The organism is Halomonas smyrnensis AAD6 (genome assembly GCF_000265245.1).
GTDB classification, from domain to species: Bacteria; Pseudomonadota; Gammaproteobacteria; order Pseudomonadales; family Halomonadaceae; genus Halomonas; species Halomonas smyrnensis.
On sequence record NZ_AJKS02000006.1, the window covers coordinates 1 to 54,671 of the forward strand.

Annotated in this window: 59 protein-coding genes and 1 pseudogene; 36 read left to right on the forward strand and 24 right to left on the reverse strand. The window is 63.8% G+C overall.

The genetic code is table 11. From position 1 onward, the window contains the following. Nucleotides 1-68: 68 nt before the first annotated feature. Nucleotides 69-479, reverse strand: coding sequence for a DUF2442 domain-containing protein (locus UYS_RS0208275; RefSeq protein WP_016855040.1), 411 nt, complete (start codon nt 477-479; stop codon nt 69-71). Further along, the gene (locus tag UYS_RS17970; RefSeq protein ID WP_083868104.1) at nt 466-714 is read right to left on the reverse strand and encodes a DUF4160 domain-containing protein; all 249 of its coding nucleotides are present in this window, start codon (nt 712-714) and stop codon (nt 466-468) included. Before UYS_RS17970 ends, UYS_RS0208275 begins: the two co-directional genes overlap by 14 nt. A gap of 385 nt (nt 715-1,099) precedes the next feature. Here UYS_RS17970 and UYS_RS0208280 point away from each other — a divergent pair, with 385 nt between their 5' ends. Then, nucleotides 1,100-1,687 (forward strand): recombinase family protein, encoded by a 588-nt coding sequence (locus UYS_RS0208280; RefSeq protein ID WP_016855041.1) that lies wholly within the window; start codon nt 1,100-1,102, stop codon nt 1,685-1,687. Nucleotides 1,688-1,888: 201 nt separating this feature from the next. Here the strand turns inward: UYS_RS0208280 and UYS_RS0208285 are convergent, their stop codons facing one another. Then, nucleotides 1,889-3,871, reverse strand: coding sequence for a diguanylate cyclase (locus UYS_RS0208285; RefSeq protein ID WP_016855042.1), 1,983 nt, complete (start codon nt 3,869-3,871; stop codon nt 1,889-1,891). Nucleotides 3,872-4,137: 266 nt separating this feature from the next. Here UYS_RS0208285 and UYS_RS0208290 point away from each other — a divergent pair, with 266 nt between their 5' ends. Beyond that, nucleotides 4,138-6,714, forward strand: a complete 2,577-nt coding sequence (locus UYS_RS0208290; RefSeq protein ID WP_026068428.1) for a sensor domain-containing phosphodiesterase — start codon at nt 4,138-4,140, stop codon at nt 6,712-6,714. A 101-nt stretch (nt 6,715-6,815) separates the two neighbouring features. Next, on the forward strand, nt 6,816-7,022 hold the full coding sequence (locus tag UYS_RS19050; RefSeq protein ID WP_016855044.1) for an antitoxin Xre/MbcA/ParS toxin-binding domain-containing protein: 207 nt from the start codon (nt 6,816-6,818) through the stop codon (nt 7,020-7,022). Between the two features lie 121 nt (nt 7,023-7,143). Here the strand turns inward: UYS_RS19050 and UYS_RS0208300 are convergent, their stop codons facing one another. Then, nucleotides 7,144-8,307, reverse strand: coding sequence for a Fic family protein (locus UYS_RS0208300; RefSeq protein WP_016855045.1), 1,164 nt, complete (start codon nt 8,305-8,307; stop codon nt 7,144-7,146). A 476-nt stretch (nt 8,308-8,783) separates the two neighbouring features. Between UYS_RS0208300 and UYS_RS19055 the strand changes: the two genes are divergently transcribed. Both UYS_RS19055 and UYS_RS0208305 read left to right on the forward strand, forming a co-directional pair. Further along, the gene (locus tag UYS_RS19055) at nt 8,784-9,299 is read left to right on the forward strand and encodes an antitoxin Xre-like helix-turn-helix domain-containing protein (RefSeq protein WP_083868105.1); all 516 of its coding nucleotides are present in this window, start codon (nt 8,784-8,786) and stop codon (nt 9,297-9,299) included. Then, entirely contained in the window at nt 9,296-9,973 is a 678-nt protein-coding gene (locus UYS_RS0208305; RefSeq protein ID WP_016855046.1) for a recombinase family protein, read from the forward strand. Before UYS_RS19055 ends, UYS_RS0208305 begins: the two co-directional genes overlap by 4 nt. A 70-nt stretch (nt 9,974-10,043) precedes the next feature. Here the strand turns inward: UYS_RS0208305 and UYS_RS0208310 are convergent, their stop codons facing one another. The 6 genes from UYS_RS0208310 to UYS_RS17985 all read right to left on the reverse strand — a co-directional run bounded on the left by UYS_RS0208310 (nt 10,044) and on the right by UYS_RS17985 (nt 14,605). Next, nucleotides 10,044-10,286 (reverse strand): hypothetical protein, encoded by a 243-nt coding sequence (locus UYS_RS0208310; RefSeq protein ID WP_026068429.1) that lies wholly within the window; start codon nt 10,284-10,286, stop codon nt 10,044-10,046. Beyond that, on the reverse strand, nt 10,283-10,912 hold the full coding sequence (parA, locus tag UYS_RS0208315; protein ID WP_016855048.1) for a ParA family partition ATPase: 630 nt from the start codon (nt 10,910-10,912) through the stop codon (nt 10,283-10,285). The genes UYS_RS0208310 and parA overlap by 4 nt, the downstream gene beginning before the upstream one ends. A gap of 428 nt (nt 10,913-11,340) precedes the next feature. Next, the gene (locus UYS_RS17980) at nt 11,341-12,225 is read right to left on the reverse strand and encodes a replication initiation protein (protein ID WP_083868106.1); all 885 of its coding nucleotides are present in this window, start codon (nt 12,223-12,225) and stop codon (nt 11,341-11,343) included. A 608-nt stretch (nt 12,226-12,833) separates the two neighbouring features. Continuing rightward, nucleotides 12,834-13,763: a DNA-binding protein gene (locus UYS_RS17140; RefSeq protein ID WP_016855049.1), complete on the reverse strand. Its 930-nt coding sequence runs from the start codon at nt 13,761-13,763 to the stop codon at nt 12,834-12,836. Nucleotides 13,764-13,959: 196 nt separating this feature from the next. Continuing rightward, nucleotides 13,960-14,112 (reverse strand): hypothetical protein, encoded by a 153-nt coding sequence (locus UYS_RS18460; protein WP_016855050.1) that lies wholly within the window; start codon nt 14,110-14,112, stop codon nt 13,960-13,962. Nucleotides 14,113-14,137: 25 nt separating this feature from the next. Then, the gene (locus UYS_RS17985; RefSeq protein WP_237738436.1) at nt 14,138-14,605 is read right to left on the reverse strand and encodes a LexA family protein; all 468 of its coding nucleotides are present in this window, start codon (nt 14,603-14,605) and stop codon (nt 14,138-14,140) included. 256 nt (nt 14,606-14,861) lie between these two features. On the opposite strand from UYS_RS17985, the gene UYS_RS17990 reads away from it, so the two are divergent. The 14 genes and pseudogenes from UYS_RS17990 (at nt 14,862) to UYS_RS17150 (ending at nt 27,058) form a co-directional block, all read left to right on the forward strand. Then, entirely contained in the window at nt 14,862-15,260 is a 399-nt protein-coding gene (locus tag UYS_RS17990; protein WP_083868107.1) for a MobC family plasmid mobilization relaxosome protein, read from the forward strand. Further along, nucleotides 15,229-15,639: pseudogene (locus UYS_RS19060) on the forward strand (relaxase/mobilization nuclease domain-containing protein); the annotation flags it as partial. The gene UYS_RS17990 and the pseudogene UYS_RS19060, both read left to right, overlap by 32 nt. A 403-nt stretch (nt 15,640-16,042) precedes the next feature. Continuing rightward, entirely contained in the window at nt 16,043-16,609 is a 567-nt protein-coding gene (locus tag UYS_RS18810) for a hypothetical protein (protein ID WP_016855052.1), read from the forward strand. Nucleotides 16,610-16,612: 3 nt separating this feature from the next. Next, a complete protein-coding gene (locus tag UYS_RS18815) occupies nt 16,613-16,873 on the forward strand; it encodes a hypothetical protein (RefSeq protein ID WP_016855053.1) in 261 nt (86 codons plus the stop codon). A 635-nt stretch (nt 16,874-17,508) separates the two neighbouring features. Continuing rightward, nucleotides 17,509-18,087, forward strand: coding sequence for a hypothetical protein (locus tag UYS_RS0208350; protein WP_016855054.1), 579 nt, complete (start codon nt 17,509-17,511; stop codon nt 18,085-18,087). Nucleotides 18,088-18,225: 138 nt separating this feature from the next. Beyond that, entirely contained in the window at nt 18,226-18,513 is a 288-nt protein-coding gene (locus UYS_RS0208355) for a type II toxin-antitoxin system RelE/ParE family toxin (protein WP_016855055.1), read from the forward strand. A gap of 13 nt (nt 18,514-18,526) precedes the next feature. Then, nucleotides 18,527-18,790: a HigA family addiction module antitoxin gene (locus UYS_RS0208360; RefSeq protein WP_016855056.1), complete on the forward strand. Its 264-nt coding sequence runs from the start codon at nt 18,527-18,529 to the stop codon at nt 18,788-18,790. Between the two features lie 1,135 nt (nt 18,791-19,925). Further along, nucleotides 19,926-20,786, forward strand: a complete 861-nt coding sequence (locus tag UYS_RS0208365; protein ID WP_016855057.1) for a decaprenyl-phosphate phosphoribosyltransferase — start codon at nt 19,926-19,928, stop codon at nt 20,784-20,786. Beyond that, nucleotides 20,783-21,754, forward strand: coding sequence for a lysylphosphatidylglycerol synthase transmembrane domain-containing protein (locus UYS_RS0208370; protein WP_026068432.1), 972 nt, complete (start codon nt 20,783-20,785; stop codon nt 21,752-21,754). Before UYS_RS0208365 ends, UYS_RS0208370 begins: the two co-directional genes overlap by 4 nt. Next, complete coding sequence (locus UYS_RS0208375; RefSeq protein ID WP_016855059.1) at nt 21,751-23,052, forward strand: FAD-binding oxidoreductase; 1,302 nt, start codon at nt 21,751-21,753, stop codon at nt 23,050-23,052. Before UYS_RS0208370 ends, UYS_RS0208375 begins: the two co-directional genes overlap by 4 nt. Continuing rightward, nucleotides 23,049-23,804, forward strand: coding sequence for an SDR family oxidoreductase (locus tag UYS_RS0208380; protein WP_016855060.1), 756 nt, complete (start codon nt 23,049-23,051; stop codon nt 23,802-23,804). Before UYS_RS0208375 ends, UYS_RS0208380 begins: the two co-directional genes overlap by 4 nt. Next, on the forward strand, nt 23,801-24,436 hold the full coding sequence (locus tag UYS_RS0208385; RefSeq protein WP_016855061.1) for an HAD-IB family hydrolase: 636 nt from the start codon (nt 23,801-23,803) through the stop codon (nt 24,434-24,436). The genes UYS_RS0208380 and UYS_RS0208385 overlap by 4 nt, the downstream gene beginning before the upstream one ends. Nucleotides 24,437-24,448: 12 nt before the next feature. Beyond that, on the forward strand, nt 24,449-25,900 hold the full coding sequence (locus tag UYS_RS18000; protein WP_156821580.1) for a glycosyltransferase family 39 protein: 1,452 nt from the start codon (nt 24,449-24,451) through the stop codon (nt 25,898-25,900). Between the two features lie 165 nt (nt 25,901-26,065). After that, complete coding sequence (locus tag UYS_RS17150) at nt 26,066-27,058, forward strand: IS30 family transposase (RefSeq protein ID WP_016855062.1); 993 nt, start codon at nt 26,066-26,068, stop codon at nt 27,056-27,058. 235 nt (nt 27,059-27,293) lie between these two features. On the opposite strand, the gene UYS_RS18005 is transcribed toward UYS_RS17150, so the two are convergent. The 4 genes from UYS_RS18005 to UYS_RS0208395 all read right to left on the reverse strand — a co-directional run bounded on the left by UYS_RS18005 (nt 27,294) and on the right by UYS_RS0208395 (nt 30,788). Next, complete coding sequence (locus UYS_RS18005) at nt 27,294-28,232, reverse strand: DUF4917 family protein (protein WP_192813923.1); 939 nt, start codon at nt 28,230-28,232, stop codon at nt 27,294-27,296. A gap of 96 nt (nt 28,233-28,328) precedes the next feature. Next, nucleotides 28,329-29,366 carry a hypothetical protein gene (locus tag UYS_RS18465; RefSeq protein WP_156821581.1) on the reverse strand — a complete coding sequence of 346 codons (1,038 nt, stop codon included), beginning with the start codon at nt 29,364-29,366 and terminating at the stop codon, nt 28,329-28,331. A 110-nt stretch (nt 29,367-29,476) separates the two neighbouring features. Then, nucleotides 29,477-30,229, reverse strand: coding sequence for a hypothetical protein (locus UYS_RS18010; RefSeq protein ID WP_192813924.1), 753 nt, complete (start codon nt 30,227-30,229; stop codon nt 29,477-29,479). A gap of 214 nt (nt 30,230-30,443) precedes the next feature. Further along, nucleotides 30,444-30,788 (reverse strand): DUF427 domain-containing protein, encoded by a 345-nt coding sequence (locus UYS_RS0208395; protein WP_016855063.1) that lies wholly within the window; start codon nt 30,786-30,788, stop codon nt 30,444-30,446. Between the two features lie 205 nt (nt 30,789-30,993). Between UYS_RS0208395 and UYS_RS0208400 the strand changes: the two genes are divergently transcribed. Next, nucleotides 30,994-31,650 (forward strand): 5'-methylthioadenosine/S-adenosylhomocysteine nucleosidase, encoded by a 657-nt coding sequence (locus tag UYS_RS0208400; protein ID WP_016855064.1) that lies wholly within the window; start codon nt 30,994-30,996, stop codon nt 31,648-31,650. A gap of 32 nt (nt 31,651-31,682) precedes the next feature. Here the strand turns inward: UYS_RS0208400 and UYS_RS0208405 are convergent, their stop codons facing one another. Further along, a complete protein-coding gene (locus tag UYS_RS0208405) occupies nt 31,683-32,126 on the reverse strand; it encodes a GNAT family N-acetyltransferase (protein ID WP_016855065.1) in 444 nt (147 codons plus the stop codon). 185 nt (nt 32,127-32,311) lie between these two features. Here UYS_RS0208405 and UYS_RS0208410 point away from each other — a divergent pair, with 185 nt between their 5' ends. Beyond that, entirely contained in the window at nt 32,312-33,400 is a 1,089-nt protein-coding gene (locus tag UYS_RS0208410) for an NAD(P)H-dependent flavin oxidoreductase (RefSeq protein WP_016855066.1), read from the forward strand. Between the two features lie 127 nt (nt 33,401-33,527). Continuing rightward, nucleotides 33,528-34,523: an ion transporter gene (locus UYS_RS0208415; protein ID WP_016855067.1), complete on the forward strand. Its 996-nt coding sequence runs from the start codon at nt 33,528-33,530 to the stop codon at nt 34,521-34,523. Between the two features lie 97 nt (nt 34,524-34,620). Here UYS_RS0208415 and UYS_RS0208420 read toward each other — a convergent pair whose 3' ends face one another. Further along, nucleotides 34,621-35,298: a type 1 glutamine amidotransferase domain-containing protein gene (locus tag UYS_RS0208420; protein WP_016855068.1), complete on the reverse strand. Its 678-nt coding sequence runs from the start codon at nt 35,296-35,298 to the stop codon at nt 34,621-34,623. Nucleotides 35,299-35,341: 43 nt separating this feature from the next. Then, a complete protein-coding gene (locus UYS_RS0208425; protein ID WP_016855069.1) occupies nt 35,342-36,760 on the reverse strand; it encodes a coniferyl aldehyde dehydrogenase in 1,419 nt (472 codons plus the stop codon). Between the two features lie 119 nt (nt 36,761-36,879). Between UYS_RS0208425 and UYS_RS0208430 the strand changes: the two genes are divergently transcribed. After that, the gene (locus UYS_RS0208430) at nt 36,880-37,770 is read left to right on the forward strand and encodes a LysR family transcriptional regulator (protein WP_016855070.1); all 891 of its coding nucleotides are present in this window, start codon (nt 36,880-36,882) and stop codon (nt 37,768-37,770) included. A gap of 100 nt (nt 37,771-37,870) precedes the next feature. Here the strand turns inward: UYS_RS0208430 and UYS_RS0208435 are convergent, their stop codons facing one another. Continuing rightward, entirely contained in the window at nt 37,871-39,253 is a 1,383-nt protein-coding gene (locus UYS_RS0208435) for an MFS transporter (RefSeq protein WP_016855071.1), read from the reverse strand. Between the two features lie 196 nt (nt 39,254-39,449). Here UYS_RS0208435 and UYS_RS0208440 point away from each other — a divergent pair, with 196 nt between their 5' ends. Both UYS_RS0208440 and mapR read left to right on the forward strand, forming a co-directional pair. After that, on the forward strand, nt 39,450-39,737 hold the full coding sequence (locus UYS_RS0208440) for a sll1863 family stress response protein (RefSeq protein WP_016855072.1): 288 nt from the start codon (nt 39,450-39,452) through the stop codon (nt 39,735-39,737). 139 nt (nt 39,738-39,876) lie between these two features. After that, a complete protein-coding gene (gene mapR, locus UYS_RS0208445) occupies nt 39,877-41,286 on the forward strand; it encodes a GntR family transcriptional regulator MpaR (protein WP_016855073.1) in 1,410 nt (469 codons plus the stop codon). A gap of 2 nt (nt 41,287-41,288) precedes the next feature. On the opposite strand, the gene UYS_RS0208450 is transcribed toward mapR, so the two are convergent. After that, the gene (locus UYS_RS0208450; RefSeq protein ID WP_016855074.1) at nt 41,289-41,921 is read right to left on the reverse strand and encodes a hypothetical protein; all 633 of its coding nucleotides are present in this window, start codon (nt 41,919-41,921) and stop codon (nt 41,289-41,291) included. Nucleotides 41,922-42,081: 160 nt separating this feature from the next. Further along, complete coding sequence (gene nfsA / locus UYS_RS0208455; protein ID WP_016855075.1) at nt 42,082-42,813, reverse strand: oxygen-insensitive NADPH nitroreductase; 732 nt, start codon at nt 42,811-42,813, stop codon at nt 42,082-42,084. Nucleotides 42,814-43,028: 215 nt separating this feature from the next. Here nfsA and UYS_RS0208460 point away from each other — a divergent pair, with 215 nt between their 5' ends. The 3 genes from UYS_RS0208460 (at nt 43,029) to bfr (ending at nt 45,757) form a co-directional block, all read left to right on the forward strand. Then, the gene (locus tag UYS_RS0208460) at nt 43,029-43,793 is read left to right on the forward strand and encodes a DUF1499 domain-containing protein (protein WP_016855076.1); all 765 of its coding nucleotides are present in this window, start codon (nt 43,029-43,031) and stop codon (nt 43,791-43,793) included. Between the two features lie 118 nt (nt 43,794-43,911). Continuing rightward, nucleotides 43,912-45,114, forward strand: coding sequence for a nicotinate phosphoribosyltransferase (pncB, locus tag UYS_RS0208465; protein WP_016855077.1), 1,203 nt, complete (start codon nt 43,912-43,914; stop codon nt 45,112-45,114). 175 nt (nt 45,115-45,289) lie between these two features. After that, nucleotides 45,290-45,757 carry a bacterioferritin gene (gene bfr, locus UYS_RS0208470; RefSeq protein WP_016855078.1) on the forward strand — a complete coding sequence of 156 codons (468 nt, stop codon included), beginning with the start codon at nt 45,290-45,292 and terminating at the stop codon, nt 45,755-45,757. Nucleotides 45,758-45,792: 35 nt separating this feature from the next. Here bfr and UYS_RS0208475 read toward each other — a convergent pair whose 3' ends face one another. After that, on the reverse strand, nt 45,793-46,335 hold the full coding sequence (locus tag UYS_RS0208475; protein WP_016855079.1) for a YgjV family protein: 543 nt from the start codon (nt 46,333-46,335) through the stop codon (nt 45,793-45,795). A gap of 344 nt (nt 46,336-46,679) precedes the next feature. Continuing rightward, nucleotides 46,680-47,054, reverse strand: a complete 375-nt coding sequence (locus tag UYS_RS0208480; RefSeq protein WP_016855080.1) for a hypothetical protein — start codon at nt 47,052-47,054, stop codon at nt 46,680-46,682. Between the two features lie 302 nt (nt 47,055-47,356). Between UYS_RS0208480 and UYS_RS0208485 the strand changes: the two genes are divergently transcribed. After that, nucleotides 47,357-48,238 carry a GGDEF domain-containing protein gene (locus tag UYS_RS0208485; protein ID WP_192813925.1) on the forward strand — a complete coding sequence of 294 codons (882 nt, stop codon included), beginning with the start codon at nt 47,357-47,359 and terminating at the stop codon, nt 48,236-48,238. Nucleotides 48,239-48,244: 6 nt separating this feature from the next. On the opposite strand, the gene UYS_RS0208490 is transcribed toward UYS_RS0208485, so the two are convergent. Continuing rightward, nucleotides 48,245-48,877, reverse strand: a complete 633-nt coding sequence (locus UYS_RS0208490; protein WP_016855082.1) for an SDR family oxidoreductase — start codon at nt 48,875-48,877, stop codon at nt 48,245-48,247. A gap of 195 nt (nt 48,878-49,072) precedes the next feature. Between UYS_RS0208490 and UYS_RS0208495 the strand changes: the two genes are divergently transcribed. Then, nucleotides 49,073-49,288, forward strand: a complete 216-nt coding sequence (locus tag UYS_RS0208495; protein WP_016855083.1) for a DUF3820 family protein — start codon at nt 49,073-49,075, stop codon at nt 49,286-49,288. Nucleotides 49,289-49,351: 63 nt separating this feature from the next. After that, nucleotides 49,352-49,765 (forward strand): alternative ribosome rescue aminoacyl-tRNA hydrolase ArfB, encoded by a 414-nt coding sequence (arfB, locus tag UYS_RS0208500; protein WP_016855084.1) that lies wholly within the window; start codon nt 49,352-49,354, stop codon nt 49,763-49,765. 51 nt (nt 49,766-49,816) lie between these two features. Here arfB and UYS_RS0208505 read toward each other — a convergent pair whose 3' ends face one another. After that, the gene (locus UYS_RS0208505) at nt 49,817-50,266 is read right to left on the reverse strand and encodes a hypothetical protein (RefSeq protein ID WP_016855085.1); all 450 of its coding nucleotides are present in this window, start codon (nt 50,264-50,266) and stop codon (nt 49,817-49,819) included. A 327-nt stretch (nt 50,267-50,593) separates the two neighbouring features. Here UYS_RS0208505 and UYS_RS0208510 point away from each other — a divergent pair, with 327 nt between their 5' ends. From UYS_RS0208510 to UYS_RS18675, 5 genes are all read left to right on the forward strand, one after another. Continuing rightward, nucleotides 50,594-51,160, forward strand: coding sequence for a hypothetical protein (locus UYS_RS0208510; RefSeq protein WP_016855086.1), 567 nt, complete (start codon nt 50,594-50,596; stop codon nt 51,158-51,160). After that, the gene (locus UYS_RS0208515) at nt 51,157-52,272 is read left to right on the forward strand and encodes a beta-ketoacyl-ACP synthase III (protein WP_016855087.1); all 1,116 of its coding nucleotides are present in this window, start codon (nt 51,157-51,159) and stop codon (nt 52,270-52,272) included. Before UYS_RS0208510 ends, UYS_RS0208515 begins: the two co-directional genes overlap by 4 nt. Continuing rightward, a complete protein-coding gene (locus tag UYS_RS0208520) occupies nt 52,269-52,958 on the forward strand; it encodes a hypothetical protein (protein WP_016855088.1) in 690 nt (229 codons plus the stop codon). The genes UYS_RS0208515 and UYS_RS0208520 overlap by 4 nt, the downstream gene beginning before the upstream one ends. Continuing rightward, a complete protein-coding gene (locus UYS_RS17155; protein WP_016855089.1) occupies nt 52,945-53,799 on the forward strand; it encodes a DUF6999 family protein in 855 nt (284 codons plus the stop codon). The genes UYS_RS0208520 and UYS_RS17155 overlap by 14 nt, the downstream gene beginning before the upstream one ends. A 77-nt stretch (nt 53,800-53,876) precedes the next feature. After that, nucleotides 53,877-54,569 (forward strand): hypothetical protein, encoded by a 693-nt coding sequence (locus UYS_RS18675; RefSeq protein ID WP_016855090.1) that lies wholly within the window; start codon nt 53,877-53,879, stop codon nt 54,567-54,569. Nucleotides 54,570-54,671 lie beyond the last annotated feature (102 nt).

Here is a 54,671-nt window from a genome sequence, read left to right on the forward strand (position 1 = left end):
CGTAAAGAAACTGCGTAGATCGTTCTATGTGAAGAAAAGGGTGTTACAGGGAATGTGCCTTGAAAGGCCTACGCCTGTACCTTGCGCGGTCGTCCCCCTTTGGCACCATTCGCCCTGGAAGCATGGCTCTTGGCCTGGCTACGGCTGCGCCCCCCTGCGGCGCCCAGCTGGCGAGCCATCCACTGTTTGGAGCCAAACTGCCCTTCCAGGAGAGCGGGCACGTAGAGGTCAGCATCGAGCTGAGGCCAGTGCAGGCCAAGCCCGGAGGGGGACACTTCGATCTCGGCCAAGGCATCCGGTGTGGCATCGTCGAGGCCTTCGACAAGATGCGGAGGAATCGCGAGCTCGAGCCCAGAGTGCAGGCGCACGATCACTCGGCGGGTGCGGCGGTCGTAGCGTGCGGCAACAGCATGGGCATGGTCGCGCTCGGCGGCCATGCGAGCCTCTGCCTGCTGGATGACATCATCAGTAATGGCCATGAATCTCCCTCCATTTGGCACATAACGCCAACAGCTCTTCTGACAGTGCCGACGCGATACGGTTGAGATCCTTCGAGTTGAATTGGTAACTCTCACGCAACTCGGGGGGACCGCTCGGGCAGTGCAGGATGAAGACTGCTTCACCGCCCTTGCCGATGACGTGCACATGCGCCGGTCGATGGTCGTTGGGGTAAATGACAGCTCTCAGGCCATCGAAACGGAGAATGGTTGGCATGAGGGTAGTCTAGCATAAACCCAAGCGGTTGGGTTTATGCTAGATCGGCGCAAGTCAGGAGGAGGAGTACACTGTCTGGCTTCTACCTAAAAGCTGGACAGCCGGTGCCGCCCACAGAGCCCTACCCTATGTCTGCCGTCGCTTCCTCCTGGTGGCGTCCCTGCCCCCAGTCACTGAAAGCTGAACAGTCACTTCCTCGTTGTGCTAACGACGAAGGCTTATCTCGGGTCGTTCCATCACTCGACCATCAGGAGCCGTATGAAATCGCTCTGTCCGGAAAACGATCGTTAGGCGGCCAAGCCGGACAGTGTCCGAGAATAAGCTTGTAGGATGGGTTTGCGGACAATAAGATAGACGGACGGATAAGCGGACAAAAGGGCGGTCCATGGCACTGATCGGCTATGCGCGGGTCTCGACGGCGGAGCAGGACTCCGCTTTGCAGACCGATGCGCTTCTCAAGGCAGGGTGCGAGCGAATCTTCGATGACACCGTCTCCGGGGCCCAGGCGGAACGCCCCGGCCTGACGGCGGCCCTGGAGTTCCTACGCGACGGGGATGTGCTGGTCGTATGGCGACTGGATCGGCTGGGACGCTCGCTGCCGCATCTGATCGAGGTGGTCAGCACCCTGGAGGCGCGTGGTGTCGGCTTCCGGTCGCTGACCGAAGCCATCGATACCACCACGCCGGGTGGGCGGCTAATCTTCCATGTGTTCGGCGCCCTGGGGCAGTTCGAGCGCGACCTGATCCGTGATCGCACCAAGGCGGGACTGGCCGCTGCCGCCGCTCGTGGGCGCAAAGGAGGACGCAAGCCCGTCGTCACCGACGACAAGCTGAAGCGGGCGAGGGAGCACCTGGCGAATGGGCTGAACGTCCGTGAGGCCGCCGCCCGGATCAAGGTCAGCAAGACAGCCCTCTATGCCGCCTTGAAGGCCAGTCACTCCGAAGCCTCGGAGCGCCGAGCAGCCGACTCCTGACACGCTGTGTGGTGGAGGGCCTCGGGCCTGGGGTGGGAATGAAGCGACACTCGGGGCATCATGTGAGGGTGCTAATGTTCAGCAAGCTTGCCCCTGCGTAGGCATTGGCACTGCGCCTCTGGCCAGAGGCGCTTCCCTGATTATTTGCCCTTGTTTGCCCCTGGTGTCGGTCCCGTCACCAGGGGCATTTTTCGTCAGGGGTCAGGCCTCTTCCCATTCCACACGGTTGCGCCCTGTCTCCTTGGCGGCGTAGAGCCCTTGGTCGGCACGCTTGATGGCCGGTTTCAGGGTGGTCTCCCCGGCACACACCAGCGTCACGCCCAGTGAGGCGGTGTAGGCCAGTGTGCCGTCTTCCGTGGCGTCCTGGCCGACCTGGGCGGGGGTGGTGGCAACCGCCTCGCGGAGGCGCTCGGCGACCTGTAGGGCCTGATCGCGGTGGGTATCGGTCAGCAGCACGGCAAACTCTTCACCGCCCATGCGGCACAGCACATCACCATCACGCAGCACCTGGCGGGCCAGCTTGGCGAAGGCCTGCAGCACCATATCGCCCACGTCGTGGCCATAGGTATCGTTGATGCGCTTGAAGTGGTCGAGGTCGACGGCGATCAGCGACAGCGGCGCCCCGCTGCGCTCGGCGCGGGCGATCTCCATGGCGGCTTGGTCCTCCAGGGCGCGGCGGTTGCCGAGGCCGGTGAGCGGGTCGGTGAGCGCCTGTCGTTCCAATCGCTCTTCCAGCGCTTTGCGCTCGCTGAGGTCGAACACCATGGCACGGGAATACTGGAAGCCGTCGTCGGTGACCTGGGCGGTGGCCTGAATCGCCACCGGCAGACGAGTGCCATCGCGACACTGCAGCTCGCACTCGGCACTGCCCTCCTGGCCTTCCCCCAGCACTTGGCGGAAGGCGGCATCGAAGGCCGCGCGGGTCTCCGGGGTCACGAAGTCCCGGTAGCGGCGTTTCTCGATCACCTCGTCAGCGCGATAGCCCAACCACTCCAGCTCGGTGCGGTTGATCTTGATGACCCGGCCATCGCTGTCCAGGGAGTGATAGCCACAGGGGGCGTGCTCGTAGAGGTCCTGTACCTCGTTGGCATACTGGCGGGCCTCGCGAGAGAACAGCAATGCACGCTGCCGTAGCCCGCGGAGCCGGTGGTTGCTGAGGACCCAGAACAGCCCGAAGGCCACTGACAACAGGTAGACCAAGGCGATGGCCAGCGGCTGCACCGGGTTCTCCTTGAGTAGCCCCCAGAGCGTCGGGCGCAGCATCAGGATGCCGAGTCGCCAGGGTTGGGTACCCGGGTCGCTGATGATGGTGCCGGCCTGGCTGCGATAGTGCTGGGTGCGCAGATCGTGGCTGCGAAAGGCGAGCAGGTGGTTCTCCAGGGTGACGGTACCCTGGTTGCGGTCGGACATCGCGCTCCAGGCCGCTGGCCAGTGTGTGGCCACGGGCTGGCCGAAGCGCGCCTCCTGGCCGTCGGTATCGGGCAAGAGCCATCGCCCCTGGGCTCCCGCCAACAGGGCCTCGCCGCGGCTCTCGCGGGCATGCGGCAATGAGGCGGTGAGGCGTGACCAGTCGAGGGTGAACAGCAGCACGCCCAGGCGCTCGCCCTGATCACCGACGATCGGCGTGGCGATATCGATGACGGTGGTCACCGGCGTTTGCTCTGCACCGGAGGCGCCGAGGTGAGGGGAAGAGACATACAGGTCCCGCGCCTGCAGGGCCATGGCCTGAAGGAAGGCGGTCGAGGTGCCATGGTCGACCACCGGTGGCCGTGGTAGCAGCGGGACCGTCGAGGTGGCCACCCACTCACGCCCCTCAGTGTCGACCACCGCCAGGCGCGTATAGCGGCCGAAGTGCGTCAGCAGGGTATCGAACAGGGCCTCCAGCTGCTCCCAGTCGCTTTGCGCCGCCAGGCCCCATGTCGGTGTTTCGGCAGCGTCCTGACGGGACAGGAAACGTCTTAGCAGCGGGTACTCGGCGGTGGCCAGCACCTGGTTGAAGCTTTCATTCATGCCGCGCAGGAGCAGGTCGTATTCAGACGCGAGCAGGGCTTCTGCCGACCGGCGCGTACCGTCGACTCGCTCTTCCAGGTGCGAGACGACGATCGGCGTCAGGGTCAGGGTGACCAGGGATACAGGGAGCAGGACCGCCACCGTCAGGCGGGCCCAGAACGCTTTAATGATCAATGGCGGAGCCTCGAAGCAGGTCAGCCGCAATCCGTGCAGGCGAAGAGTTCACGACGTCAGGAGCAAGGCGAGGCATGCCTGCTCGCCGAGCGCGCGCAAGTATCCAGCAAAAGCCTCGTAGTGTCATCTTCGGTAGACGATATGGCTCGTGAGGCGCGTGTACCTTGCCCGTCAGGACCGGCTCGGCCACTATCCTTCCCATGGAGGGTGGTAAGTGAACCAGAGCGCACGTACCCCCAGGAGAAAGGCGGCATGGAGGCACGGTAGTGCTTAACGAATTAGCGCTGATGGAGGCGCAGCAGGACGTTCATGAACGGATCGCGAAGCAGGTGCCGCTCGAGGAGACTTTGGATGCCATTGCTCGCTGGATCGAGATCCTGTTGCCAGATGGCATCGTGGCCTTCATGCGCTTCGATTCCCGCCGTCAGACCCTGAGCCTCATCCCCAGCCAGCGCTTCTCCAGGGCCTACGAAGAGTGCCTTCAAGCGGTGCCCATCGGGCCCGATGCGGCTTCCTTCGGCAGCGCGGCCTTCTGCCGCGAGCCAGTGGTCACCGAGGACATTCGCAACGACCCGCGCTGGACGCCGTTTCGCGATGCTGCCGATCGAGAAGGGCTAAGAGCCTGCTGGTCCAATCCTGTGCTGACCGCCGAAGGTGAGTTGCTGGGCACCTTCGGCATCTACTTCCGCGAGCCAAAGCAGCCTACCGATACTGGTCGTCGGCGCATGAAGCAGGCCGCGGCGCTGGTGGCACTGGCGATCCTGCGTGACCGCGATGCCTCCAGCCACCGAGCCCTCTCCGAATGGCACCGCTCGTTGTTCGTGAACCACCCCGACGGGGTCTACGAGTTCGACCTGGAGGGTCACTTCCAGCGGGGTAATGCCGCGCTGACACGGATCACGGGGTATCCCGAAGACGCCTTGATTGGCCGGCACTTCAACGAGTTCATTGAGCCTGAGTATCGCGAGCTGACCCTGGCCGGGTTCGATATTGCCCGACAGGGCGGGTCGCACCAGTACGAAACCATGGGCACCCACCGCGATGGGCACCCCTATCGGCTGGAGATCCTCAACTTCCCGGTCTCGGTGGATGGCGAGGTGGTGGGGGTATACGGCGTCTGCCGTGACATCACCGCCCGCAAGCAGGAGGAAGAGGATCGCCTTCTACTGGAGCGAGGCATCCAGGCCACCCCCAACGGCGTGGTCATGGCCGACGCGACCCAGCCCGACATGCCCCTGGTGTATGCCAACGAGGCCTTCTATCGCCTCACTGGATACACGCCTCTGGAGGTGCTGGGCCGCAACTGCCGCTTCCTGCAGGGGCCAGACACTGACCCCGAGGCGCTTGCTGTCATTCGCCGGGCGATCATCGAGCGACAGTCCACCGAGACTACCCTGCGCAACTATCACAAGGACGGCACGCCCTTCTGGAACCACCTCTCGCTGAGCCCGGTGTTCGATGCCGACGGTGCCTGCACGCACTACATCGGCATCCAGCAGGACATCACCCGGCAGCGCGAACAGGAAGCGCAGATCGCCCACCAGGCAAGCCATGACCTGCTCACCGGCCTGCCCAACCGCACCGCCTTCGATGAACACCTTCAGGCGGCCATCGAGCGGGTTCAGGAGGATCAGGGGCTGCTGGTGGTGATGCATCTCGACCTGGACGGCTTCAAGGCTGTCAACGACGGCCTGGGCTATCACATCGGCAACCAGTTGTTGGTGGCGGTCAGCGAGCGTCTGCGTCAGGTGGTGGACGGTGACGCGAGCCTGGCTCGTATGACCGGCGACGAGTTTGCTTTGCTACTGCCTGGCCTCGACAGCCGCCAGGCCGGGGTCGAGATGGCCGAGGACGTGCTGAGTGCTCTGGCGCAGCCGTTCTTGATCGAGGACCGTGCCCTGCACATCAGTGCCAGCATCGGCATCGCCTGCAACTGTGAGAGCGTGGCGTATTCCTATGAGCTGATGCAGCGTGCCGATCTGGCGGTCGGCGATGCCAAGCAGCAGGGGCGTAATACCTGGTACTGGTATCAGGGCGACCAACATCGCGGTACCGAAGAGGCGGTGCTGTTGCGACACGATCTGCACACGGCACTGCGCCAAGATCAATTCGAGCTCTACTATCAGCCGATCGTGGAGGCGGTGAACGGACGTATCCGCGGCATGGAGGCCCTGATCCGTTGGCACCACCCCGAGCGTGGGATGATCTCGCCTGGGGTGTTCATCCCGCTGGCCGAGCAGACCGGCCAGATCATTCCCCTGGGGCGCTGGATCCTACGACGTGCCTGCCAGGACGCCGCGGCGATGCGTGCCGCAGGCGGGCTCGGGGGGCCGGTTGCCGTGAACATCTCCTCACTGCAGTTTCGCCGTGACGGCTTTCTGGCCGACGTGAAGGCGGCTTTGGACGATGCCGACTTGCCGCCCGAGCTACTGGAACTGGAGGTCACCGAGAGTGTGCTGCTTGACGGCGCCGAGCAGGCCATCACGCTGATCAACGAGCTCAAGGCGCTGGGGATCCGGGTCGCGCTGGACGACTTCGGTACCGGCTTCTCCAGCCTCAGCTACCTGCGCGACCTGCCGATCCACAAGGTCAAGCTCGATAGGGCCTTCATCCAGGACATTGCCACCAGCCGCAGCAACGCCGCCATCGTGCAAGGCATCATCACCATGGCCCATCACCTGGACCTGACGGTGGTGGCCGAAGGCATCGAGGAGCGGGAGCAGCAGCAGGACCTGATCCGCCGCAACTGCGACTTGCTGCAGGGGTTCTACTTCGCCAGGCCGATGCCGCGGGAGGCCATCATAGAGCTTACCGGGCAGCTTCCGGTACCTGTGGGGCTATGAGGTAGGTCGCGGGGCCTCTTCAGCAGTGTCCTATGGCCCTCTCTCTGGCCATCATGTAAAGAAAACCAAGGTTTGTTTTCCTATCTACAAACGAGGTTGCCATGTCTCGTAATCCCCACGATCGCATCCTCGCCGTGACCGACTTAGCGGCCTCTGTTTTTGAAGACCGCGAGGCAGCCATCACCTGGATGAACCGCCCCAACGCCGCCCTAGGCGAACAACCCCCCGTCGTGCTTTGCGAAACAGAACTAGGGGAGCGGCAGGTTCGCCGGCTCCTCCAGGCCTTGAAGTGGGGAGGGGTGGTGTAGGGGCTGCTTTATCTTTGACCCGCTGAAGGTACCCATGGATATCCTCAGCCTGCACTTTCTCGGTTCTGACATCTATCAGCATGCCGTATAGCGTATAGGTTATCGCGCCCAGTGAAGGCTCCTACCGCTCCTTACCTTGGCGGAATTGCTCCGGCACCTGGTAGCGCGTACTGCGGCCCCCTCCAGGCATTTTCATCAAGCAGCCCTGCTCGACCATGTCAGCAAGGTGGCGGGTTGCGGTTGCCTTACTGACCTTGGCGACTTTCTGGTACTGCGACGCACTGATGCCGTGTTCGAAGCCTCTCTCACCACCGTCCAGCAGGCGGTTCAGCACCTTCACTTGCTCGGGCAGCAGGTATGCCTCCCTGAAGTGTTGCCAGAAGCGGGCCTTGGCCAGCGTCCGCTCTACCTGGTCCAGAACGTCCAGCAAGGTCGCGTCCAGGACCTCCAGGAACCAGACGAGCCAGGCTGTCAGGTCGGGCGTGCCCCGCTGACTCGACTCCAGGCAACGATAGTAGTCGGCGCGACGCTCCAGAATGGCCGCTGACATGGCATACAGACGGATACTCTGCTGATCTGCCTGCGCCAGGGCTCGGTCGGCGATGGCTCGGGCAATCCGGCCGTTGCCATCTTCAAACGGATGCAGCGTCACAAACCAGAAGTGTGCCAAGCCCGCCCGAACCAGGGGGTCTAGCGTGGGGTCATGCCGGCTGGACTCGAACCACGCGAGGAACTGGCCAACCTCATGCTCCAACCCCTCTCGCGGCGGTGCCTCGAAATGGACCTTGGGACGATCGAGGCGACCCGAGACCACCTGCATGGGCTCTACCCCGCGCCACTGCCCGGGCCTCAGCGTGGTCAGGCCGGCGTCAGCATCAGGGAACAACCATCGATGCCACTGAAACAGCCTTTCGGCGTCCAACGGCGTGTCAGGCTTGAGGGTGGCATCCAGCATCAGCTCCGCCAGGCCTTCGGAACGCGGTGAGGTCGTCCCCTCCGCTTCCTCTACGCCAAGGCGCCGGGCCAGGGACGAGCGGACTGAGGCTACATTGAGCCGCTCCCCTTCGATGGCCGAAGACGTGACGATGCTCTGCAACAGCGTGTCCAGGGCGGCTCTCGCTTCGGCGTCCTGATCGTCCGTGGGCGTCAGGGCCCCAGTCCGGCCGACCAGGATACCGAGATCCCGCCAGCACGCCTGCACTCGAGGCTGGATCTCAGCGGCTCGCCATGTGAAGTATGGCCAGTCCGAGTGCTGCCAGATCCACGTCGTGGTGTGATCGGTCATCCCAGGTCTCCAGAGGGGCGGTAGAGCCGGCTAGCACCTTTTCGGCTCATTTTATGAGTCGAATAATGATCGTTTTCGACTCACCTGGCAAGTCTCTGGAGCTTTGGCCCTGGGGGCTGTTAGCCGCCTCCCCTGATGGAAAGCGATAGGTCGGGCGCGAGACCCTATTCTGGTGTGGCCCTCAATATGCGATCATCATGCAAAGAAAACGAGGGTTTTCTTCATGCCTTTCTCTCGGAGGAACTACAAGGGTGTGGCTTAGGCAACGTACAGAATGTGGCTTGACCAACGTTGCGCAGTAGAGCGACAGGCCCTCAGTCCCCATGCCGGGCGATTAGCGCTGGGTGATGGGGCGCTAACTAAGCCACGTCCCAGACATCTGGGGTGTAGCTTCCAGCTACCCGATAGCGAACAGTGGCGGTTAGGGAGTGAGGCGCGTTGTCTAAACCACAGTTTGTTTTCTATGAGGTGTCGCGATGACACGCGAGGACGGAGCGCCTAGCCATGCTGCTGAGGGAGCTACCCCCGATAACCCCCGAGATCGCCTGAAGGGTTCGGTGCAAGGGTACCAGGAGCCGTTTGAGCCAGTGGGCCTCGAGGATTGGGAGGCACATGACAATCATGCTGCCATTAGCGCGGCTGTACTGTGGACAATGCCGAGAATTGCTCGCGCGTGGAGGTGTTCTGATGAGGAGATGGCGGCTCTCCTGGGGCTGGGGTTGACGACGTACCGTGCATGGTCAAGCGATCCCTCCCGGGCAGCTTTGGATGGAGAGCAACGCGAGCGAGCATCTCTACTGCTGGGGATCTACTCGGCTCTGGAGACCCTGTTTCAGTCGGCCGATCGCCAGTGCCGGTGGCTACATCATCCCAATCAGGGGTCGCTCTTCCAGGGGAGAGCGCCAATGGAGCATCTGCGCCATGGTGGGCTATACGCCTTACGTGAACTCCGGGCATACCTCGACGCTGAGCAGCAGGGAGGCTTTGCATGATCATCGGCTACGCGCGAGTCAGCACGCAGGACCAGAACCCCCAGTTACAGCGTGATGCGCTCGAGGAGGCCGGCTGCGAGCAGGTCTTCGAGGAGCGTGTCACCGGTACCAAGCGGGAGCGTCCCGAGCTGCAGGCCTGCCTGCGTACCCTGCGCGACGGCGACACCCTGGTGGTATGGAAGCTCGATCGGCTGGCTCGTTCGCTCAAGGACCTGGTGGAGCTGATCCACGACCTCAACGAGCGCGGTGTGGGCTTCCGGTCTCTGACCGAAGCTATCGATACCACCAGCGCCGGCGGCAAGCTGGTGTTCCATATATTTGGCGCTTTGGCCGAGTTCGAGCATAGCCTGATCCGGGAACGGACCCTCGCTGGCCTGGCAGCGGCCAGAGCCCGTGGCCGCAAGGGAGGGCGCCGCCCGTCCATGTCGACCGCAGACGTGCGCAAGGCGGCGGCGATGTTAGCTGACCCTGAGATCACCAAGACCGAGGTGGCCAAGCACTTTGGTGTCAGCCGGGTAACCCTGAATGCATCCCTGGAGCGCGAAGGGCTGGCCAAGTCCGCGAACCACCCCAAGCTCGCGCAGCTGCTGGCAGAATGCGATCCTGATGCGCCAGAGCTGGAAGAGCTTCGCGCTTGGCAGGAGGCGCCGGCCGTAGGGCGTGAAGAGCTATAGAAGTGCCTGATCTTGCCGAGCCTTTCTTCCTTTCGCGGGTGGAAGATTACGCTTTTCTTTATATGCGATTCTACGATTTACCGTATTTCTCCATCAGCAGTTCTCTGACCTCATCGGCCATCTTGCGGCCACGCATCGCACAGTCGGCTTTGAGCTTGGCATGGAGCTCGGCAGGGATGTCTATCGTAAGGCGTTTCATCGGATCCTTAGGAGGCTCATGATTTCTGGAGCCAACCCAAGCATCCACGACAGTATCTTCAGCGGACTTCTTGGCAGAGGGCTTTCCACCGATAGAGACTTTTTTGCTGCTCATGCGAAACGCTCCTGTAGTTCTTTCACCACCGCCTCAATCTCGTGTGAGGCAACACCGTCGCGGTCCTGCTCATAGATAGCCTTGCCGACAGCCGCCGCCTCTGCGAAGGCCACTCGTTGGACGATGCTGGCCTCGAGGGTTGGTAGGTCATAAGCCTCCAAGGCCTCGCGAACATCGCGCCCGATAGCGGTATTGGCTATCTTACGGTTAATCACAAATACAGATTTCAAGTTTTCTTTAAATACAGATGCTTCCTGGACGAGCTTCACCACCTCATCGGCGGCCCAGATGTCGTAGGGGGAGGGCTGCACGGGGATCAGGATGATGTCGCTGGCCATGATCGCGGAGCGAGCTAGATCTGTGACTCGGGGTGGACCATCGATCACGATGGCGTCGTACCCTTCACCCACTACGGCCAGCTCTTTGTGGATACTGGGCTTGGGCAGACCAACGACAGCGAACAGAGGATCTTCTTCTCGGGCTGCTGCCCAATCCAGTGCGCTACCCTGGGGGTCTGCGTCGATCAACAGCACCCGCTTACCGGTCCGAGCAAGCGCTGCGGCGATATTGACGGATAGCGTCGTTTTGCCGACGCCCCCTTTTTGGTTAAGAACACCAATAATCATCGGGCTTCCTCATGGATTTACATTTCTTTAAAAGTGTAATTGATATTTTAAAGAATTACGACAATAGCAGCAGCCTGGGGGCTGGTGGCCACTATGAGCGGACGTGGACCGCCATTCTGTCCCTATATGTTGTGTGCAACAGATAGCAGCCAGGGGGGAGGAGGCCAGGGAGGCCACTATGAGCGGACGTGGACTGCCATTCTGTCCCTATATGTTGTGTGCAACAGATAGCAGCCAGGGGGGGGAGGCCAGGGAGGCCACTATGAGCGGACGTGGACCGCCATTCTGTCCCTATATGTTGTGTGCAACAGATAGCAGCCAGGGGGGGAGGCTAGGGAGGCCACTATGAGCGGACGTGGACCGCCATTCTGTCCCTATATGTTGTGTGCAACAGATAGCAGCTCAAAGATAGGGCTGGCGAGCGATGCCTACGATCTTTTGGCTTTCGCATGTTGCGCACGCAAGCGGCGGGCGACATCGCTGTATTCTTCTCCTGGCTTGGCGGAATTATCCAAAATGTATTTAGGATATCCATATATCATATCGCTGTTAGTTGAGTTTGCGATATTTTTTACGCATTTACCTTCTTGTTGTAGTTTTATTTTCTCTTTCTTTGGTTTGAATTTGAACTGCAGATGGGTGACCTGACGACCTGTTTTTCGCTGGCCCCATTTGATTGTTAGGTCGCTATGAGCATTCACATCCTTCACTGCGGGCTCAATGACTCGTCGCTTCAGGTCGCGGATAGAGGGATACTTGTCTTCTAACTGCAGGATGTAGCGTAGCCAGTCGACTTCCACCTCACGTTCGCCGCGGCCCCTCCACTGGACCAGCAGCTCATACAAGCGTACTCCGTAGCTACTGGTCATTCCTGAGACGTTCTGCAAGCGGTACTGACTAAATTCCGCTGTCAGCTGACTGAGGTAGGGGAGAATATCCTTGGCAAACCTAATCTCCACGGCCCCTTCATCCTCACGATAGAGGATGCTCTGTACCCAGCGGGTCAGCAGTATACGAGGTCGAGATCCTTTGCCATTGGGATACTCGGTGATCCGAATGGTCTGCTCCCACAGCTTCGCTGAAGCCTGCTTGAGAGCTCTATACTCATGGTTAGCTTTGAACCCACCCATATCCGCTAGTGCGTTAGCTGTGACGGTATAGCAGACATCATCGGTGATGGCCTCATCCCGCCGGACCTGGGCGATCGCCGCTAAGATCAGCTTGCTCTCGGCGACAGTGAGGCTATGGGCAGCTTCAATGAGAGCATTGGATTTGACGACAAGGTCGGTACCGGAGGTGTTGTAGTTCGGCATATTGGCTCGCCCCGGATTATAGTGTGACATCATCATAGGACATGTCCCTTAATGATGTCACACTATGGAGCCATTTTGTCCCTCCGCCAAGAGCCATTCTGTCCCACTTTCGGAGCCATTCTGTCCCATCTTTGCAGCCATTTTGTCCCTTTTAACTCATATAACATTATGTTTTTAAAAGGATATTTTCGTCCTAAAAGGTGAAAAGGCGAAAAGGAACAGAAAAGCGCTACGCGCTCTCCTACCCTCCGCTCGTTCCTCGCTCCGCCCCCGCTTCGCGGGCCTAGACAATGGCGCGCCAGAGGCGCGGCTTGCGGGCGCTTTCGAGCCGCTCCGCGGCTGCGCGCCCTGAACGGCGCAGCCTGGCCGCTAAAGTGACAAGCTTCAGAGGGCCGCACTCCCACCCCGTGCGAGAACGAAGGCGCTACGCGCCTAGGTTTAGCAGGAAGGAGGGCCATCCACGCTCGACGGCTAAAGCTAATATCTGTGGCGCTACCTCGTCATTGACGGCCTCAAGGAGGCGGAATCCGCATCCTGGTGGTACGGATCCCCCATCGTCGCAAGGTCTATCGCTGACGCTGCCCAAGGAGCCACTCCAAGACCTGGTTCTACTCCCCCAGCGGCAGCTGGCCTTGATCTTCCTCCCGACGTTTCTCCTGGCGGCTCTCCAGGGCCTCCATACGGGCTGCTAGGGCCTCACCCTGCACCTCGGCCTTGGTCCGACCCTTTTCGGCCTCCTGTGCGCGTTGCTGGGCGGCCTGGAGCTGTTTTTCCAAGGCGGCCAGGCGCTCCCGGTACTCGTCACGCTGTTCGACCAGGGCCTGGCGGTGTCCCTGGGCGTCTTGCTGACGGGCTTGCCGCTCCTCCTCGAGCGTCTTGGCGCGCTCTTCAGCCTGCTGTTGGGCGGCCTCAGTGCGGGCTTCGGCCACCGCCAGGGCGCGCTCGGCCTCGATACGCGCCTGATCGGTCTGCTTGGCCTCGCGTTGTGCCGCGATGCGCGCCTCTCGCTCCTCGTCACGCTGTTCCTCGAGGGTGGTCACCCGGTTGCGGGCCTCGGCCAGTTCCTGCCGGGCGTCGTCGCGTTGGCCCTCCAGCTCCCGCACTCGCTCGCGGAACTCGGCCAGGGCGCTGCGCGCCTCGTCGCGCTCGCCGGTGACGCGATCGCGCTCGCTCTCCAGGGCCTCCACCCGACCACTCAGCTCCTCGACCTGCTCCTCCAGCTGCTCGCCGGTGGCGGCCAGCTCGTCGGCGGTGTGCTGTGCCTCCAAGGCGTTCTCCTCGGCCTCGGCGCGGGCCGCGGCGGCTTGGCGTTCCAGCTCCTCGGCGAGGGCGGTGGTCAGCTCGTCCGGTAGGCGGGCGGCGCGGCGCTCGGCCGGCGCCTGGGTGGCCCGCCACGCTTTGAGGTGGCGGTGGATGGTGTTGGGCGACCCCGTGCCCAGCTGCTCGCGGATGCGCTGGATGCTGGGCTTCTCGCCCTGTCCCACCAGGGCGTCGGCGACGGTGGCGACCTGCTCGTAGGTGATCCCGGTGCGTGCCATATCGTATCCCTCTCGGCTGTATCATATATTGTATTTCATATTATATGTTATACAGTACAAAATACAATACAAAATACGGATATGCTACGAAATACCCCGGCAGCGGGGCGTGTCGCCGGTGGCCAGGCACGAAAAACCCCGCCGTAGCGGGGGTTGCGGGTCGGCGAGCTCGCCTGATGGGGAGGTGAGGTCGGCGTCAGGGCGTCGGCTGGCCCTGGGTGTCCTCCCCGCGAGCCAGGCGCCGCTGGCGGGTCTGGTGGGCGTTGCGCTCGATCTGCACGTAGGTGAACAGGCACACGCCGGCCATGAACACGGCGAAGGCCACGATCATCCAGCTGAATGCGGTCATACGCGTCTCCTGGGGTAGGGGAAGATCATCGGTCCATTATGCCTGGCCGGCGCCCAAGGCGTGGACCACATGGGTCACCACTCCCCACACCTCGGCGTCCTGGTTCATCAGGGGGGATGGGGCGATAACGCGGGTTGCTGGCGGTGAGGTAGGGACGTTGGCCGAGGTGCTCGAGTCGCTTCACGGTGAGCTCCCCATTCAGTGCCACGATCAGCACCCGACCGGGCCGAGGTTCGAGGCTGCGATCCACCACCAGGAGGTCGCCGTCGTGGATCCCGTCCCCCTGCATCGAGTCGCCCTCGGCGCGCACGAAGAAGGTTGCCGCCGGCCGCTTCACCACATGTGCGTGCAGGTCGAGATCGACGTCCAGGTGGTCGTCGGCGGGGCTGGGGAATCCTGCGCGCACGTGACACCCGAACAGCGGTGTCGTGTGTGAGGTGACCTCCGGCGTGGCACTCCCGAGGATGGTAGCGGTGACAAAGTCGGCCGACATGGGTGACTCCACATAACTGTATTTAATCACAGTATCGGGAGGTTTTTCCCGAGGAGCAAGAAGGGGGCCTCCCTTCGGCTCCGGGCCATTCCCTACGACCCCCATGTGATCTGATAACCTGAAGATGGCTTGGTAGCCAGCCTACCCTGTCAGACAAAACCGCTAACGCGGTTTTTCTCGCTGACGCTCGCTGACAGGGGCTGGCGGGGGGCTTCGCCCCCTCGACCCCCGAACCTCAACCCCGTGAGGATCCCCCATGGACGATCTCCCAAAGCGACCTCCACCGCTGACGCAGAGAGTCACTCTCCGGCTGCCCGCCGACACCGCCGATGCTTGGCGACACCAGGCAAAGGCCGCGGACATCACGCTCAGTGATTGGGTGCGTCGACGCGTCGATGGCGGCCATGCGGTACCGGCAGTGAAACCACGACATCCGCGCCGACTACGCACCCTGACGGCCGATCCTGTTCTGCTCCGACAGCTGGCCGCTATCGGCAGCAACCTGAACCAGATCGCCCGCGTGCTGAACTCGGTCGGCCTGACGCCCGGCGATCACGCGGAGCTGCTCGCCGAGCTGGCCGCCATCCAGAGCGAGCTGCACCGCCTGGCCGAGCTGCCTCGGTATGCCTCTGACGACCAGGGCGAGGAGGTCTAGCGTGCATATCAAATTTTTGCGCCATGGCCAGGGGAGCGCCGCCGGCGCGGTGCGCTACCTCCTCCAGGAGCATGACCACACGGGCGAGGTGCGGGCCGAGGTCACCGTGCTGCGCGGGGATCCTCACCTGGTTGCCCAGGTGGCGGATGCCTCTCCCCACCAGTGGCGCTACACCAGCGGGGTGATCGCCTGGGCACCTGGCGACAACCCCACACCTGATGAGATATATACCGTTATAAAAGAGTGGGAGGACACGGCATTCGCGGGTCTCTCTCCCGACCAGTACGCCACCTGCGCCGTGCTGCACCGTGACGACGATGGCACGCCGCATATCCATACGATCACGGCGCGTGTCGAGTTGACCTCGGGGAAGGCGTTCAACATTGCGCCTCCTGGTCACGAGAAAGTTTTCGACCCGCTGCGTGACGCCTGGAACCACGCCCAAGGCTGGGCGCGGCCCGACGATCCCGACCGCGCCCGGTATGTGCAGCCCGGCAATGAGGCACTCCCACGTAGCGATGATCCGGACAAAGAGGAGGAGCAGAGCAAGCCGCCTCACAACCGACACCCGCGTAGCCGTAGCGACATCACTCGGCACATTGAGACCCTGGCCGCCGAGGGGCTGGTGACGAATGCCCAGGAGGTTCGCCAAGAGCTGGCCGAGATCGGTGAGATTACGCGAGCGAGCCATGCCTATGTCAGCGTGCGACCACACGGTGAAACAAAAGCCATTCGACTAAGAGGAGAGATATTTCGTGGCAACTGGACCATCGAGCAAACCCTTGAGCGAGAGGCTCGCCGAGCGCAAAGCGCAGCAGCTGGGCGCGCTGGAGCAATCGACCCAGGAGCTGCTGAACGAGCACGAGAGCGCCTTGCAGCAGCTACTGAACGACGCGCGGCGTACCACCGAAAACGCTATCCGCGAGCAGAGCCACCAGCTGGACACGGCATTGAACAACGCCGCGGTGCAGCAACGGCAGCAGCTCGAGGCGATCGAGCAACGCTTGTCGATCGCGGCGACCCAAGCCGAGCGGCTGAGCCGGGTGGGTGGGCTGCGCAGCTGGACACGCCCCCTCGCAATCACAGCCGCGGTGATGATCGCCGTGGGGGGCGTGACGGCGGGAGGCCTGCTGCTGACCGACCGGTTGATCAACAGTCGCCTGGAGCGTCTGGCCATGCTGCAGGAGGAAATCCAGCGGGCCGAGCAGGTACCGAGATTGCCCCAGGGCGTCGAGATTCGCGGGATCCAGGGAGGAACCTATCTGGTGGGGATCGACCCACGCGCAGCCTGGACCGGGAGCCTGCAGAACGGCACACCGGTGATCGAGTTGACCAACACGAGGGATTGACCCGTGACGGAGCTAGAGACACTGCTGTTGAGGCAGTTAGAGCAGCAGCAGCACGACTCAGAGCAGCTAGTGAACGGGCTGTCAGAGCAGCTCGACAGACTGCAGACAGCGCTGAACGAGCAGCACGCAGAGAGCCGAGCACTGCGCCGGGAGCTGGAACACAGCGACCAGCAGAACGCCGAGTTGATCGAGCGTCTGACAGAGCGCGTCGACGCGCTCACGACACTGCTGGACGGTTTGAAGACACGATTGAGCAAGCTGTGACGGCCTATGAGGCCTGGACAGCACGGCAAAAGCGGCGAGATTGGGAGGATCGTGAAAAGCGCCGCCAGGAAGTGCCAGCTGCGTTGCGAGAGAGTCTCGGAGAGTCGACAAAGACGGGGCGAACGGTTGAGGAGGGGAGTAAGTCTTCACTGGATCGAGGTCATGGCTCGGGCGTTAGCAGCCCCGGCAGCCGTGGGCCGGGGCTAGGATAGTCCGGTCGACATGGTTACAGCTCTGCCAACGTAATATAGGAGGCGCGCGGCACGAGCAGTGAAAACGTCTCCAAGTGGGCCACGCGCCTGATTACGTCGTCTGGCTCGCTGGACGGGCGTAACCTGACACCGACTAGGGCGTGCCCGGGCTGGTAAGGCGGTGTTGTGGTGCTGAAACCGGCATGGCGATCCAGCAGCAGGACATTCCAGAATCCACCTGAGCCAAACACTCGATACCAGCCGCCATTATTCATGAGGCGGTTGTTATACCGTTTGGTACGCAACGCAGTATCGCAGTAGTGGTGTTGTAAAGACCTTCGATCCGACCTGCACAGGTGGAGTCGTCTGATCCAGTGAGAGAAAATGTTGTTGTAATACCCTAAAACACCTATGCTTTAGGATATTGAAACAGGATGATTGCACATGTCGATTAGCCAACACGTTCAGCGCGAGATCACTCTCTATGACACCGTCGCGCGTGATGCTTATGCCGACTACGCGAAAGCGCTGGCCAGCACGGGACGGTCACCTAGCGGACGGATGGACCCGGTGGCGATGGAGAGTGGTGCGATGTTAGAGGAAGTGCGACGTTCTTCGGGGCGACTGGGAGCAACGCTCGGTGCGGCCAGCAAGGCCGCTATGCGCAGTACCCTGTTTGCTGCCCTGGAAGAGGCCCGGCGCGAGGGAGCCGATGTGACGCCGACAGCTGCACTGCATGCGGCGGAGCGGGTTATCGGCCGTGGGGTGTCGATGCGCGCGGCCAATGCGGCATTTGGTCGGCCAGGACGAACTGCTGCCGACAAGACGTCGCTGGAGCCGGCAGAGCTCGCAGAGCTGGAGGAAAAGGTTCGGCAGGAGATCCAGCACCTGCGTGACGAGCTCGGCCGCATTCGTGATCATCACCGACAGCGGTGGCGCGACTCTCCACAGCGTGATGCGTTGCTGCAGGAGTGGCGTGATGCTCTGGGAGGAGCCTCGATCAAGCCTCTGTTGGAGGTGTAGGGTGAGCAAATATACCCTAATGCATAGTATTTTTAGGATATCAGTAAGTCACTCGAGACGAGATGGCTGCGATTATTCAGCTACCTGTGAAACGCATAACGTTATCCGTTATACTGAGTGTCGACGTAGCGCAGGGGGATGCCCGTGATCAAGAGCTTCAAGGACCGTCACACCGAGACGATCGCTCACGGTAACGTGTCGCGTAAGCTACCCCAGGGGATGCAGCGCAACGCCTTGAAGAAGCTACGTCAGCTGGAGGCCGCAGCGGCCCTTGAGGACTTGCGGATCCCCCCGGGGAATCGCCTGGAAGCGCTGCGTGGCAACCGAGAAGGGCAGCACAGCATTCGCATCAATGATCAGTGGCGTCTGTGCTTCCGTTTCGAGAACGGTGATGCCTATGACGTGGAGATCGTCGATTACCACTGATGGAGGTAAGACCATGACCGGCAAACTGCCCAATGTGCATCCTGGAGAGATCCTGTGGGAGGACTTCATGGAGCCCAACGGACTGACCAAGCGAGGGCTGGCCGCCGCGATTGGCGTGCCGGCTACGCGGATTGGTGAGATTACACGGGGGCGTCGTGGCATTACCGCGGATACCGACCTTCGCCTGTCACGTTACTTCGGTACCACCGAGGGCTACTGGCTTCGCCTACAGAACGCCTATGACCTGGAAGAGGCACGCCGCCATATGGCGGCATGAGCGGCAGCCGCCTCGTTGTCTGGCACATCCGCGAGCTGGTGGGGCCATGCGGATGAGTAATGCCATAAAATATATATGTTTTAGGATATAAACATGTTGGTATGCGGCGCCAAATGTCGCATTGCCGTGGTAGGACCCTTGAGGGTAAGGGTAAGAAAATCGTCATAACCAATTGATAATAAATGATTATCATCTTTTATCTCGAAAAGCGTAAAGCTCAGCGGCGATTGGTAGGGAACATCTGAATGCAAAATCGCGCTACTCCTAATGCATTTTATCTAACTCTAATACATAAGCTGTTGTTTTAACGCKTTTTTATTTWRGGGGTAGCGGGGTGTGTGACTTTTGAATGTGGGCTGGTGGTGTAAAGGGCGCTACGCTTGCTACTGCTACAGCAGGGTGTCTGAGGTCGCGAAATAGCGTGCGGTGCTGATCTCGCTGGTACTCGGTAGAAAATGGCGTACCCCGCATGGCACAGGGCGCTCCGGCCGGTCGCTTGGGTCTGGATGACTAGGCAGAAACTGACGTACCCGAGAGTCCCTGGGGCTGGGTGCTCGTACTCGCGCAACGGCGGGCAGCTGGGTGCTCACGCTCGCGAATTCACTGTTGCTGGTACTCAGCAGAAGCTGGCGTACCCCGCATGGAATGGGGCTCTCCGGCCCAATCGCTGGTCTGGACGACTAGGCAGAAACTGGCGTACCCGCGAGTCCCTGGGAAGTGGGTGCTCGTACTCGCGCAATGGCGGGCAGCTGGGTGCTCACGCTCGCGAATTCACCGTTGCTGGTACTCAGAAGAAACTGGCGTACCCCGCGTGGCTCGGGGCGCTCCGGCCCGATCGCTGGTCTGGGCGACCAGGCAGAAACTGACGTACCGCGAGTCCCTGGGGCTGGGTGTTCATGCTCGCGCAATGGCGGGCAGCTGGGTGCACACGCTCGTGCGTGCTGTCCTGCTTCAGTTCTATGGCAGCTCCCGTCACACCGATCACGATAAGCGCCATAATCGTGATTTTTGGCGGTGATGGGCACGCTGTGCCGGTGAGACGGCACAGCACCCAAAGAAACCTTTACCGCATTCCTGTAGAATCCCCGGCCAAAACGCCACCTATCGCAGGGATGCTTTCTATATGCGGTCAGTCTTGAAACTGGTCCGGCCCCACCAGTACCTGAAGAACGGCTTCGTGCTCCTGGGGCCGCTGTTCGCCCACCAGTGGGATCTCGTCACGCTCAGCCAGGCGCTGCTGGCCTTCCTGGCCTTCTGCTGTATGGCCAGTGCGGTCTACGTGCTCAACGACATCATGGATATCGAGGCGGACCGGGCGCACCCCGTGAAGTGTCGTCGCCCGTTGCCCAGCGGGGCCATCTCGCTGGGCACCGCCAAGCGCCTGCTGGCAGGCCTGGTGGTGGGGTCGGTGGTGCTGTCGCTGCTGGTCAGTGGCTGGGTCACGCTGTTCGTGGCGAGCTACTTCGTCATCAACATCTTCTATTCCTGGCACCTCAAGCACGTGGTGATCCTGGACGTGTTCCTGATCTCCTCCGGCTTCATGCTGCGCATCCTGGCCGGCACGGTGGGCCTGGGCATCGCACCGTCCGCCTGGCTGCTGCTGTGCGGCCTGATGGTAACGCTGTTCCTGGGCTTCGCCAAGCGCCGCGCCGAGCTGCTGATGCTGGAGGCCACCGACGGGGCCAACAACGGCCTCACGCGGCGCGTGCTGGATGACTACAGCCCCGAGATGCTGGAGCAGTTCATCGCGGTGACCGCCGCCTGCACGATCATCGCCTATGGCCTCTACACGGTCTCCCCGAAGACCGTGGCCATCCACGGCAGTGACGACCTGATCGTGACGCTGCCCTTCGTGGTCTACGGCATCTTCCGCTACCTGTTCCTGCTGCACCGGCGCGCCAAAGGCAATGACACCGCCAAGGACCTGGTGCAGGACCGCCACCTGCTGGTGACGGTGGCCGCCTGGGTGGGCACCACCCTGTGGGTGCTGACATGACCTCGGCAGTGAACCACCTGGAGGGGTGGCGTCTTCGCGCGCTGATCCTCTCCATCGTGGTGGCGACTGCCGGCTACCTGGCGTTTTCCCTGTGGGGTGGCTGGGAAGAGGTGGTCGCCGCCTTCGTCCAGATCGGCCTGCTGGGCACGCTGATCGCCCTGAGCCTGTCCCTGGTGAACTACGGCCTGCGCTTCGGGCGCTGGCAGCTCTACCTGTCGCAGCTGGGCCATCGCGTGCCCTGGTCACCGAGCCTGCGGATCTACCTCAGCGGCTTCGCCCTAACCACCACCCCCGGCAAGGCGGGCGAGGCCTTCCGGGGCGTGCTCCTCAAGCAGCGCGGCGTGCCGTTCCCGGCGACCTTCGCCGCCTTCATCAGCGAGCGGCTCTCCGATCTCGTCGCCATCGTGCTGCTCACCCTGGTGGGGCTGGCCCAGTACCCCCAGGCGCGAGGCATCGTGCTCGCCGGGGTGCTGGGGATCGTGGTGGTGCTGGCCTGCCTGTCGAGCCAGACGCTGCTGGACCGGCTGCACCGCTGGGCCTCAGCCCGCCAGGGCAAGCTGATGGCCCTGGTCGCCCATGCCAGCGAGATGCTGGGCGGCGCACGGCGCTGTCACCGTCCCGGTCTGCTGGGCGTGGCCACGGTGATCAGCGTGATCGCCTGGGGCGCCGAGGCGCTGGCCTTCTACTGGATGCTGGGCTGGCTGGGCGCCGACATCTCGCTGTCGTTCGCCATCTTCGTCTATGCGCTGTCGATGCTGGCCGGCGCGCTGAGCTTCCTGCCGGGCGGCCTGGGCGGCGCCGAGGCGGTGATGGTCTCGCTGCTGGTCCTCAAGGGCATGACCATGCCCGCCGCCATCGCGGCGACGGTGTTCATCCGCCTGGCCACGCTGTGGTTTGCCGTGGTGATCGGCCTGGTGGCCCTGATCCGCAGCCGTCACGGGGAAGTCCCGGCGGAGGAGGCCGCATGAGCGCCCCGCGTTCCTGGAACCGCCTGCCACGCGTGGCTCCCGACGCGGTGCATGCGCTGACCCAGCGCACGGCGGGCGTGCCGGACGACCTGCCCAGGCCGCTGCTGGCCCACGGCAACGGCCGCAGCTACGGCGATGTCTGCCTGACCGAACAGGGCACCCTGCTGCTGACCCGAGGGCTCGACCGCTTCATCGACTTCGACCCGCTGCGCGGCGTCGTGCGCTGTGAGGCGGGCGTGACCCTGGCCGAGGTCCTCGCCCTGGTGGTGCCGCGAGGTTGGTTCCTGCCCAGCACGCCGGGAACGCGACTCGCCACCGTGGGCGGCGCCGTCGCCAACGACGTGCATGGCAAGAACCACCATGCCGTGGGCAGCTTCGGCCACCATGTGCGTGCCCTGGAACTGTGGCGCAGCGATGGCAGCGTCGTCGAGTGCCGCCCGGAGGATGACAGTGGCTGGTTTGCGGCCACCGTCGGCGGGTTGGGCCTGACCGGGCTGATTCGCTGGGTCGAGCTTCAGTTGATGCCCATCCAGAATCCCTGGATGTGGGTCGAGTCGCAGCGCTTCGCCAACCTGGACGAGTTCTGGACACTCAACCGCCGTGCCGAGGCCCGCTGGCCCTACACCGTGGCCTGGATCGACTGCCTGGCCAAGGGCAAGGCCCAGGGACGGGGCATCCTGCTGGCCGGCCAGCACGCGGCGGCACAGGCCGAACTGCCGACCTTCAAGGAGGGCGGAAAACGGATACCGGTCGACCCGCCGTTCTCGCTGGTCAACGGCCTGAGCCTGCGCGCCTTCAATACCCTCTACTACCGACAGCCGGTGAAGCCCCAGGGGGCGCTGACCCACTATGTGCCGTACTTCTACCCGCTGGATGCCATTCAGGACTGGAACCGCATCTACGGGCGGCAGGGCTTCTACCAGTACCAGTGCGTGATCCCGCCCCGCGAGGCCGAGGCCGCCACGGCGGCGCTGCTCGACACCATCGCCCGACGTGGGGAGGGCTCGTTTCTCGCCGTGCTCAAGACCTTCGGGCGCAAGCCGTCGTTGGGCATGCTGTCGTTCCCGCGCCCCGGCACCACCCTGGCCCTGGACTTCCCCAACCGGGGTGACACGACCCGGCGCCTGTTCGAGGAGCTGGATGCCATCGTGCGTGAAGCCGGTGGCACCCTCTATCCCGGCAAGGACGCCCGCATGCCGGCGAGCCTCTTCCAGTCCGGCTTCCCCCAGTGGGAGGCCTTCAGCAAGTACGTCGACCCCGGCTTCTCTTCCCGATTCTGGCAGCGTGTGACCTCATGAACTCCCTCAAGCGTGTGATCCTCTTCGGGGCGACCTCCGCCATTGCCGAGCAGACCGCCCGGCAGCTGGTTGCCCAGGGCGCCTCCCTCTACTGCGTGGGGCGCAACCGCGACAAGCTGATGGCCCTGATCGACGACCTCAAGGTGCGGGCCAGCGGCCAACAGCGTATCGATGGCGGTGTGGCCGACCTGACCGACAGCGCCCAGCATGCCCACCTCATCGATGCCGCCGAGCACCTGCTGGGCGGCATCGACGGCGTGCTGATCGCCCACGGCACCCTGCCGGACCAGCAGGCCTGCCAGGCGGATACCGCCCTGACCCGTCAGGAGATCGAGACCAACGCCCTGAGCGTGATCAACCTGCTCACCCTGCTCGCCAACCGCTTTGAGCAGCAGCGGCGCGGCGTGATCGCCGTGATCAGCTCGGTGGCCGGCGACCGGGGACGGCAGAGCAACTACGTCTACGGCGCCGCCAAGGGCATGGTCACCCTGTTCCTCCAGGGGCTGCGCAACCGGCTGGCCAAGGCCAACGTCGATGTGGTGACCATTAAGCCTGGCTTCGTGGATACTCCCATGACCGCCGAGTTCGACAAGGGCGGCCCGCTGTGGGCCAAGCCCGAGCAGATCGCCAAGGGCATCATCAAGGCCATGCAGAAGGGCAAGGGCGAGGTGTACCTGCCGTGGTTCTGGTGGGGGATCATGCTGATCATCAAGCATATCCCCGAGACCATCTTCAAACGGATGTCGCTATGAGCCATCAAGACGCCCCCAACGTCCGCCCCGTGGCGTTCTTCGACTTCGACGGCACCCTGACGACCGGCGATACGCTGATGCCGTTTCTCAAGTTCGTCGTCGGCACGCCGACCTACTACGCCAAGCTCGCCCTGGTCAGCCCGGTACTGGCGGCCTACTTCGCCAAGCTGCTGCGCAACGACATCGCCAAGCAGATCGTGCTCAAGCAGTACCTGGCCGGTTACCACATCGATGATCTCTTCGAGAGAGGGCAACGCTTCAGCGACGAGGTGATCCCCTCCATGCTGCGTCCCGAAGGCATGGAGCGTCTCCGATGGCACCAGGAGCAGGGCCACGAGTGTGTGCTGGTGAGTGCTTCGATGGACGTTTACCTGAATGCCTGGGCAAAGCGAGAGGGCTTATCCGAGGTGATCTGCACCGCGCTAGAGAAAGATGACAGCGGGCATGTGTCGGGGAGTATTCGAGGCGGAAACTGCTACGGCAAAGAAAAACATCGCAGAGTTTTGCAATGGCAGTCAGGTAAGTACCTGACTGATACTTATGCTTATGGGGATACATCTGGCGACGTCCCTATGCTTACCGCAGCGAAAAATGGATATCTTTGGAAGAAAGATAAATTTCATTCTATTTAGGGAGTTGGTGTGGTGAGGAATGCGCTTAACTACGTAGTATATGCCCTTGTTGTTTTAGGTGTTCTTCTATCGGCGATAGGGATTTTTTACCAGTATTCATACTGGTGGGATGAACTTTATTCAGTTGCGGCTGCCGGACTAGGCCTCAATGAAATGTTTGACATATTCATACTCCCAGATGTCCATCCTCCATTATATACAATGCTTCTAGGGGCATGGGTTGACCTGTTCGGACAAGGAGAGAGGCAGGTTCGCTTGCTAAGCTTCATTTTTGCTGCCCTGGCTCTATATTTTATCTCATCTTGGGCGAAGAATGAGATGAGTGATGTAGGGTTTAAAACGGTTATTTTGTTTTTTGCAACTGCGCCGCTCTTTGCTTTCTATGCACAAGAAGCAAGGTCATATTCAATGATGCTGTTTTTAGCATCTATTCTGACAATATTTTACCTGAGGGGTTACCATCTTGAAGGTGTTAAGAGGTTTTTGATTTTTTCTTTAATCTCTGTTTTGTTAAGTCTTACGCATTACTTTGGGTTTGTTTATGCTGGTTTGATTATAATATTTTCTCTCATAGAGTCGCGCAGGGATGTTTTAAGGTCGTTGTCAATTGTTTTTTCAGGGGTTATCTGTTTTATTTGGCCGGCAATACACTTCTTTAAAGGAAGTATCGGCGATAAGTCAGGAGATAATTTTTGGATAAAATCAGAAGGCTTTCAATCTACGATATCCAGCCTGTCATCAGGGCTGACGCCGCAAATTAACATTCTTTCGGGGAAGCTTGGTGGGGGAATGTATCGGGAGTATCTAGCAGCGCTATTTTTTATCGCAGTTTTTGTTTTGGTAGTCGCTCTTGCTCGTAAGGGTCGAGTCTTAGTTAAGACTCATGGGGCTGAAATTATTTTAAAGTTGACACTGATTGTATCAGTCTTTGCATTGACCATGATCGCCATTGATTACCACTCTCCAATATCTACTAGAAGAAATTATATTGTATTGCTACCCGCATTTTCAATTTTGCTTGGCTTTGCGGCTCAGGGGGTGAAAAATATAGGGTTTAAGTATGTCATGGTTGCTGTGGTTATTGGGGGGGTTGGCAATATCGGAGCGGCTTCAGTGCAAGTAAAGTCCAAAATCTCTCCTATGCAAAACAACTCGGGAGCAGTTAGTTATATTGAGGAAGAGAGATCTGAAGGTGATAATGTTTATTATTTAGCGAGAAGCGGATCTTCGATGCCGGAAGTTCATAAGATGATGGCTGAGTTTTACTTCTCAAACGACGACATTGAGCTTAATTCGATTTTTATAGAAGACATCAACAGTGTTGAAGCTCCGTTCTTTGTTCTAATGCAGCACCAAAAACATGATCTTGAAGAGATATCGGATGAATTTAGAGATTTAGGCTTAGATGTTGGCTATATAACACCTCAGGAAAATCAAAGTGTAGCAGTTCTATATAGCAAATAAACGGTCGTTTTCTTTACGCACGCTGACCGCCCCTCAAGGTCCTCCTGGAAGGGTGGTTTCGCGCCTGGATTCATAGAATAAMYGCAGCACTTTGGMCCACGAGGTAGAGGCGGGAGGGGCAGCGCCGGTACCCTTCTCGGCTCACCTACCAAAGTGAAGCAGAGCATGGGATACCGACAGCTGACCCAGACCCAACGATACCAGATCTATGCCCGTCATGACGTGGGCATGAGCCGACGTCARATYGCCAGAGAGCTTGGCATCCACAACAGCACGGTCAGCCGGGAGCTGCGCCGYAACGCCACCGACAGCGGTTACGATCCTGAGCRGGCRCAGTCCTGCAGTGATCATCGGCGWCGCACCGCCTGGAAGAGGACAAAGCGCTTGCCCAGCATGATTGCCGCTGTCRTCGAYCGGYTGCGAGAGGAATGGAGCCCRGAGCAGATCAGCGGTTTCATGGCGCCYTTGTCTGGCGTCGGCGTCAGTCACCAGTGGATCTATTCCTTAATCTGGGATGACAAGGCCCGCGGTGGCGATCTCTGGMAGCAYCTCCGCCAGCCCAAGCGGCGSAGCAAGCACCGGGCYCAAGCSAAGAGCGCWGGACTYGGCAAGATTCCCAACCGYGTGGGCATCGAGCATCGYSCGGCTGAGRTCRATGACAGGCGCTTCATTGGYCACTGGGAGGGTGACACCGTGGTCCAGGGRCACAAACARTCGGGCCTGGTRACAYTGGTCGAGCGACGGAGTGGYTACCTGCTGGCGGCACGRTTGCCCAGGCTWTCGGCGGAGCTGACRCAAAAGGCCATGATYCGSTTGCTRAARCCTCGCCGCGGTGCCGTCCAGACCATCACCCTGGAYAACGGCTCGGAATTCGCTGATCACGAGACCGTGGCCCARGCRGTAACGGCAGCGACRTACTTCTGCGATCCCTACTGCTCCGGGCAGCGTGGGACCAATGAGAAYACCAATGGCCTGATACGWCAGTACTTCCCCAAGGGAACGGACTTTCGACAGGTCACCGATGCCAAGCTRCGCAAGGTGGTCGAGAAGCTGAATGACCGACCCCGAAAGCGTCTCGGSTATCGCACACCRGCACAGGTGTTCCTGGGGGAATATTCAGGMGCCYTRGATACCGCAGGTGCTGCGYTTGTTGCTTGAATTCAGGRCATTAGCAGGTTCATGACTGGAATAGAACGCCACAGCTCCTTGCCTGGCTCACGAACGGGGCCACAGAGGAATGCACGCCTCAAGCGGTGAAAAGGATCTCAGGGGCTTGTATCGGCCTCAGGATCCGAAATCGGCCAGAAGCGGACATTCAGCCAGAGCAGATATAACGCCTTGGTTTTGCGGCGTACCGGAGCGCTAGCGCAGTTCGTCCGACGACAGCCACTTGTTAGAAACCCTCAAAGATACTCCACTTGCAAAGGTCATGCTCCGATGAGTCATGAAGCTCTACTTTGACACCCAATCTAGAATTCAAGGTTGAGTTAAGATGCTCTTTCTCTCCTTTACTCCATTCATTAAGCTTGAACTGATAAAAGCGCACTCTCTCTACCGCTGAATCCTTAACAGCTTCGATAATATGACCATCAACACTGGGGTTCAGGCTATGCCCATATATATCTAACTCGCCTGACATTGAGCGTAGCTCATCATAACAGAATGATAGGTACTGGTTACTTTTGATGTTTGCAAGTTTTTCCTCTGGCGAGCCCTCGGAAATAAAGAGAGGATAACCATTTTTTTTGCTTATACGATCTTGAATAGCCTCATCTAACGTGGAATGCCCCCCTTTGCTTATTTTCTTTATCTTGCTGTCGATTTCAAATATAAAGAGCGCCCCGTGCAAAAAGTAAATCGCATCTCTTCCACGCTTGTCTACATTCGTTCGATCAAAACACCCATCTTCAAAGAAAAAGTCAACAATATTAAATCTTTCTCGACCCTTTCGGGCCCAATAAAGATATATGTCGTAGTTTGTGGTAAATGTGTTGTTATATTTTTTTATCGCTTCATTTAACTGCTGCGGATCTAGTCCATGGTCCATAGGGCCACGAGGGTTCATGCTTTGTATAGCTTCAATCAGCTTGGCGCGAATCTCATCACTAATTGACTGGCTCACAATTATCTGTCCATCAGTGATCGCCTCCATTACATCTCTAGCATCTCGAACTTTGGTTAAGAGATGCTCAAAATCTACAGTGTTTAACTTTTTAAACAAGCGGTCTACAGCGGGAGAGGACTCTATAGTGACCTTCTCACGCAGCGACGAGTAGGAGAAGTCTGAAGAAATTGAAATAGAAAGGCCGTTACCGATTAGCAAGTTTTTCACAGTCCCCCCCCTCGTTTCTAACGCAAAAGCGCACCGGCGCACTTTAGTGCGTCCGCGTGGCGCCATTTGTTAAAACATCACCGACGAACTAATTTTTTAAGAAAGCTCTTGCACCATTTTAATCGCACGATCCAAGTACTCTGTTCCTTCGACCCAGCGAGGATGACTCGTGCGGATACAGTTGACATCACCGATTTTAAAGTGCCACAAACGCCGAGGTTCGATTATATCGACGGTCTCATATTCGGGAAAACATTCTTTTATATATTTATCCCTATTAGGGCCAGTTGTAAAAATGATGACACTCGGCTTCAAGATATCAATTTGTGCTCGAAGCAGTTTAAAAGAGAGCTTCTTAACAATATCAAATTCCACAGGGGGTAGGCTTACAGGGCTACCCGAATTATGACTCACACAAAACTGGTTAGACCAAAGAGCCCCATCTCTAGAGCCAGGATCGATTGTGGCTGATAGCTTTCTATAGAACTGCAAAAATGTACTTTGTTTCGCTCCCGAAGAGGAAAACTCTTGAGATACCTTCATTGACGCATCAAGCACAGCGTCGTTAATTGAAAACTCGTTTTTAATAGGGCAGGTTTTGTTACGCCACCCACGCGTTTCTTGACCTACAACGAATACTCGAGGATGAATTTTAAAGTAATTAGGTGAAGGAGATGGCAGAAATAAACCTGATAGCTCTGCGTGAGCTGAAAATAAAGCCTCTACCTCTGACTGATTCAGAACCCTACTATATTCTTCCCTAAGCTCTTCAACTGCTTGAGCATGGTGGTGACAGCTTTTCGCAAGTTCAGCTTCCTCACGAGAGACCCAGCGAATATAGACGTTTCCTTGCTCAATATTCAGGAATGCGCCGCCTGACGGAAGCGCTCCACGCTCGGTACGCTTATCTATTTCATTATCGATTTCGTGTATGAGCTGATGATGATATTTTGTTTCGAAAATAGCCTCAGATGCTGAATCATCAAAAGAAAAACTTGAATGATCAATGTAACCTTCCTCGGGCCAAGTGCAGAGGACCGCCCAGCCATTAACTATAGTCTTTTCGATTCCAGAAGGAGGGATTGTAGGAAAGTATTCGAAGTTGCGATTTTCCTTATCGAATGGCGGGGCCATAGACTTGCTCCTGTTTTAGATTTTTTTAACGCCGCCAGCATGTGCGACTTTGTAGTGGAGGCGAAGCCGCAACGAAAAAGGCGTCGCCGTGCCTGGCTTGGTTATACGTTTCAATAACTTGGCTCAATGCGTGCAGGCCCACTCCACTCAAAACTAGCCAACACTCGATTCGCCAGACTGACGAGAATCCCCAATACTTCGGGGCTAATTTCGACTCTCTGGTAACTCCCGTCATCAATGGTGTAACAAAGACTATTGCCCTCCAAGTTACTCAACCCTAAAAACCCTTCGACTACCATTTTCTTACCCTTTTTCTTATCCCGGGGTGGCCCGTAACCACGGGAACGATCTTCTATGTGAAGCGCTGAGTTTCTGGTTTTTCGTACCGATGGCAATAGACGATCAAATTCATGTGAGCACTTTTCAATTTCTCCGGAAATCTCATCGTACTCCTGGAGAACCTCTAAATATTTACCAAACGAATCAACAGCGTATACAAACGTGTGAGCATGAATAAACGGAATTTTATGTAGGTAAGAACGTGGCAATATACCGAGTTCGACCTTTTTATCCCTCACTCGTTTTTCCGACAAAAGCCGATGCTCATCGAAATTCTGATAGTAATCGTCGCCAGCCTCTTTCCTAATTTCATCCTCGGCTTGTCGCCTTATCTCAGCATCTCTTTCCCACTCATTACGGGGATCAGGTCTTTGACTTTGACTCTCTTCAAACATTGACAGAGCTATAGCTGCTTCGGTCAGAATTCCTTCAAGTGCACGCAGCGCGCCTTCTATCTCGAACCGAACCTCAGCACTCTCAAGCTGAAGCCATGTCCCGGGGTAAGCCAGCTCATACAGATACATGGCACTCCTTACGTATAACAGGTATTAGACAGCGCGCTCGTTTATTGACTTGGACGAGCGCGCGCGTTCAACATTCTTATGCCGCCACATCAATCGATTGATTTTTCAGTGCATTTTCGTTGACGTGGCTATATAACACCAATAATCGCGCATGCTGCCAATGAACGTGCTTACTGCCTTTGCCAGCATGTCCGCTTTGGGTCGATAGCGGTCGTCACTCCACAAGCTCCGCCACCTTGTCTGCATCAAACGCCAACCGCCCAGCAATCGCCTGCATTTCGTCGATCGGCGGTTCATAGCTCCAGGCCACATCGGCGATATTGGGCAGAGAGTAATAAGTGCTATCGCCCTTGAACGGGCAGTGGGTGACGGTGGAGGAAATCGAAAGCTTCGCCATATCCACATCCTCTTTCGGGATGTAGTGACGGTGTGGATAGCCGCTTTCGCGCAGCTCAATGGCGTTGCGGGTATCGGCGATCAGGGTGTCGCCAGCAAGGATACGCACCCGCCGAGAGTGCGGATGCAAGGTTATGCGGGATTCGGTGGAGTGATCGGCCATGGCAGTCCCTTGCTGGTTGGCTGATCCATCAGCCTAGAACGAGGGCGTTATAATGTCACCACTTGGTGACAATTTCACTTAGGCCTTTGATCTAGGTCGGTCTTGCGGGAGCGACCCGCTCGCCTCCCTCACGCCCTCGCCCGCTTGGCGCCAACGCGCCTGCCCGCCATGATGGTGGCATTCATAAATTGCGGGAGACTTCGGGATGAACCAGACACCACGCGCGCCGGCGCCGCTGACCACGCTGGGCGGGCGCTCCGTGCTGTTCGTGATGGCGGCGGACGCCGAATACGGGCCGCATCTGCGGGAGCGATTCACGCCCTTCATGACCGGCGTGGGGCCGGTGGAGGCGGCGGTGGAGCTCACCGCGGCGCTGGCCGAACTCTCGGCGCGCGGGCAACGGCCAGACCTGGTGGTGTCGCTGGGCTCGGCGGGCAGCCGGGCGCTGGAGCAGACCGAGGTCTATCAGGCCACCTCGGTGGCCTACCGCGACATGGATGCCTCGCCGCTCGGCTTCCAGAAGGGCGTGACGCCCTTCCTCGACCTGCCGGACATCCTGTCCCTGCCGCTGCGCATTCCCGGGATCCCCGAGGCGTCGCTCTCCACCGGCGCCAACATCGTCTCGGGCGCGGCCTATGCCGCCATCGCCGCCGACATGGTGGACATGGAGAGCTACGCCTGCCTGCGCGCCTGCACCCGCTTCGGCGTGCCGCTGGTGGTGCTGCGCGGCATCTCGGACGGCAAGGCGGAGCTCAACCACGTCGACGACTGGACGGAGTATCTCCACGTCATCGACGAGAGGCTGGCCGCCGCGGTGGATAGGCTCGGCGAGGCGCTCGGCGAGGGCTTATTGGCGGGCTGAGGCGCCACCGTCGTGGCCAGGGGCGCGGCGCGTCACGGCGTGGGCACCAGCGCCATGTGCAGCAGCGGATAGGGCTTGCCCAAGCCGTCGAGCGGCGAGCGGTCGGTGACGGTAAACCCCTTGTGGCGGTAGAAGCCCAGCGCCTGTGGGTTCTGTTCGTTGACGTCCACCCGGGAGGCGTCCTGGGCGGCCACCGCGTCATCCAGCAGCAAGGCGCCGATGCCGGCGCCGCGCGCCTGCGGCGCGACGAACAGCATCTCGATCTTGCCGCCTTGCACACCGCAGAAGCCCAGGATGTCACCGCCTTCGCCCTTGACGCAGGTCAGGTCGAGGGCGCCGAAATACTGCTCGTAGATGAGCGGCTTGAGCTCCAGCAGGTCGTCTTCCCGCAGGAAGTCGTGCGTTGCCCTGACCGAGGCCTCCCAGACCTCCAGCAGCTCGCGGTAGTCTTCCTTTTCCACACTCTCGACGTACATCCCACACTCCCCTGTTTCTCGTTCCCTATCCGCCATGGCGTCGTGCGCCACCTCGTGGCGGCCGGGTAGAGACAAGGGCCCGGCTCGGGCGACGTCGCAGCGGCTGGCGCGCCGATAAAAGACGCCATGCCGCCCACTGCTGTCAACCGACGCCACCGTATCCCGCACTCGTGGAGGCCGTGCCCATGACATCGTCGAATCCCCTGACCGACCGGCTGGGCATCCAGCCAATCATCCAGGCGCCCATGGCCGGCGTGGCCACCCCGGAGCTGGCGGCGGCCGTGTCGAATGCCGGCGGCCTGGGCTCGCTGGGGATCGGCGCCAGCGGCGTCGATAAGGCTAGGGCGATGATCGAGCGCACCCGGGCGCTGACGCCCCGCCCGTTCAACGTCAACGTCTTCTGCCATGCCCCCGCGCAGCGCGACGCGGCCCGGGAGGCGGCCTGGCTGTCGCACCTGGCGCCGCTGTTCCGGGAGAGTGGCCGCGAGCCGCCGGCGGGGCTCGACGAGATCTACCGCAGCTTCGTGGAGGACGAGGCGGCCTTCGAGATGCTGCTCGAGACGCGCCCCGCCGTGGTCAGCTTTCACTTCGGCTTGCCGCCCGAGGCGCGGATACGCGCGCTGCGGGAGGCCGGCATCTACACACTGGCGACGGCGACGAATCTGCGGGAGGCGCGCGAGATCCAGGCAGCGGGCGTCGACACCATCGTGGCCCAGGGCGATGAGGCGGGCGGGCACCGCGGCTGCTTCGATCCGGCGGCGGACGATGAGCGGCTGAGCACCGCCGTGCTCGTTCGCCGGCTGGTCAGGGAGATGGACCTGCCGATCATCGCGGCCGGCGGCATCATGGATGGCCAGGGCATCCGCTCGGCCCTGGCGCTGGGCGCCTGCGCCGCCCAGCTGGGAACGGCCTTTATCCTGTGCCCGGAATCGGCCGCCAACGAGGGCTATCGCGCGGCCCTCAAGAGCGAGCGCGCCGAGACGACCCGCATGACCACGGCGCTGTCCGGGCGCCCGGCGCGCGGCATCCTCAATCGCCTGATGCGCCATGCCGAGGCCACGACCGGGGCCACGACCGGGGCCATGCCCAGAGTCAGGCCGCCCGCCTATCCAGTGGCGTACGACGCGGCCAAGCGGCTCCACGCGGCGGCGGCCGAGCGCGGCGATCATGACTTCGCGGCGCACTGGGCCGGACAGGGCGCGCCGCTGGCGCGCGAACTCCCCGCCGGCGAGCTGGTGAGCCGCCTGCTCCAGGAGTGGCGAGGCGGCGCCTGACGGCACGGGGCGGCAAGCGTCCGAATGCCTGGCGGCGCCGTCATGTTGGATACGCCCGGGGTGTCGAGGAGGGATCGAGGCTTTAGGATGAGAGGCGACCCTTCGGCATCGAGCTCAAGGAGGCGCCATGCCTGCCACGCGCACGACCTCGCCCGCCCTGGAACGGGCCCACCTGGTGTGGGACCTGTTCATCATCGCGCTGGTGATCGCCAACCTGGGGCTGCTGCTGTTCGACAGCCTGTTCCTGCTGCCGCCGCTGAACGCCGCCTTCGAGACCGTGGCCCCCGGGCTGTACGGCGCCTACGAACGGCATATCCACGCCAACTTCCTCACCATCGACCTGGCGTTCGTCGGCATCTTCCTGCTCGACGTGCTGCTGGGCTGGGCGGTGGCCATCGCCGAGCGCCACTACCACCGCTGGTTCTTCTACCCCTTCGTGCACTGGTACGACGTGCTCGGCTGCATCCCGCTGGGCGGCTTCCGGCTGCTGCGCATCCTGCGCGTGATCTCGCTGCTGCACCGCCTGCAGCGCATGGGCCTGATCGACGTGCGCCGCTGGTACCTCTACGGCGTGGCCGCCAAGTACTACGACATCCTGCTGGAGGAGCTCACCGACCGCATCGCCATCCGCATGCTCGACAACGTGCAGCAGGAGATCCGCGCCGGCGACGGGCTCTCGGCGCCGGTGATCGAACGGGTGGTGCAGCCGCGCAAGCAGGCGCTGATCCGCGAGATCAGCCAGCGGCTGGAGGCCATGGCCGGCGACGCCTATGCCCACCACCGCGACGACACCCTGCGCTACGTGCGCGGGCTGGTCGGCCGCACCCTGGCCGAGAGCCCGGAGCTCAGGCGGCTCGCGCGCCTGCCGATGGGCGGCCCGCTGACCCGCGGGCTCGAGGCCTCGCTCTCCGACCTGGCCTGCCATCTGGTCGACGAGGCGCTGGCGGGGCTGAAGTCGTCGGAGTTCTCCGCCCTGGTGGAACACCTGGCCGAGAGCGGCTTCGATGCCTGGCTGCGCACCGACCCCGAGACCGAACGGATCACCGAGCAGGTGCTGGTGGACATGCTGGACCTGCTCAAGGAGCAGATCGCGGTGAAGGGCTGGCAGCACAAGTACCAGTGAGGCGGCGCCGCGTCGGTGCGCGGCGCCGGGAAGGGAGTCGCTGGCCCGCGCCCTCGGACGCGGCCCCGGGAAAGCGCGGGGCCGCGTGGCCCCGCGGTCACCCCAGCCGCTTGAGCAGGGCCCGGGCCACGGCCTCGGAGCTGGCGGGGTTCTGGCCGGTGATCAGGCGGCCGTCCTCGACGCAGTAGGACTGCCAGTCCTCGCCCTTCTCGTAGCGGGCGCCCAGGCGCTGGAACTCGTCCTCGATCAGAAACGGCACCACCTCGGTCAGGCCGACGCCGGCTTCCTCGCCGTTGGTGAAGCCGGTGACCCGGCGATCCCGGATCAGCGGGGCGCCATCGGCGGCCTTCACGTGACGCAGCACGCCCGGGGCGTGGCAGACGAAGCTGATCGGCTTGCCGGCGCGCTCGAAGGCTTCGATCAGCTCGATCGACGTGCGCGACTCGGCCAGGTCCCACAGCGGGCCATGGCCGCCCGGGTAGAACACCGCATCGAAGTCGGCCTCGTTCACCTCGTCCAGGCGCACGGTGCCGGCCAGGGCATGCTGGGCCTGCGCGTCCTCGCGGAAGCGTTCGGTGGCCGGGGTCTGGAAGTCCGGCAGTTCGCTGTTGGGGTCCAGCGGCGGCTGGCCACCCTCGGGCGAGGCCAGCACCAGCTCGGCGCCGGCATCACGGAAGGCATAGTACGGGGCGGCGAATTCCTCGAGCCAGAAGCCGGTCTTGTGGCCGGTGTCGCCCAGCGCGTCGTGGGATGTCAGCACCATCAGGATCTTCATCGGTCACCTCTCGGTCGTGTCATTCGGCGGTCGGGCGGCAGGCTCAGCCCTCGAGCAGGGCCTTGAGCTCGGCGTACTTGTCATCATAGGGCGCGCGCAGCCGCAGGTTGCCCTGGCCTTCCTCGCTCTGCACCACCAGCGGCTTGGCGTGGGAGAAGCGGCGGAAGCCGTGCACGCCATGGTAGGCGCCGATGCCGGAGGGGCCGACGCCACCGAACGGCAGCGAATCGATGGACACGTGGGCCATCACGTCGTTGACCACCAGCGCGCCGGAGATGGTGCTCTCGGCGAAGGCCCGCTGCGCCTCGGCGTCCTCGCTGAAGTAGTAGGCCGCCAGGGGGCGCGGGTTGCCGGTGATATAGGCCACCGCTTCACGCTCCTGGTCGAAGGTGCGGATCGGCAGCAGCGGCCCGAAGATCTCCTCCTGCATGATGGCCATGTCGTCGGTCGCGCCGATCACCAGGTGCGGGGCGATCTTGCGGCTGTCTTCCCGGTAGGCCGGCTCGTCCTCGGGCCCCAGGTTGACGATCTCGGCGCCCTTCTCGCGGGCATCCTCCAGCAGCGAGATCAGCCGCTGGTAGTGCCGGTCGCTGACGATGGCGGTGTAGTCGTCGTTGTGCTGGATGCTCGGGTAGCTGCGGGCGAGGAAGTCCCGGGCCAGGGCGGTGAAGTCCCGCGTCTGCTCTTCCGGCAGCAGCACGTAATCGGGCGCGATGCAGATCTGGCCGGCGTTGAAGGTCTTGCCGGTCAGGGTGCGCTCCACGGCCTTGGTCAGGTCGGCCTCGCGGGACACCAGCACCGGCGACTTGCCGCCGAGCTCCAGCGTCACGGGCACCAGGTTGTCGGCGGCGGCGCGCATCACGTGGCGGCCCACCGCGGTGCTGCCGGTGAACACCAGGTGGTCGAACGGCAACGTGCTGAAGGCCTGGGCCACGTCGGCCTCGCCCAGCACCACGGCCAGCTCCTCGGGACCGTAGTAGCGCCCGATCAGCTCGGCCAGCAGATCGGAGGTCCTCGGCGTCAGTTCGGAGGGCTTGAGCATGGCGGTGTTGCCGGCGGCGAACACCCCGGCCAGCGGGCCGAAGGCCAGATTGATCGGGAAGTTCCAGGGGCTGATGACGCCGACCACGCCCAGCGGCTGATAGTGGATCTCGGTGGTCATGCCGGGGTCGGGGGCTTCCGCGGTCTCGGCCTGCATCCACTCGTCGACGTGGTCGATGGCGTGCTGCAGCATCTTGATGCTGCCGGCCAGGTCGGAGGAGCCGGCCTGGAAGTGGCTGCGATGGCCGAAGTCGTCGCTCATCGCCTGGATCAGCGCCTCGTGGTGGTCACGGATCAGCCGGATGCCGCGCTGCAGGCGGTCCTTGCGCAGGGCCGCGTCGGCGGTGCCGGCCGCGGCCTGGCGCTGCTTCATGCTGTTCAGGACCTTGAGCAGATCGTGGCGCGTGTTCTCGCTGGACATGATTCCTCCTGCCGTCGGGGGCGTGGATGACGTTCGATGTCGGCATCCTAGGCCTGACGGGTGTCGGAGGGGTAACAATGCTAGGCTGCCGGGGTCATAAGAAAATTTATGGATCGGCCATGTCCCTGACCCGCATGCGCACCTTCATCGAGGTGTATCGCCAGTGCTCCATCAGCGGCGCGGCGCGAGCGCTGAATCTCACTCAGCCCGCCGTCTCGCAGCACATCGCCGGGCTCGAGGTCGCCGTCGGCCGGCCGCTGTTCGAGCGTTCGCCGACCGGCGTGACGCCGACCGCCGCCGCCGAGGCGCTGGCCATGGACATCGGCGACAAGCTGGACGCCGCCGAGGCCGCCCTGGCCTCGGCGAGGGCGCGGTCGATGGATATCTCGGGGGTGCTGCAGCTGGTCGGGCATGCCGATGTGATGGCCGAGATTCTCGGCCAGCGGCTGCTGCCGCTGCTCGAGGCGGGCGTGAGGGTGCGCCTGCATAGCGGTGGCGGCGACATGGTGACCAGCATGCTGCTGGAAGGCCACTGCGACCTGGGCATCTCGGCCCACCCGGTGGTCGACGGCCGCCTGAAGAGCGAGCCGCTCTTCACCAGCCGGGTACTGCCCGTGGCCGCGCCAGCGGTGGCGGCACGGCTGGCGGCGTCCGACGACTTCGCCGGCGACATCCGCGAGACCCCGCTGCTGGCCTACGACCTGGAACTGTCGATGATCGAGCGCTGGCTGCAAAAGAACCGGATCGGCGCCGACGACCTGGTGCCCTACGTGGTCAACCAGGACCTGAGGGCCCAGCGTCAGCTGCTCATGCAGGGCTTCGGCTGGTCGGTGATGCCGGAGTACCTCTGCCGCCAGCAGATGGCCCGGGGCGAGCTGGCCGAGATCGCCTCCCCCGTGGGCACCCACGAGATCCACTACTACCTGGTATGGAGGCCGCAGGCCCTGCGCCAGGCGCGGGTCGCCCACGCCCGCCAGACCCTGCTGCAGCAACTGCGCCTGCCCGAGTGAGGCGCACGGGCCGGCCCGGCCGGCCGTGTCGTCAGCCGCCCACCGGCGGCTACGCGACCTTTCGTCGCGAGCCCCGAGGCCGCGCGGATCGCCAGAGGCGTTACCGGGCACTGTGGCGGGAGTGCTCCGCCGGCCCTTCTTCGGAAGCGGTATCGGCGGACGCCTCGGCAGGCGCCTCCTGCTCTTGCGACTCTTGCGATTCTTGCGGCTCTTGCGATTCTTGCGGCTCTTCCGGATCCTCCAGCGGCTCGCCCTCCTCGTTCTGCAGCTGTTGGTCGTAGGCCGCCTGCAGGCCGGTATCCTCCTCGGCTTCCGCGTCCTCGTCCGCTTGCTCGATATGGCCCGGATAGAAGGGCGACAGGATAGCCACCAGGATGCCCAGCGCGGCGAACATGGAGAACGCCGTCGCATAGCCGAAGGCATTGACCAGCCCGCCGACCACCGGCGAGCCGGTGGCCTGCCCCAGCGACACCGCCATGAAGGGCAGCACCGGCCCCACCGACAGCCGGCCCGGCAGCAGGCGGATGCCGGTCATCAGATACAGCCCCGTCAGGCTCATGTAGGCCAGGCCGAAGACCAGCGCGGAGAACGCCGCCAGCGGCGTCTGGGCGGGGCTGGCCGCGAGCAGCGCCAGGCTGGCGGCCAGCATCATCAGCATCAGCGCGTGAGTGATCGGCGGGTTGTTGCGGTCGGCCAGGTCGGCCACCACGGCGCCGCCGAGACCGGCGATGCCCACCGCCAGCCACAGCCAACCGGTGGAGGCCGGCGGCAGGCCACCGAGGGTGACGACCAGGTCGGGCGCGAAGATCCAGTAGGCGGACGAGACGAAGCCCATCACGAAGGAGAACAGCGACAGCCGCACCAGCCGCGACCAGGGCAGCTCGGGGAGCGGCGGCGGCGGCGCGGCGTTCGAGGGCACGATGCGCGACACCGAGGGCAGGAACCACCAGGCGGCGATCACGCCGATGGCGGTGCAGATCGCGAACGAGAGATAGGCCAGCCGCCAGGCGCCGACCATGAACAGCACCGTGGGCACGGCGACGATCACGCCGATGCTGGTGCCGGCGTTCATCACCGAGCTGACCCGCCCGTGCAGCGAGCGCCTCACCATCGCCTGCATGGCGGCCGAGAGGGCCGGCATCATCAGGCCGGTGCAGATGCCGCAGGCGAACACGCCGCTGCCCAGCATCAGCGCGCCGGAGGCCTGGCTGATCAGCCCCAGGCCGACGACGCCGAACAGGCCGGACAGCACCGCCGTGTTGCGGGCGCCGAGATGGTCGGTGATGAAGGGCGCGACCACCGTGGACAGCAGGAAGCTGATCAGCGGCAGCGCGCCGATGATGCCGATGGCGTAGGGCGTGAGCTCCAGCGCGTCGCGGATCTGCGGCACGAACAGGCCGAAGGCGAAGCGCGCCAGGCCGTAGCTGATCGCGACCAGCGCCGCCCCGAGAATTGCGAACCTCGTGCTCGTAAGAGACTTCATGATACCTCCGCCAGGCTCGCCGGGCTGATGGTCAGTGGAGGGTCGGCGCCGCACGGCACCGACGGGACATATGCCGGTACGCGCGACCTTGCCAGTTCCCGGGGGGGATATGCCACCCTGTAACGACCACATCGTGTTGCCCCGCGACGGGCACGAGCGAATCGTGATTCACGCGCCCACGGAAAGGAGTCTTCCCATGAGCGACCGGAATGCCTACGAACAGAAGCTGCGCGCCAAGCTGGACGAGCTGCAGGCCGAGGTGGACAAGCTGAAGGCCCGTGCCAGGAGCGCCGAGGCCGACCAGCGCATCGAGCACGAGAAGGAAGTCGACGAGCTCGAGGCCAGGCGTGACGAGATGCGCCAGAAGCTCGACGAACTGCGCGACTCCAGCGACGACGCCTGGGACGACCTCAAGGCCGGCGCGGAAAGCGCCTGGAGCTCGCTGAGCGATTCCCTCGAGAAGGCCCGCTCACGCTTCAAGTGATGCGCCGTGCCTCCATCGGCCAGCGCCACGCCCCGGCCCTTCCTGGTCGGGGCGTTGTCGTATCGCCTTCCGCCGCGGCGCCGGGCGTGGTGGAATGCTCTTCCTTCCGCCACTGCGATGACGGGGTCGCGAGCCGCCGATGAAACGCTACGAGACATTCGCCGACCGGATCGCCGAGCTGATCCGCGAGGGCGTGCTGGCCCCGGGCGAGCGGGTGCCTTCGGTGCGCCAGGCCAGTCGCCAGTACGGCATCAGCCACTCCACCGTCTTCCAGGCCTACTACCTGCTGGAGGATCGCGGGCTGATCGTGGCCAGGTCGCGCTCCGGCTATTACGTGCGCGAGCAGGCCCGGCGGGTGCTGCACGAGCCGCGCATGACGCCGAGCCGGCAGGAGAGCGCCGACGTGGCCGTCAGCGAGCTGGTGTTCTCGGTGCTCGACTCGCTCCAGGACCCCGACACCGTGCCGTTCGGCTCGGCCTTCCCCAGCCCGGAGCTGTTCCCGCTCGCCCGGCTGGCCCGCAGCATGGCCAAGGGCCTGCGCGGGATGAGCGGCGGCGACGTGCTGCGCGACATGACGACGGGCGATGCCGACCTGCGCCGCCAGATCGTGCTGCGCTACACGCTGAAGGGGATGCCGCTGCCGCCCGAGGAGCTGGTGATCACCAGCGGCGCCATGGAGGCGCTGAACCTGGGCTTGCAGTGCGTGACCGAGCCCGGGGACCTGGTCGCCATCGAGTCGCCGGCCTTCTACGCCAGCCTGCAGATCCTCGAGCGCCTGAAGCTCAGGGCGGTGGAGATTCCCGTGCACCCGCGCGAGGGCGTCGACCTGGACGTGCTGGCGGACAGCCTGGCGCGGCTGCCGATCAAGGCCTGCTGGTTCATGAGCCACCTGCAGAACCCGCTGGGCGCGAGCCTGGACGACGACAAGAAACGCGCGCTCTACGCGCTGATCAAGCGCCACCAGGTGCCGCTGATCGAGGACGACGCCTACGCGGAGCTGCACTTCGCCACCACGCCGCCGAAGCCGGTGAAGCAGTTCGACGACGAGGGCCTGGTCATCCACTGCGGCTCGTTCTCGAAGAGCCTGGCGCCGGGGTATCGCGTCGGCTGGGTGGCGGCCGGGCGCTTCGCGGAGGCGGTCTCGCGGCTCAAGCTGATGACGACCATCTCGCCCTCGGTGCCGGCCCAGACGGCCATTGCCGACTATCTTCAGCATGGCGGCTATGACCGCCATCTGCGCCAGCTGCGCCATGCCCTGGAGACCCAGCAGGGCCGTATGCTGGCCTCGGCCGCGCATCACTTCCCGGCCGAGACCCGGGCCACCCGCCCGGCCGGCGGCTACTTCCTGTGGTTCGAACTGCCCGAACGGGTGGACTCGCTGCGCCTGTTCCATCTGGCCCGGGAGCGTGGCATCAGCCTGGCGCCGGGGCCGATCTTCTCCGCCACCCAGGGCTTTCGCCACTGCCTGCGCCTGAGCTACGGCCATCCCTGGACGCCGCGCAGCGAGGCGGCCATGGCGACGCTGGGCGAGCTGATCGACGCCTTCTGAACTCAGGCGCGCGGCGCCTCGTGCAGGCGCCGGTTCAGCCGGCCGATCTGCTGGAGATCGTGCAGGTAGAGGTCGAGCTTCGAGACGGCGAAGGCCAGCAGCGCCGAGGCATAGACCAGCGCCGTCAGCACGGCCAGGTTGTTGGCCCAGGCCAGCGCCGGCACCGCCACCGGATAGGCCGCGGTGAAGATGCTCATCCCGCCCCAGAACAGCGCCAGCAGGCTGCAGGCCATGACCAGCACCAGCATCGGCCCGCGCCGATAGCGCCGCGGCGGACGGGTCTTCCAGCCCGGCAGGTGCGCCACGGTCAGCTCGCCGCGGGTGTCGATGCGCCCGCGCCGGCGCAGCAGCGGCTCGGCGAAGGCCTTCCGCCGGCCCGGCGCCAGCGCCGCCAGCACCAGCCGCGGGTCGACGCCGCCGCCGAAGATGCGGGCCACCGCCTGCTCGAACCCTGCCGAGGGCCGGCCGTCGCGGCACTCCTCGGCCGCGTCGCAAAGCGTCGTCAGCGCCTGGTTGACCCGCTCCGGGCGCTCCTCCTCGTCCTCGAAGTTGATCGCGTAATGCACGCTGTACACCTGATGCAGCGCGAACGTCACACCGACGAAGATCAGGAAGAACGCGACGTAGATCATCATGACACCCCTCAAACCCTGGAAACCGGCCCGCGTCCCGCGGCCCCTGTCGTGGGCGGTCAAGATGACAGAACGGCCGGGGCCATAACAGGGGCAGAAGGTCGCGAAAAAAGGGGATCAGTTGAGAGCGCAAGCCCCGAGGACACCTCGGGGCCGGCAGCGCCTACTTCATCTCGAAGCCGCGCTTGACCAGGAAGTCGCGCATGTGGGGACGCAGCTTGGTGTCGAACAGCGGCTCGAGGCTCTTCGACCAGTTGGTGTCCTTGGTGCCGCCGGTGCGCTCGCCGTAGTAGCGGTGCATCTCGTCGTCGTAGGCGTCGACCTGTTCGCGATCGTCGGTGTAGCGGTCTTCCTTGAGGATCGCCTCGACCGGCAGGCGCGGCTTCACGTCCGGGTCGTGGGCGGGATAGCCGATGCACATGCCGAACACCGGATAGACATGCTCCGGCAGCTCGAGCAGCTCGCTGACGGCCTGCGGGTTATTGCGGATGCCGCCGATGTAGCAGATGCCGAGCCCCTCGGACTCGGCGGCCACGGCCACGTTCTGCGCCATCAGCGCGGTATCGACGCTGGCCACCAGCAGCTGCTCGGTCATGCCGCGCACGACGTTGGCGCCGGTGCGCTCGGAGGCGTCGGTGGGCCGCTTCATGTCGGCGCAGAACACCAGGAAGTCGGAGGCGCTGGCGACGTAGCCCTGGCCGCCGGCCAGCTCGGCGATCTGCTCGCGCTTGGCCGGGGTGGTCACGTGGATGACGCTGTAGGCCTGCACGTGGTTGGAGGACGCGGCGGCCTGGCCGGCGCTGACCAGCTCCCGCAGCAGCTCGGGCGGCATCTTCTGGTCGGTGAACTTGCGCACCGAGCGATGGGACTTCAGCAGTTCGATGGTCGGATTCATGGGGCCTCGCGGAATGCGTGTTCGGATGGTTCGGGGTCGGGCGGATCGCCGAACCCGCCAAGACCCGTCCAAGATACTTAACATGCTCACGACATGCCAACATGGGCGCCATCGCCTCGGCCTATCGGCGACCGGCGCCTACCGGCAGGATCGGCACGAGCGTCCTCGGGCACTATAGTAGGGGCCATGCCGCAACGAAGGGAGGAAGCCACGCCATGTCGTTGACCTTCAAGCCCCGACCTCGCGGCGGCCGCTGGCCGGCCGCCCTGGCCTGGCTGGCCGTGCTGCTGCTGGCGATGGCCGCGGCGCTGATGGCCGGCGCGGGGCCGGCCTATCGCCTGGAATGGCTGTCGCTCGGGCAGTCGTTCTCGCTATTGCATCGCGCCGCCCTGCTGGCCGTGGGCGCGGCGCTCGTCGCCGTGGTCGCCCTGCTGGTCGCCGGGGTCTGTCGGCGCGCCAGGCCGGTGCTGGCGAGCCTGCTGGTGATCGGGGCGGGGGTGGCGATCGTCGCGCAGCCGCTGCAGATGCGCGAGCTGGCCCGCAGCGTGCCGCCGATCCACGACATCACCACCGACCTCGCCGACCCGCCGGCCTTCGAGGCGCTGGCAGAGGCGCGCCGGGCGGCGCCCAACGCGCTCGACTATCCCCCCGCCTTCGCCGAGGCCCAGCGTGAGGGCTATCCGCATCTGGGGCCGGTGGAGATCGCCCGTCCGCTGCCGGCGGTGCGCGACGCCGCCGAGGCCCTGGCCCGGGAGCGCGGCTGGTCGATCGCGGCGGTGCGCGAGCGCCGGCTCGAGGCGGTGGCGACCACCCGCTGGTTCGGCTTCGAGGACGATATCGTGATCCGGCTGACGCCGAGGGCGGCGGGCACGACGGTGGACATGCGCTCGGCCTCGCGCCTCGGCCAGAGCGACCTGGGCACCAATGCGGCGCGCATCCAGACCTTCCTCGAGGCGCTGACGGCCCGGCTCGCGCCCTGACTCCTCTGCGGGGTCGATTCGTCACCGAACCGTGAACACGCTACCATCATGCCCCCGCGAGACGCCGGTCTCGCGGGCCGCTGCAGCGGTCCACCATCATTCACAGGGAGCATCCTTCATGGCGGCCACGTACCGCGCCCCGGGTCAGATCATCACCTCGCTGCTGGATACCGACTGGTACAAGCTCACCATGATGCAGGGGGTTCACCACAACTACCCCAATGCCAGCGTGACCTGGGAATTCCGCTGCCGCGACGCCGAGGACCTGCGCCCCTATCTCGACGAGATCCGCACCCAGATCGACGGCCTGGCCTCGCTGTCGCTGAGCGAGGCGGAATCCGCCTACCTGAGCGACTTCGCCTACATGTCGCCGGACTTCGTGCGCTTCCTGGAGCTGTACCGCTTCCGCCCCGAGTACGTGGACCTGCACATGGAAGGCAGCGAGCTGTGCATCGTCATCGACGGCCCCTGGACGCACAGCATCCTGTTCGAGATCGTGATCCTCGCCATCATCAGCGAGGTGCGCAATCACACCCTGAACCCCGGGGCCAGCGTCGATCAGGCCGTGTCGCAGCTGCGCACGAAGATGGATCGGCTGCGCCGCGACTACACGCCGGCCCAGCTGGCCGACTTCCGGCTGGCCGACTTCGGCACCCGGCGGCGGCTCTCCCAGCCGGTGCAGGAGGCCATCGTCGAGGTGCTGACCGAGGAGTTCCCCGGCCAGTTCGTCGGCACCAGCAACGTCGACATCGCCCGGCGCCACGGCCTGGCGCCGATGGGCACCATGGCCCACGAGTGGGTGATGGCCCACCAGCAGCTCGGCAGCCGGCTGGTGGACAGCCAGCGCACCGCGCTGGAGGCCTGGGTGCAGGAATACCGCGGCCACCTGGGCGTGGCGCTGACCGACACCATCAACCTCGACGCCTTCCTGGCCGACTTCGATCTGTACTTCGCCAAGCTGTTCGACGGCCTGCGGCACGACAGCGGCGATCCCATGGTGTTCGCCGAGAAGTGCATCCGCCACTACGAGGCGCTCGGCATCGACCCGCGCGGCAAGACGCTGATCTTCAGCGACGCCCTGACCTTCGACTCGGCGATGGGCATCAAGACCGCCCTGGACGGACGCATCCGCACCAGTTTCGGCATCGGCACCAGCTTGACCTGCGACCTGCCGGACGTGAAGCCGATGAACATGGTGATCAAGATGGTGGCCTGTAACGGCCAGCCGGTGGCCAAGATCTCCGATGCCCCGGGCAAGATGCTGTCCCGGGACGAGGCCTATGTGCGCTACCTGAAGAGCGTCTTCGGGGTGACCGCCTGAACCGCCTCGCCCCACCGGGAGAAGCGGGCAGGAGGCGAGACGCGAAACCTGGACCGAATGCGAATCGCACGCGAAGGCAATCTCAAGCCATTGATATGCCGAGAAAAATTGACCAACCCCGCGCCCCGGACTAGGATGCGCAGCTGATACGTCACGTCGACAGGGAAGAACGCTCATGCAAGGCCATCAAGAGATCATCGACGCCCTGAACGGCCTGCTCGCCGCCGAGCTCGCCGCCATGGATCAGTACTTCGTGCACGCCGAGATGTATGCCGACATGGGGCTGACCAAGCTCCACGAGCGCATCGACCACGAGTTCCACGACGAGAAGGGCCACGCCCAGAAGCTGATCGAGCGCATCCTGATGCTCGAAGGCAAGCCGGACATCCACACCCGCACCCAGGTGCGCATCGGCAAGGACGTGGAAGAGATGCTCGGCTACGACCTGCAGCTCGAGTACGAGGTCGGCGACGCCCTCAAGGCCGCCATCGCCCTGTGCGAGCGCGAGCGCGACTTCAACACCCGCGCCATCCTGCTACCGCTGCTCTCCGACACCGAGGAAGATCACGCCCACTGGCTGGAACAGCAGCTGCGCCTGATCAAGCTGGTCGGCCGCGAGAACTATCTCGTCGCCCAGATGTAGGCCGCTCGGGCCGGCCTCGGCCCGGCCGCCTTCGCTCAGGGGCTCAGACCATAGCGCCGGGCGGCGCGCCGCAGGCGCCAGATGGTGATCAGGTTGGTGACGAGGATCAGCGTCTCGGCGAGGGTGCCGCCGATGGAGCCGGCCAGCAGGTTGCTGATCACCCAGCAGAAGGCCGCCGCGGCCAGCACCCCGCGCATGGCGACGCCGCGCAGCATGAACATGCCCCAGGTGCCGAGCAGGCCGGCCAGCAGCGCCGGCACGTCGCTCGGGCCGCTCCAGGTCAGCAGCGCGACCGCCAGGGTCGCGACGAGCACCCCGGCCATCACCGCCACGTTGCCCGGGTAGCGACGCACCAGGGCGATGCGCAGCACGATCAGCGCCGAGATGCCCGCCGCCACCCAGCTCTGGAACAGCGCGAACTGGGCGGCGAAGGCCACGTTGGCGAACAGCAGCAGCACGAACAGCCGATCGTCGCGCCGGCTGGCGAAGCCGGCCACGCACAGCGCCAGGGCCACCAGGCTGACGCCCTGCCCCAGCCACTCCCACGTCGCCAGCCCGCTCAGGCCGAATGCTTCCATGCGTGCCTCCCTTCATCGCGATGTCCTCTGGCATCGCGTCAGGCTAGCATGCCGCGCCGGCGCTCGGGGCTCACTCGCGCACCGCGCCGAAACGCGGCCCCCTTACGCCAGCCGCCTCGCCCTCTGGCCAAGCCGGCTGCGGCGCGGTAGAATTGTTAGGTAGCGAACTATGATCTGGCTAGCACCGGCGCATGGTTTGCTGTTTCCTTCGATATTGGGCCGGCCTCCACCAGGGGGCCGGCCCTTTTTTGTCTGCCAAGCCGGGCCCTCGCCGCGCCTCCGCTCACACGAGCCCCGACGCCCGCCTCTTCGGCGGGCGTCGTCGTGCTCAGGCCGGGTCGTTGTCAGGCCGGATCGTGGTGGTGACCGTCGCGTGCGTCGAGGGCGCGCTGGAACTCCTCCCGCCAGGCCTCGGCGTGGCGCGCCGGGTCCTGCGGCAAGCGCCCCAGCTCGACGGCCAGCGCGAAGAAGCCCTCGCGCGGCAGGCCCTCGCCCTGCCGGCTGACCACCAGCGCGGCGATGAAGGGACGGCCGGCGGCGGCGTCCTCCCGCATCAGCTGTTCCAGGGCCAGCGCCACGCGGCGGATGGTCCGCGGCGGGGTGAGCGCCAGGGCCTCGGCGAGCCGCTGGTAGGTCAGCGGCAGCTCGGCCTCGGGGACGGTCTCGAGCAGCCGGCGGGCGCGGGCCGGCAGGGAAGCCTCGGCATCGTGCATGGGCATGAATCCTTTCCTTCGGGGGACGACAGGGAAAACGGACGATGGTGCGCCGGGATGATGGCGCCCGCAACGCCCCGCGTCGAAGCGTTGAGGCCCCATCTTGTACAACGCCGAGCCATCATGAAAAATAAGCAAATTATTCTTTCATCATCGCCGAATCGGCGTGTCGGCTCTGGGGTGCACGGGATGACATCGGCACCCTGAGCGCCCAAGGCGTGCCCCCCATGGCGGCACACCGGCCGTTCGAGGCCGGCCTTCCGCCGCGGCAGGGCGATCCGTTCGCTCGCCCCACCGAGGATGACCGCATGCCGCTGACCCTGACCCGCTCGGACAACGTGCCCCGGCTGATCTGTGCCGCCCCGATCGGCATCTGCATCACCAACGAGGCGGGCATCCTCGAGATGGTCAACCCGGCCTTCTGCGAGTTCTACGGCTACGCGGAGGAGGAGCTGCTGGGGCGCTCCTTTGCCCTGGTGGTGCCGGAGGCCGAGCGCGAGGCCACGCTCAGGCGGCATCGATGCTTCATGCAGGGCGACGAGGAGCATGACGAGCGTCAGGAATGGGAGGTGGTCGGTCGCGACGGCGAGACGCACAGCATCATCGCCGAGTCGTCGCGCCTGAAGGACGATGCCGGGCGGCTCAAGCGCGTCATCTTCATCACCGACATCACCGAGCGCAAGGCCCTGGAACGGCGCCTCGACTTCCTGGCCCGCCACGACGAGCTGACCGGTCTGCTCAACCGCCGCGCCGGCATGGCGCGGCTGGGCGAGGAGATCGCGCGCGCCCACCGGCAGGGTGGCCCGCTGTGCGTGGCCATCATCGATCTGGACAACTTCAAGCAGATCAACGACCGCCACGGCCACGCCACCGGCGACGAGGTACTGTGCGACGTGGCCGCGAGGCTGGGCGGCGAGCTGCGCGACTATGACGTGCTGGCCCGGCTGGGCGGCGAGGAATTTCTGGTGATCCTGCCCGGCGCCACCCAGGAGCAGGCCCATGAGAGCCTCGAACGCCTGCGCACGCGGATCGCGAGCGCGTCACCGGGCCGATCGGACCTCTTCGTCACGCTCTCCGCCGGCATCGCCGCGCTGCGCGCGGACGAGGCCTGCCATGTGCTGCTGGAACGCGCCGACCGGGCGCTCTATCGCGCCAAGCAGGACGGCCGCAACCGGACCCAGGCGGGCTGAGCGGCCTCAGGCCAGCACCGCGTCGAGCTCGCGCTCGCCGTCCAGCAGCGGGTACTCGCGGCCGTTCTCCGCCTTGCCCTGCACCAGATGCAGCAGCGCATGGGCGACGTTGGCCCGGGAGACCTCGTTGTTGCCGCCGTTTTCCTCCAGCGAGGCGGCGACGCGCCGGGTGGCCGGCTCGTCGGTGAGACGGCCCGGCTTGAGGATCGCCCAGGGCACCTCGGCGGCCTTGAGATAGGCATCGGCGGCGCGCTTGGCGGCGAGATAGGGGCGCAGCGCCTCCGGCCCGGCCAGCGGGTCGTCGACGCGCAGGGCGCTGACCATCACGAAGCGCTCGAGCCCCAGCTCGGCGGCCAGATCCACCGCGCGCATGGCACCGTTGAGGTCGATCAACAGCGTCTTGTCGGGGCCGGTGTACGGCCCGGAGCCGGCGGTGAACACCACCCGGTCGCAGCCCTCGAAGGCATGACGCAGCTCGCCCTCCAGGTCGCCGATCACGGTCTCGATGCCCCGCGCCTCGAACCAGGCACGCTGGTCGTCATTGCGCACCATCGCCCGAACGGGCTCGCCGGCCTGCCGGGCCAGCTCGCAGAACAGGCGGCCGATCTGGCCGTTGGCGCCGATCACCAGTGTGGTCATGGAAGCTCCCTCCTGTGCCATGGATGTCCGACAGCAATGCGGGCCGGCCCGCCGCGATTCAAGGGCGGAGCGGGAAATCCGCCGTCGACTGGCCGCCCGGCCCCCGGTGGCGTACCCTGCGGCCTCGTTTTCACCGCTTTCCATCCCCGTTTTCATTCACCCGACTTTGCGGACAACACCTAGAGGAGCGGCGCCTTGCAACCCGAGGACCTGCAACGCCTGGTCACCCAGCGCATGCCCTTCGGCAAGTACGAAGGCACCCTGATCGCCGATCTTCCCGGCCCCTATCTCGCCTGGTTCGCCCGCGAGGGCTTCCCGGCGGGCCAGATCGGCCAGCTGCTGCAGCTGATGCACGAGATCGATCACAACGGCCTCGGCGAGCTGCTCGAACCGCTGCGCCAGCGCGGCTGAACGGCCGCTCCGCCGCCGATTTCCCGATTCATCCCCTCTTCATCCAGCCACCGCGAGGACACCATGCTGCGTATCTCCAATACCGTGGAAGTACCCGACCACGAGATCGAGATTCACCAGATCCGCGCCCAGGGCGCGGGCGGGCAGAACGTCAACAAGGTCGCCTCGGCGGTGCATCTGCGCTTCGACATCCCCACCTCCAGCCTGCCGGAGTTCTACAAGGAGCGCCTGCTGGCGCTGTCCGACCAGCGCATCAGCAAGGACGGGGTGATCGTGATCAAGGCCCAGGAGCACCGCACCCTGGAGCTCAACAAGGAAGATGCCCTGAACCGGCTGCGCGAGCTGATCCGCCAGGCCATCCAGCAGCGCAAGGCGCGCAAGCCGACCAAGCCGACCAAGGGCTCACAGCGCCGCCGGGTCGACAAGAAGGTCAAGAAGGGCCAGACCAAGGCGCTGCGCGGCAAGGTGAAGCTCTGAGCGACACGGAGCCGGCCGGCCCGGGGCACCGGCCGTGAGGGCCAAGCTCGCTCAGCGGAAGGTGTCGCAGACGGCACTCTGCGCCGACGGGTCGTGATGCTCGGTATGCGTCACCGGCCCGTCGCCGGGCGCGATGGGCACGCTCCACTGGTGATCGTGCTGCATGGGATCGCAGTTGCCGGCGGTGCCGCCGCCGAAGTTGGCATCGATCCAGTAGTGCACGGCGTACTGGCCGTCGGCCACCAGCGCGCGCTGGAAGGTGAAGGAGAAGCTCGGGTCGTCCTCGCCGGACACCTTGCCGGTCTCCACCGCGATGGTCTCGTCGAGGGCCGTGTCGACCAGCGCCGCCTGGATCGCCTGGCCGCCGTGGGGCCCCTGGAAGCTGGCATCGCCCTGGAAGACCAGGTCCCGCCCCTCGCTGGCGAGCGCCGTGCCGGCGAACAGCGGCAGCGTCAGCAGCAGGCCGCGGCCGAGCCGGGCGGCGAAGGATGTGGTGGGCATGGCGTGAACCTCCCTATGCAGTATTCAGGGCAAGCACAATGGCCCCTTCAGCATAGTGCCCCGCCCCGCCGCCTGCCGACGGCGAGCTTTTCCATGCACCATGGCTTATATTCTATGCGCCACCGGATGCCGCGAGCCCCCCGCTCCACCGTGCCGTCGCGCGCCTGACGCCCCCTCGTCCCGGCCGGATTGAAACAACCGTTTGCATCCTGGCGGCGATCGACTAGACTCGTTTTCGAACAGTGTTTTCAAACACCGGATCCCTCCATGGAAAGGAGCCCTCCTCGTGTCACCCATCGTCTTACGCCGTCGCCGCGAGGCCATGCCATGACCACAGATGCACTGCTGATCCAGGTCCTGCTCTACGTCTTCCTGCCGCTCTGGGGCATCGCCGGCTTCGTCGACTGGTGCTGCCATCGTGCCACCCGCATCGAGGCCACCTCGGGGCTCAAGGAATCGCTGGTCCACTCGCTGATGGGCCTCCAGGTCGGCGCGCCGATCCTTCTGTGCCTGCTCTATGAGGTCAACGTGCTGGTGCTGCTGATCTGCCTGGCGGCCTGGGTGCTGCACGAGCTGGTGGCCCACTGGGACGTCCACTACGCCGCCCCGCGCCGCCACATCAGCATCTGGGAGATGCATGCCCATAACTACCTGGCCAGCCTGCCGCTCTACATGCTGGCGCTGATCGCGGTGCTCAACGGCCCGGTGGTGGCGGACCTGCTGACGCTGGACTGGGCCGGCCAGCTGTCGCTGGTCCCCTTGACCGTGCCCCACGGCGGCGCCGGCTACCTGCCGTTCTATCTCACCTTCATGGCGGTGCTGGCGATCTTCCCCTACGCCGAGGAGAACCTGCGCTGCCTGATCCATGCCCTGAAGCACCGGAGGTCGGCATGAGCGTCTACATCACCAGCACCGGCCATCACCTGCCCGGCGAGCCGGTGGACAACGACCGCATCGAGGAGGTGCTGGGTCGGGTCCACGGCAAGCCCAGCCGGCTCAAGCGGCGCATCCTCGAGGCCAACGGCATCCAGACGCGCCACTATGCGATCGATGCCGAGCATCGCACCACGATCAGCAACGGCGAGATGGCCGCCCTGGCCGGCCGCGACTGCCTGGATCGAGGCTATGTGCCCGACGCCCGCCTCGACATGCTCAGCGTGGCCACCAGCCAGGGCGACCTGGTGCTGCCGGGCTTCGGCAGCATGGTGCAGGCGGAGCTGGGCCTGCCGAGCCTGGAGCTGCACACCAGCCACGGCATCTGCTCGAGCAGCATGATGGCGCTGAAGGCCGCCTGGACGGCGATCCGCGCCGGCGAGCACGGCAATGCGCTGGTGGTCGCCAGCGAGCTGGCCTCGCGGCTGTTCAAGGCCAGCCGCTTCGAGGCCGCCGGGGCGACGCCGGACTTCAACGCGGAGTTCCTGCGCTGGATGCTCTCCGACGGCGCCGGCGCCCTGCTGCTGGAGGACCGACCGCGCGGCCTCAGCTTCCGCATCGACTGGATCCGCGGCGTGTCCCACGCCGACGCCTTCCCGGTGTGCATGAGCGTGGGCCGACCGAACGGCCAGGGGCGCCACCCGAGCTGGCAGGACTACCCCACCTACGCCGAGGCCGAGGCCGACGGCGCGCTGCTGATCCGCCAGGACGTGCGGCTGCTCGATCACCTGGTGAAGCTCGGCGTCGACGGCCTGCTGCGGCTGATCGACGAGGGCCGAGTGAGGGTCGACGAGGTCGACCACCTGCTGTGTCACTACTCCTCGCATCACTTCCGCGGCCAGATCTTCGACATGCTGACCCAGGCCGGCGCCGCCATCCCCGAGGAGAAGTGGTACACCAACCTCTACACCCGCGGTAACACCGGCTGCGCCTCGCTGTTCATCATGCTCGACGAGTTCCGCCGCACCCGCGAGCTCGCCGAGGGCGAGACCCTGCTGTGCTTCGTGCCCGAGAGCGGGCGCTTCAACAACGTCTACATGCACCTCACCGTGGTCAGGGAGGCCACCTCATGAGCGACAAGGTCACCACCTCCGAGGGCCAGGCCTGCCTGCAGGGCCTGATGCGCGTCTGGTTCGACTTCGAGCGCCAGCTCGGCCGGGTGCCGATCCTCCAGCGCCTGGAGCGCGACCGCTTCACCGAGGAGGACTACCGCCGGCTGCTGTGCCACCTGCGCCAGCAGGTGATCGAGGGCGCGCGCTGGATCACCCGCGGCGCTTCGAGCTTCGAGCGCGACTTCGCCGACGTGCGCTCGATGGTGATCGAGCACGCCCGGGAGGAGCACCGCGACTACGAGATGCTGGAGGCCGACTACGTGGCGGCCGGCGGCGAGCGCGAGACGATCGTTCACGCCGAGCGCAACGCCGGCAGCGAGGCGCTGCATGCCTTCATGATGCATCGCGCCAGCCAGCCCAATCCCGTCGACCTGATCGGCGCCATGTGGATCATCGAGGGGCTCGGCCACAAGATGGCCGACGACTGGGCCCGACGCATCGACGCGGCCCTCGGCGGCGACGGCGGCGCCACCCGCTTCATGCGCTATCACGGCGCCAACGACGACGCCCACCTGGACAAGCTCTACGCGCTACTCGACCGGGTCTGCCGCGGCGAGGCCGAGCGCCGGGCGATCCTGCGCACCGCCCGGGTGGTGGCGCGGCTCTATGCCCTGCAGCTCGAGGAGATCGACCATGAGCCGGCGTAGCCCCTTCCTGCGCGCCCTGGAGGCCGACGACACCCTGCCCATCGAGCGCGAGGCGCTGCGGCTCTGGCTCGACGACATGGAGCGCCCCACCCGCTGGTCGCTGCGCCCGCTGCTGCAGCTGGTGCTGGGCGCGCTGCTGCACCTGACCTGGTTCCTCAAGCGGCTGCCGCTGCCCCAGTTCCGCGCCCACGGCCTGCTGCAGCGGCTGATCTGCTGGTTCTGCCGCCACGTGGTCAGCCCCGAGGCCAATCTGCTGATCCTGCGCCACTACGCCACCGAATCGAACGTCATCAACTTCCTGATCGACAACGGCGCCGCCGGCGAGGTCGAGCCGCTGGCGCTGTATCCGCGGCGCATCGAGGACATGCTCACGGCGAGCTTCGTCGACCACGACCAGGAGCTGTTCCGGGCCATCGCCGAGCTCGGCGAGCGCGGCCAGGACAGCGCGCCGCGCCCGCCCGAGGCGCTGCGCTGGGAACACTGGCGGCCGCTGGACATGACCGAGTTCACGGTCGAGCGCCGGCGCACCCAGGTGCTCGACTTCGAGAGCGCCCACGTGCTGTTCATGTGCCTGTTCTGCCTGCTGCTGACCCGCGAGGAGTACCGCGACGCCATCAACGGCTTCAACCTCGACCAGTCCATCGCGCTGCGCATCGGCCGCATGATCGGCGATCCGACCCTGGTCGAGCTGGCCTACAACAAGTACCCGCACTACCTGGTCGGGCCCTGGAATCTCAGCCAGCGCTTCCTGATGCACGGCTTCTTCACCGAGCACCTCTACGCCCGCCTGGAGGCGCTCCGCCGGGAGCAGGGCCTCGGCCAGAAGGAGGAGACGGCGTGACTTTCCCCGGCGGCGCAGTACTATGAATCCGGTGCATCGCGCACCCGGACTCAAAAAGAACGCAAGGGAACTGGACTATGCTGTCATCAACTCATCGCAAGGCTGCCCTCGTGGCCCTTCCGCTGCTGTGTCTCAGCGCCGGCGTCCAGGCGCTGGACTGGCAGGCCACCCCGACCTACGGCACCGTGAACCTCAACTCAGGCTTCCAGCCCGACCCGCACGTGACCTCGCTCACCGCCGGCGGCAGCCGCTCGGCGAGCGAGGCGGGGCCCAACTGCAGCGGTTACGTCAGCGGCGACCCCGACCTGGACCTGAACTACCAGGCCGGCCAGTACACCCTGAGCATCTACGCCGAAGCCCAGCAAGACATCACCCTGGTGGTCTACGATGCCGCCGGCAACTGGCACTGCAACGATGACTACTCCACCGCCGCCGGCACCAACCCCGGCATCAAGTGGAGCGATCCGCCCTCCGGCAACTACAACATCTGGGTCGGCACCTACGCGTCCGGCGACCTGCCCCAGGCCAACCTCTACGTCTCCGAGGCCAGCCCGTCCTGGAGCGGCGCCGGCGCCTCCAGTGGCTCGAGCCGTTCGAGCAACGGCATCGAATGGGGCGACAACACCAGCCGCTGGGCCAACGACGGCGAATGCGACGACCCGCGCTTCGCCGGCCCGGGCGTGCACTCGCTCAACATCGACGAGGACCGCTACCACGACGCCAACGACTGCCGCTCGCTCTACGAGCAGGGCCAGGTCTACCTGAAGTGATGCCTGCCGGGCGCCGGCAGCCGCCGGCGCCCGACCGTCCCACCGGCGGCCTCAGGGGTGCTTGACCCGCCATATCCGCCGCCCCGGCAACACCAGCAGGTA

Bases quoted from the DNA above. Each gene is read 5' to 3' on its own strand.
- UYS_RS0208490 (WP_016855082.1), bottom strand. From the start codon at position 48,877: ATGACCACACTGGTGATCGGCGCCAACGGCCAGATCGGCCGCCTGTTC.
- mapR (WP_016855073.1), top strand. From the start codon at position 39,877: ATGAAACGCTACGAGACATTCGCCGACCGGATCGCCGAGCTGATCCGC.
- UYS_RS0208370 (WP_026068432.1), top strand. From the start codon at position 20,783: ATGACCTCGGCAGTGAACCACCTGGAGGGGTGGCGTCTTCGCGCGCTG.
- UYS_RS0208375 (WP_016855059.1), top strand. From the start codon at position 21,751: ATGAGCGCCCCGCGTTCCTGGAACCGCCTGCCACGCGTGGCTCCCGAC.
- UYS_RS17980 (WP_083868106.1), bottom strand. From the start codon at position 12,225: ATGCCGAACTACAACACCTCCGGTACCGACCTTGTCGTCAAATCCAAT.
- UYS_RS0208420 (WP_016855068.1), bottom strand. From the start codon at position 35,298: ATGAAGATCCTGATGGTGCTGACATCCCACGACGCGCTGGGCGACACC.
- UYS_RS17970 (WP_083868104.1), bottom strand. From the start codon at position 714: ATGCCAACCATTCTCCGTTTCGATGGCCTGAGAGCTGTCATTTACCCC.
- UYS_RS0208435 (WP_016855071.1), bottom strand. From the start codon at position 39,253: ATGAAGTCTCTTACGAGCACGAGGTTCGCAATTCTCGGGGCGGCGCTG.
- UYS_RS0208275 (WP_016855040.1), bottom strand. From the start codon at position 479: ATGGCCATTACTGATGATGTCATCCAGCAGGCAGAGGCTCGCATGGCC.
- UYS_RS0208510 (WP_016855086.1), top strand. From the start codon at position 50,594: ATGACCACAGATGCACTGCTGATCCAGGTCCTGCTCTACGTCTTCCTG.
- UYS_RS0208425 (WP_016855069.1), bottom strand. From the start codon at position 36,760: ATGTCCAGCGAGAACACGCGCCACGATCTGCTCAAGGTCCTGAACAGC.
- UYS_RS0208515 (WP_016855087.1), top strand. From the start codon at position 51,157: ATGAGCGTCTACATCACCAGCACCGGCCATCACCTGCCCGGCGAGCCG.
- UYS_RS0208395 (WP_016855063.1), bottom strand. From the start codon at position 30,788: ATGGCCGATCACTCCACCGAATCCCGCATAACCTTGCATCCGCACTCT.
- UYS_RS0208505 (WP_016855085.1), bottom strand. From the start codon at position 50,266: ATGCCCACCACATCCTTCGCCGCCCGGCTCGGCCGCGGCCTGCTGCTG.
- parA (WP_016855048.1), bottom strand. From the start codon at position 10,912: ATGATTATTGGTGTTCTTAACCAAAAAGGGGGCGTCGGCAAAACGACG.
- UYS_RS0208310 (WP_026068429.1), bottom strand. From the start codon at position 10,286: ATGAGCAGCAAAAAAGTCTCTATCGGTGGAAAGCCCTCTGCCAAGAAG.
- UYS_RS0208410 (WP_016855066.1), top strand. From the start codon at position 32,312: ATGACATCGTCGAATCCCCTGACCGACCGGCTGGGCATCCAGCCAATC.
- UYS_RS0208380 (WP_016855060.1), top strand. From the start codon at position 23,049: ATGAACTCCCTCAAGCGTGTGATCCTCTTCGGGGCGACCTCCGCCATT.
- UYS_RS18675 (WP_016855090.1), top strand. From the start codon at position 53,877: ATGCTGTCATCAACTCATCGCAAGGCTGCCCTCGTGGCCCTTCCGCTG.
- UYS_RS0208475 (WP_016855079.1), bottom strand. From the start codon at position 46,335: ATGGAAGCATTCGGCCTGAGCGGGCTGGCGACGTGGGAGTGGCTGGGG.
- UYS_RS0208385 (WP_016855061.1), top strand. From the start codon at position 23,801: ATGAGCCATCAAGACGCCCCCAACGTCCGCCCCGTGGCGTTCTTCGAC.
- UYS_RS18465 (WP_156821581.1), bottom strand. From the start codon at position 29,366: ATGGCCCCGCCATTCGATAAGGAAAATCGCAACTTCGAATACTTTCCT.
- UYS_RS0208460 (WP_016855076.1), top strand. From the start codon at position 43,029: ATGTCGTTGACCTTCAAGCCCCGACCTCGCGGCGGCCGCTGGCCGGCC.
- UYS_RS19050 (WP_016855044.1), top strand. From the start codon at position 6,816: ATGTCTCGTAATCCCCACGATCGCATCCTCGCCGTGACCGACTTAGCG.
- UYS_RS0208450 (WP_016855074.1), bottom strand. From the start codon at position 41,921: ATGATGATCTACGTCGCGTTCTTCCTGATCTTCGTCGGTGTGACGTTC.
- UYS_RS0208480 (WP_016855080.1), bottom strand. From the start codon at position 47,054: ATGCCCATGCACGATGCCGAGGCTTCCCTGCCGGCCCGCGCCCGCCGG.
- UYS_RS0208300 (WP_016855045.1), bottom strand. From the start codon at position 8,307: ATGACCGATCACACCACGACGTGGATCTGGCAGCACTCGGACTGGCCA.
- UYS_RS0208400 (WP_016855064.1), top strand. From the start codon at position 30,994: ATGAACCAGACACCACGCGCGCCGGCGCCGCTGACCACGCTGGGCGGG.
- UYS_RS0208520 (WP_016855088.1), top strand. From the start codon at position 52,269: ATGAGCGACAAGGTCACCACCTCCGAGGGCCAGGCCTGCCTGCAGGGC.
- UYS_RS18010 (WP_192813924.1), bottom strand. From the start codon at position 30,229: ATGTATCTGTATGAGCTGGCTTACCCCGGGACATGGCTTCAGCTTGAG.
- UYS_RS17990 (WP_083868107.1), top strand. From the start codon at position 14,862: ATGGACGATCTCCCAAAGCGACCTCCACCGCTGACGCAGAGAGTCACT.
- bfr (WP_016855078.1), top strand. From the start codon at position 45,290: ATGCAAGGCCATCAAGAGATCATCGACGCCCTGAACGGCCTGCTCGCC.
- nfsA (WP_016855075.1), bottom strand. From the start codon at position 42,813: ATGAATCCGACCATCGAACTGCTGAAGTCCCATCGCTCGGTGCGCAAG.
- UYS_RS19055 (WP_083868105.1), top strand. From the start codon at position 8,784: ATGACACGCGAGGACGGAGCGCCTAGCCATGCTGCTGAGGGAGCTACC.
- UYS_RS17140 (WP_016855049.1), bottom strand. From the start codon at position 13,763: ATGGCACGCACCGGGATCACCTACGAGCAGGTCGCCACCGTCGCCGAC.
- UYS_RS0208305 (WP_016855046.1), top strand. From the start codon at position 9,296: ATGATCATCGGCTACGCGCGAGTCAGCACGCAGGACCAGAACCCCCAG.
- UYS_RS0208360 (WP_016855056.1), top strand. From the start codon at position 18,527: ATGACCGGCAAACTGCCCAATGTGCATCCTGGAGAGATCCTGTGGGAG.
- UYS_RS17155 (WP_016855089.1), top strand. From the start codon at position 52,945: ATGAGCCGGCGTAGCCCCTTCCTGCGCGCCCTGGAGGCCGACGACACC.
- UYS_RS17985 (WP_237738436.1), bottom strand. From the start codon at position 14,605: ATGTCGGCCGACTTTGTCACCGCTACCATCCTCGGGAGTGCCACGCCG.
- UYS_RS0208440 (WP_016855072.1), top strand. From the start codon at position 39,450: ATGAGCGACCGGAATGCCTACGAACAGAAGCTGCGCGCCAAGCTGGAC.
- UYS_RS0208280 (WP_016855041.1), top strand. From the start codon at position 1,100: ATGGCACTGATCGGCTATGCGCGGGTCTCGACGGCGGAGCAGGACTCC.
- arfB (WP_016855084.1), top strand. From the start codon at position 49,352: ATGCTGCGTATCTCCAATACCGTGGAAGTACCCGACCACGAGATCGAG.
- UYS_RS0208355 (WP_016855055.1), top strand. From the start codon at position 18,226: ATGCCCGTGATCAAGAGCTTCAAGGACCGTCACACCGAGACGATCGCT.
- UYS_RS0208405 (WP_016855065.1), bottom strand. From the start codon at position 32,126: ATGTACGTCGAGAGTGTGGAAAAGGAAGACTACCGCGAGCTGCTGGAG.
- UYS_RS0208485 (WP_192813925.1), top strand. From the start codon at position 47,357: ATGCCGCTGACCCTGACCCGCTCGGACAACGTGCCCCGGCTGATCTGT.
- UYS_RS18460 (WP_016855050.1), bottom strand. From the start codon at position 14,112: ATGACCGCATTCAGCTGGATGATCGTGGCCTTCGCCGTGTTCATGGCC.
- UYS_RS0208415 (WP_016855067.1), top strand. From the start codon at position 33,528: ATGCCTGCCACGCGCACGACCTCGCCCGCCCTGGAACGGGCCCACCTG.
- UYS_RS0208350 (WP_016855054.1), top strand. From the start codon at position 17,509: ATGTCGATTAGCCAACACGTTCAGCGCGAGATCACTCTCTATGACACC.
- UYS_RS0208430 (WP_016855070.1), top strand. From the start codon at position 36,880: ATGTCCCTGACCCGCATGCGCACCTTCATCGAGGTGTATCGCCAGTGC.
- pncB (WP_016855077.1), top strand. From the start codon at position 43,912: ATGGCGGCCACGTACCGCGCCCCGGGTCAGATCATCACCTCGCTGCTG.